The 55,172-nt window shown below is 66.6% G+C and carries 48 protein-coding genes, 1 other RNA gene and 1 pseudogene; 35 read left to right on the top strand and 15 right to left on the bottom strand.

Features of this window, described 5'->3' with window-relative positions:
* The first annotated feature begins 149 nt into the window (after window positions 1-149).
* From ribH to thiL, 3 genes are all read left to right on the top strand, one after another.
* Entirely contained in the window at window positions 150-617 is a 468-nt protein-coding gene (ribH, locus tag O0K41_RS09290) for a 6,7-dimethyl-8-ribityllumazine synthase (protein WP_005408061.1), read from the top strand.
* A complete protein-coding gene (nusB, locus tag O0K41_RS09285; protein ID WP_005408062.1) occupies window positions 614-1,093 on the top strand; it encodes a transcription antitermination factor NusB in 480 nt (159 codons plus the stop codon). Before ribH ends, nusB begins: the two co-directional genes overlap by 4 nt.
* A gap of 200 nt (window positions 1,094-1,293) precedes the next feature.
* Window positions 1,294-2,256 (top strand): thiamine-phosphate kinase, encoded by a 963-nt coding sequence (thiL, locus tag O0K41_RS09280; RefSeq protein ID WP_108270235.1) that lies wholly within the window; start codon window positions 1,294-1,296, stop codon window positions 2,254-2,256.
* Window positions 2,257-2,496: 240 nt separating this feature from the next.
* Here the strand turns inward: thiL and O0K41_RS09275 are convergent, their stop codons facing one another.
* The 3 genes from O0K41_RS09275 to O0K41_RS09265 all read right to left on the bottom strand — a co-directional run bounded on the left by O0K41_RS09275 (window position 2,497) and on the right by O0K41_RS09265 (window position 4,688).
* Window positions 2,497-2,907, bottom strand: a complete 411-nt coding sequence (locus O0K41_RS09275; RefSeq protein ID WP_108270236.1) for a hypothetical protein — start codon at window positions 2,905-2,907, stop codon at window positions 2,497-2,499.
* 487 nt (window positions 2,908-3,394) lie between these two features.
* Complete coding sequence (locus O0K41_RS09270) at window positions 3,395-4,117, bottom strand: fimbria/pilus periplasmic chaperone (protein WP_049451438.1); 723 nt, start codon at window positions 4,115-4,117, stop codon at window positions 3,395-3,397.
* 55 nt (window positions 4,118-4,172) lie between these two features.
* Window positions 4,173-4,688 (bottom strand): fimbrial protein, encoded by a 516-nt coding sequence (locus O0K41_RS09265; protein ID WP_049451400.1) that lies wholly within the window; start codon window positions 4,686-4,688, stop codon window positions 4,173-4,175.
* Between the two features lie 418 nt (window positions 4,689-5,106).
* On the opposite strand from O0K41_RS09265, the gene O0K41_RS09260 reads away from it, so the two are divergent.
* The 8 genes from O0K41_RS09260 to O0K41_RS09225 all read left to right on the top strand — a co-directional run bounded on the left by O0K41_RS09260 (window position 5,107) and on the right by O0K41_RS09225 (window position 17,391).
* Complete coding sequence (locus O0K41_RS09260) at window positions 5,107-7,563, top strand: fimbria/pilus outer membrane usher protein (protein ID WP_204310887.1); 2,457 nt, start codon at window positions 5,107-5,109, stop codon at window positions 7,561-7,563.
* 38 nt (window positions 7,564-7,601) lie between these two features.
* Window positions 7,602-8,111: a fimbrial protein gene (locus O0K41_RS09255; RefSeq protein WP_099605830.1), complete on the top strand. Its 510-nt coding sequence runs from the start codon at window positions 7,602-7,604 to the stop codon at window positions 8,109-8,111.
* A 57-nt stretch (window positions 8,112-8,168) separates the two neighbouring features.
* Complete coding sequence (locus tag O0K41_RS09250; protein ID WP_108270238.1) at window positions 8,169-9,170, top strand: fimbrial protein; 1,002 nt, start codon at window positions 8,169-8,171, stop codon at window positions 9,168-9,170.
* 341 nt (window positions 9,171-9,511) lie between these two features.
* Window positions 9,512-10,297: a fimbrial protein gene (locus O0K41_RS09245; RefSeq protein ID WP_308304491.1), complete on the top strand. Its 786-nt coding sequence runs from the start codon at window positions 9,512-9,514 to the stop codon at window positions 10,295-10,297.
* Complete coding sequence (locus O0K41_RS09240; protein ID WP_239503546.1) at window positions 10,294-11,403, top strand: fimbrial protein; 1,110 nt, start codon at window positions 10,294-10,296, stop codon at window positions 11,401-11,403. Before O0K41_RS09245 ends, O0K41_RS09240 begins: the two co-directional genes overlap by 4 nt.
* An 85-nt stretch (window positions 11,404-11,488) precedes the next feature.
* Window positions 11,489-12,079, top strand: coding sequence for a hypothetical protein (locus tag O0K41_RS09235; RefSeq protein ID WP_164221737.1), 591 nt, complete (start codon window positions 11,489-11,491; stop codon window positions 12,077-12,079).
* 180 nt (window positions 12,080-12,259) lie between these two features.
* Window positions 12,260-15,175 carry an autotransporter outer membrane beta-barrel domain-containing protein gene (locus O0K41_RS09230; protein ID WP_164221736.1) on the top strand — a complete coding sequence of 972 codons (2,916 nt, stop codon included), beginning with the start codon at window positions 12,260-12,262 and terminating at the stop codon, window positions 15,173-15,175.
* 194 nt (window positions 15,176-15,369) lie between these two features.
* Window positions 15,370-17,391, top strand: coding sequence for an acyltransferase family protein (locus O0K41_RS09225; protein ID WP_164221734.1), 2,022 nt, complete (start codon window positions 15,370-15,372; stop codon window positions 17,389-17,391).
* A 22-nt stretch (window positions 17,392-17,413) separates the two neighbouring features.
* On the opposite strand, the gene O0K41_RS09220 is transcribed toward O0K41_RS09225, so the two are convergent.
* From O0K41_RS09220 to O0K41_RS09205, 4 genes are all read right to left on the bottom strand, one after another.
* Window positions 17,414-18,799 carry an FAD-linked oxidase C-terminal domain-containing protein gene (locus O0K41_RS09220; protein ID WP_164221732.1) on the bottom strand — a complete coding sequence of 462 codons (1,386 nt, stop codon included), beginning with the start codon at window positions 18,797-18,799 and terminating at the stop codon, window positions 17,414-17,416.
* The gene (locus O0K41_RS09215; RefSeq protein WP_049451408.1) at window positions 18,796-19,440 is read right to left on the bottom strand and encodes a metal-dependent hydrolase; all 645 of its coding nucleotides are present in this window, start codon (window positions 19,438-19,440) and stop codon (window positions 18,796-18,798) included. Before O0K41_RS09215 ends, O0K41_RS09220 begins: the two co-directional genes overlap by 4 nt.
* Window positions 19,441-19,550: 110 nt before the next feature.
* Entirely contained in the window at window positions 19,551-19,919 is a 369-nt protein-coding gene (locus O0K41_RS09210) for a YraN family protein (RefSeq protein ID WP_024957270.1), read from the bottom strand.
* The gene (locus O0K41_RS09205) at window positions 19,909-21,630 is read right to left on the bottom strand and encodes a penicillin-binding protein activator (RefSeq protein ID WP_164221730.1); all 1,722 of its coding nucleotides are present in this window, start codon (window positions 21,628-21,630) and stop codon (window positions 19,909-19,911) included. The genes O0K41_RS09210 and O0K41_RS09205 overlap by 11 nt, the downstream gene beginning before the upstream one ends.
* A gap of 81 nt (window positions 21,631-21,711) precedes the next feature.
* On the opposite strand from O0K41_RS09205, the gene rsmI reads away from it, so the two are divergent.
* Together rsmI and rnpB are read left to right on the top strand one after the other, a co-directional pair.
* Entirely contained in the window at window positions 21,712-22,530 is an 819-nt protein-coding gene (rsmI, locus tag O0K41_RS09200; RefSeq protein WP_005408070.1) for a 16S rRNA (cytidine(1402)-2'-O)-methyltransferase, read from the top strand.
* 155 nt (window positions 22,531-22,685) lie between these two features.
* Window positions 22,686-23,037, top strand: an RNA gene (gene rnpB / locus O0K41_RS09195) — RNase P RNA component class A.
* Window positions 23,038-23,078: 41 nt separating this feature from the next.
* On the opposite strand, the pseudogene O0K41_RS09190 reads toward rnpB, so the two are convergent.
* Window positions 23,079-23,546: pseudogene (locus tag O0K41_RS09190) on the bottom strand (DM13 domain-containing protein); the annotation flags it as partial.
* Window positions 23,547-23,647: 101 nt separating this feature from the next.
* On the bottom strand, window positions 23,648-24,400 hold the full coding sequence (locus O0K41_RS09185) for an NRDE family protein (RefSeq protein WP_049451448.1): 753 nt from the start codon (window positions 24,398-24,400) through the stop codon (window positions 23,648-23,650).
* Window positions 24,401-24,723: 323 nt separating this feature from the next.
* Here O0K41_RS09185 and mraZ point away from each other — a divergent pair, with 323 nt between their 5' ends.
* The 15 genes from mraZ (at window position 24,724) to lpxC (ending at window position 41,523) form a co-directional block, all read left to right on the top strand.
* Window positions 24,724-25,170 carry a division/cell wall cluster transcriptional repressor MraZ gene (gene mraZ, locus O0K41_RS09180; protein WP_004143635.1) on the top strand — a complete coding sequence of 149 codons (447 nt, stop codon included), beginning with the start codon at window positions 24,724-24,726 and terminating at the stop codon, window positions 25,168-25,170.
* A 14-nt stretch (window positions 25,171-25,184) separates the two neighbouring features.
* Window positions 25,185-26,153: a 16S rRNA (cytosine(1402)-N(4))-methyltransferase RsmH gene (gene rsmH, locus O0K41_RS09175; protein ID WP_012479154.1), complete on the top strand. Its 969-nt coding sequence runs from the start codon at window positions 25,185-25,187 to the stop codon at window positions 26,151-26,153.
* On the top strand, window positions 26,150-26,413 hold the full coding sequence (gene ftsL, locus O0K41_RS09170) for a cell division protein FtsL (RefSeq protein WP_005412242.1): 264 nt from the start codon (window positions 26,150-26,152) through the stop codon (window positions 26,411-26,413). Before rsmH ends, ftsL begins: the two co-directional genes overlap by 4 nt.
* Entirely contained in the window at window positions 26,410-28,254 is a 1,845-nt protein-coding gene (locus O0K41_RS09165; protein WP_049451412.1) for a penicillin-binding transpeptidase domain-containing protein, read from the top strand. Before ftsL ends, O0K41_RS09165 begins: the two co-directional genes overlap by 4 nt.
* On the top strand, window positions 28,251-29,759 hold the full coding sequence (locus O0K41_RS09160) for a UDP-N-acetylmuramoyl-L-alanyl-D-glutamate--2,6-diaminopimelate ligase (RefSeq protein WP_164221726.1): 1,509 nt from the start codon (window positions 28,251-28,253) through the stop codon (window positions 29,757-29,759). The genes O0K41_RS09165 and O0K41_RS09160 overlap by 4 nt, the downstream gene beginning before the upstream one ends.
* Window positions 29,756-31,150, top strand: coding sequence for a UDP-N-acetylmuramoyl-tripeptide--D-alanyl-D-alanine ligase (murF, locus tag O0K41_RS09155; RefSeq protein ID WP_049451414.1), 1,395 nt, complete (start codon window positions 29,756-29,758; stop codon window positions 31,148-31,150). The genes O0K41_RS09160 and murF overlap by 4 nt, the downstream gene beginning before the upstream one ends.
* Window positions 31,140-32,225 (top strand): phospho-N-acetylmuramoyl-pentapeptide-transferase, encoded by a 1,086-nt coding sequence (gene mraY, locus O0K41_RS09150; protein WP_004154219.1) that lies wholly within the window; start codon window positions 31,140-31,142, stop codon window positions 32,223-32,225. The genes murF and mraY overlap by 11 nt, the downstream gene beginning before the upstream one ends.
* A gap of 1 nt (window position 32,226) precedes the next feature.
* Window positions 32,227-33,546, top strand: coding sequence for a putative lipid II flippase FtsW (gene ftsW, locus O0K41_RS09145; protein ID WP_005408078.1), 1,320 nt, complete (start codon window positions 32,227-32,229; stop codon window positions 33,544-33,546).
* Entirely contained in the window at window positions 33,543-34,631 is a 1,089-nt protein-coding gene (gene murG, locus O0K41_RS09140) for an undecaprenyldiphospho-muramoylpentapeptide beta-N-acetylglucosaminyltransferase (protein ID WP_088436074.1), read from the top strand. Before ftsW ends, murG begins: the two co-directional genes overlap by 4 nt.
* 40 nt (window positions 34,632-34,671) lie before the next feature.
* Window positions 34,672-36,108: a UDP-N-acetylmuramate--L-alanine ligase gene (gene murC / locus O0K41_RS09135; RefSeq protein WP_005408080.1), complete on the top strand. Its 1,437-nt coding sequence runs from the start codon at window positions 34,672-34,674 to the stop codon at window positions 36,106-36,108.
* A complete protein-coding gene (locus O0K41_RS09130) occupies window positions 36,105-37,067 on the top strand; it encodes a D-alanine--D-alanine ligase (protein WP_049402364.1) in 963 nt (320 codons plus the stop codon). The genes murC and O0K41_RS09130 overlap by 4 nt, the downstream gene beginning before the upstream one ends.
* Entirely contained in the window at window positions 37,064-37,783 is a 720-nt protein-coding gene (locus tag O0K41_RS09125) for a cell division protein FtsQ/DivIB (RefSeq protein ID WP_308304490.1), read from the top strand. The genes O0K41_RS09130 and O0K41_RS09125 overlap by 4 nt, the downstream gene beginning before the upstream one ends.
* Window positions 37,780-39,015, top strand: a complete 1,236-nt coding sequence (ftsA, locus tag O0K41_RS09120; protein ID WP_005408083.1) for a cell division protein FtsA — start codon at window positions 37,780-37,782, stop codon at window positions 39,013-39,015. The genes O0K41_RS09125 and ftsA overlap by 4 nt, the downstream gene beginning before the upstream one ends.
* Window positions 39,016-39,183: 168 nt before the next feature.
* Entirely contained in the window at window positions 39,184-40,419 is a 1,236-nt protein-coding gene (gene ftsZ, locus O0K41_RS09115; protein ID WP_005408084.1) for a cell division protein FtsZ, read from the top strand.
* Between the two features lie 192 nt (window positions 40,420-40,611).
* The gene (lpxC, locus tag O0K41_RS09110) at window positions 40,612-41,523 is read left to right on the top strand and encodes a UDP-3-O-acyl-N-acetylglucosamine deacetylase (RefSeq protein WP_005408085.1); all 912 of its coding nucleotides are present in this window, start codon (window positions 40,612-40,614) and stop codon (window positions 41,521-41,523) included.
* Between the two features lie 282 nt (window positions 41,524-41,805).
* Here lpxC and O0K41_RS09105 read toward each other — a convergent pair whose 3' ends face one another.
* A complete protein-coding gene (locus O0K41_RS09105) occupies window positions 41,806-42,255 on the bottom strand; it encodes a DUF721 domain-containing protein (protein ID WP_005408086.1) in 450 nt (149 codons plus the stop codon).
* 12 nt (window positions 42,256-42,267) lie between these two features.
* Here O0K41_RS09105 and O0K41_RS09100 point away from each other — a divergent pair, with 12 nt between their 5' ends.
* The 3 genes from O0K41_RS09100 to O0K41_RS09090 all read left to right on the top strand — a co-directional run bounded on the left by O0K41_RS09100 (window position 42,268) and on the right by O0K41_RS09090 (window position 47,294).
* The gene (locus O0K41_RS09100; protein WP_005408087.1) at window positions 42,268-43,224 is read left to right on the top strand and encodes a M23 family metallopeptidase; all 957 of its coding nucleotides are present in this window, start codon (window positions 42,268-42,270) and stop codon (window positions 43,222-43,224) included.
* 278 nt (window positions 43,225-43,502) lie between these two features.
* Complete coding sequence (gene secA / locus O0K41_RS09095; protein ID WP_005408088.1) at window positions 43,503-46,235, top strand: preprotein translocase subunit SecA; 2,733 nt, start codon at window positions 43,503-43,505, stop codon at window positions 46,233-46,235.
* A 102-nt stretch (window positions 46,236-46,337) separates the two neighbouring features.
* Entirely contained in the window at window positions 46,338-47,294 is a 957-nt protein-coding gene (locus O0K41_RS09090) for a Nudix family hydrolase (protein WP_164221724.1), read from the top strand.
* Between the two features lie 51 nt (window positions 47,295-47,345).
* Here O0K41_RS09090 and O0K41_RS09085 read toward each other — a convergent pair whose 3' ends face one another.
* Both O0K41_RS09085 and metF read right to left on the bottom strand, forming a co-directional pair.
* The gene (locus O0K41_RS09085) at window positions 47,346-47,930 is read right to left on the bottom strand and encodes a DUF4124 domain-containing protein (protein WP_049451417.1); all 585 of its coding nucleotides are present in this window, start codon (window positions 47,928-47,930) and stop codon (window positions 47,346-47,348) included.
* Window positions 47,931-47,970: 40 nt separating this feature from the next.
* Complete coding sequence (gene metF / locus O0K41_RS09080) at window positions 47,971-48,798, bottom strand: methylenetetrahydrofolate reductase [NAD(P)H] (protein WP_012479162.1); 828 nt, start codon at window positions 48,796-48,798, stop codon at window positions 47,971-47,973.
* Between the two features lie 203 nt (window positions 48,799-49,001).
* Between metF and O0K41_RS09075 the strand changes: the two genes are divergently transcribed.
* The 3 genes from O0K41_RS09075 to O0K41_RS09065 are packed head-to-tail and all read left to right on the top strand — an operon-like array spanning window position 49,002 to window position 51,727.
* Entirely contained in the window at window positions 49,002-49,928 is a 927-nt protein-coding gene (locus O0K41_RS09075) for an alpha/beta hydrolase (protein ID WP_164221722.1), read from the top strand.
* Window positions 49,929-49,952: 24 nt separating this feature from the next.
* A complete protein-coding gene (locus O0K41_RS09070; RefSeq protein WP_099605852.1) occupies window positions 49,953-50,999 on the top strand; it encodes a histidine kinase in 1,047 nt (348 codons plus the stop codon).
* A complete protein-coding gene (locus tag O0K41_RS09065; protein ID WP_005408094.1) occupies window positions 50,996-51,727 on the top strand; it encodes a LytTR family DNA-binding domain-containing protein in 732 nt (243 codons plus the stop codon). The genes O0K41_RS09070 and O0K41_RS09065 overlap by 4 nt, the downstream gene beginning before the upstream one ends.
* A gap of 6 nt (window positions 51,728-51,733) precedes the next feature.
* On the opposite strand, the gene O0K41_RS09060 is transcribed toward O0K41_RS09065, so the two are convergent.
* The gene (locus O0K41_RS09060) at window positions 51,734-53,251 is read right to left on the bottom strand and encodes an amidohydrolase family protein (RefSeq protein ID WP_164221720.1); all 1,518 of its coding nucleotides are present in this window, start codon (window positions 53,249-53,251) and stop codon (window positions 51,734-51,736) included.
* Window positions 53,252-53,388: 137 nt separating this feature from the next.
* On the opposite strand from O0K41_RS09060, the gene O0K41_RS09055 reads away from it, so the two are divergent.
* On the top strand, window positions 53,389-53,946 hold the full coding sequence (locus tag O0K41_RS09055) for a DUF3228 family protein (RefSeq protein WP_107379122.1): 558 nt from the start codon (window positions 53,389-53,391) through the stop codon (window positions 53,944-53,946).
* Window positions 53,947-54,021: 75 nt separating this feature from the next.
* Here the strand turns inward: O0K41_RS09055 and O0K41_RS09050 are convergent, their stop codons facing one another.
* Together O0K41_RS09050 and ybaK are read right to left on the bottom strand one after the other, a co-directional pair.
* A complete protein-coding gene (locus tag O0K41_RS09050) occupies window positions 54,022-54,507 on the bottom strand; it encodes a hypothetical protein (protein WP_033834447.1) in 486 nt (161 codons plus the stop codon).
* Window positions 54,507-54,980, bottom strand: coding sequence for a Cys-tRNA(Pro) deacylase (gene ybaK, locus O0K41_RS09045; protein ID WP_164221718.1), 474 nt, complete (start codon window positions 54,978-54,980; stop codon window positions 54,507-54,509). Before ybaK ends, O0K41_RS09050 begins: the two co-directional genes overlap by 1 nt.
* Window positions 54,981-55,172: the final 192 nt, after the last annotated feature.

Here is a 55,172-nt window from a genome sequence, read left to right as displayed (position 1 = left end):
CCCCCCCCCCCCCCCCCCCCCCCCCCCCCCCCCCCCCAATCACGGGGGGGGGCCCCCGGTGGGGCCGCCACGCCCTTGCGCCCCCGCCAGCCACGGCCGGGGCCCATCCACGCTAGAATTACCCCCTTATCGAGTCCCCCAAGCCGCATATGAGCCACTTCGAAGGCGATCTTCGCACTCCCGAATCGGCGCGCTTCGCCATCCTGGCCAGCCGCTGGAATGCCCGCATCACCGACACGCTGGTCGCTGGCGCTCGCCAGAGCCTGGCCGGCAACGGTATCACCGAAGCCAACATCGACGTGATCCGCGTGCCGGGTGCCTGGGAACTGCCGCTGGTGGCCGCGCGCCTGGCCGCCGCCCATGAACACGCCGCCATCCTCACCCTGGGCTGCGTGATCCGTGGCGATACCCGCCACTACGAACACGTGGCCGACCGCTGCGCCGAGGGCCTGATGCGCGTGCAGCTGGATTTCGGCGTGCCGGTGCTGAACGGTGTGCTGGCGGTGGAACGCGTTGAAGACGCCGAGGCCCGCGCAGGCGGCAGCCACGGCAACAAGGGCGAGGAAGTCGCACTCGCCGCATTGGAAATGGTCAATCTTCTGGAGCAGCTGCCATGAACAAGAACACCCAGGGCAAGCCCTCCGGTAAACCCGTCCGCCGCGATGGCGTCGATCCGGTGCTGCGCTCGCGCGCCCGCCGTCGTGCCGTGCAGGCCATCTATGCCTGGCAGATCTCCGGCGGCAACGCACAGTCGCTGATCGCCCAGTTCGCCCACGAGCAGGCCCGCGAAATCGCCGATCTGGCGTACTTCGAAGCGCTGCTGCACGGTGTGCTCGACAACCGCCGCGACATCGACGAAGCCCTCGGCCCGTACCTGGACCGTGGCATCGAAGAAGTGGACGCGATCGAACGCGCGGTGCTGCGCCTGGCCGCCTACGAGCTGCGCTACCGCCTGGACGTGCCGTACCGCGTGGTGATCAACGAAGCCATCGAATCGGCCAAGCGCTTCGGTTCCGAGCACGGCCACACCTACGTCAACGGCGTGCTGGATCGTGCCGCCGTGGAATGGCGCAAGGTCGAATCGGGTCACTGACCCACTGCGTCCCGCATCGTTCATTGAACGGCGCGGGAATCTGCTTCGGTAGAGTCGACTGTCAGTCGACTGCCTTTCGATCAGCAGTCGTAGTGTCGGACCGGAGAGCAGTCGACTGACAGTCGACTCTACCCCCCAGCCGGTTCACCTGGTCGGCATCCGCGCCCGCCGCCCATCCATGCAACCCGCCGGAACGCCCCATGTCCCTGGCCGAATTCGCCCTCATCGACCGCATCCGCGCCCGTACCCTCGAGCGCGACGACATCCTGCTCGGCATAGGTGACGACGCCGCGCTGCTGCAGCCGCGCGCCAACGAACAGCTGGTGGTCACCGCCGACACGCTCAACAGCGGCGTGCACTTCCCGATGGAAACACCGGCCTTCGACATCGGCTGGAAGACCCTGGCGGTCAATCTGTCGGACTTGGCCGCGATGGGCGCGCGCCCGGCGTGGTGCACGCTGGCGTTGTCGCTGCCGGAAGCCTCTGAAGACTGGATCGACGCCTTCGCCGATGGCTTCTTCGCACTGGCCGACCAGCATGACATCGCGCTGATCGGTGGCGACACCACGCGTGGCCCGCTGTCGCTGTCGGTGACCGCAATGGGCCAGGTCGGGCGTGGCCAGGCGCTGCGCCGCGACCGCGCGCAGGTGGGTGACGACCTCTGGGTGAGCGGTACGCTGGGCGATGCCGCCGGTGCGCTGCGCCTGTGGCAGCAGGGGGCACTGAGCGTCACCACCGCCACCTTGCTGGCCGACTACGAAAGCCTGCGCCTGCGTCTGCTGCGGCCGACGCCGCGCGTGACCCTGGGCCTGCGCCTGCGTGCCTTCGCGCATGCGGCGGTGGATGTGTCCGATGGCCTGCTGGCCGATCTGGGCCATATCGCCACACGCAGCAACGTGGCCGCGCATGTGGATGCCGATTCGCTGCCGATCTCGCACGCGCTGCGTGAGCTGCTCGGCCGCGACGGTGCACGCGACTGCGCACTTCGCGGTGGCGACGACTACGAACTGTGCTTCACCGCCGCCGCCGACCAGCGCGACGCGCTGCACTATTTGGCCGAATCGTTGGACGTGCCGCTCACCCGTATTGGTCGTATTGCTGAGGGGCAGGGCGTACACGTGGATGGCGAAGCCGCCGACGGCGGATACCAGCACTTCGCGTAGCCGCAGCGGTACTGCACTGCTGGGTGCCAACCTTCGGGGTGGGGTCAGATCGATGTTGCTCTGGTAGGTGCCAACCTTGGTTGGCACGAATGTGTCAGCCGCGCGCGCCCAAACGGTCGCGCAGGCACCATTGCTCTGGTAGGTGCCAACCTTGGTTGGCACGCATCAGCCGCTCGCGGCAACACCGTGTCGACCAAGGTCGACACCTACCGAGGCAGGGTGTATCTGAATCGCTCAGCGCTACGCCGCGTGCAACTGCACATCCACATACTCGGCCAGCCCACGGCAGGCCAGCAACAGCCCTTCGCGCGCGCCGTCATCCATGTGCTGGTCGATATCCCCGTCCACGCGCACGCGTTCGGTGGCGTGCAGCAGTTCCAGCAGGAAACTCAGCCCCGCATTGGCGCGGTCGATGCGCGCCAAGGCCAGGCGCTGCCCGGGTGTGCGGTTGCTGCCGGGCCACGGCTGGCCATCGGCGGCATCGCCTTGGCGGATGTACTGCAGGCAGGCCTGCAGGGTGATGGCGCCAGGGCTGTTACCGGTCTGCAGCGCAACTAAGGTGTCTTCCAGCGTGCGGGCCAGGTCATCGGGCAGGCGCGTGGCGGCCTCGCCCAGGGTGGCGAACAAGTGCGGGTAGGGGGAAGCGGTCATGGCGGCGTCCTTGTGCAAGCGGCAAGGGGCCACCCTGCTTAACAGCGAGGGTGGCGGACGGTGCGTGGTTGCAATACCGGTGACCGATGTAGAAACGCCGGCGGGCACGAGGCCCCCGCGCACCGTCCGCCATGTAGGCATAGACGGAATGCCTGCCGACGCCGCCCAGGCACAGGGGAAGGAGGCGACGCCGGCAGGCAAGCGTAAACAACATCGATCAAACGGGATTGCAAGCCCGTGCCACCCGTTGTCGGTGGCGCCACATGATTTGCATGAAGCGCCTGCGCTGCCAATGAGAATTGTTGGAAAGTTCGAAAGCGTTGCAGATGGCCCGCGCGCACGGGAGCGCGTCAATTACGACAAAGCATGTAGAGCCGAGCCCATGCTCGGCTCATAGCGCAATGCACGGGGTTCAGCCCGATCTGGCCGCAAAGCAGCCGAGCATGGGCTCGGCTCTACAGAAGACGGCTCGCGCGTCAGGCTGCGCTCAAGGGGAGATCTTCGCCTCGGCATCACGTGGCGTGCCGTAATCGTCCAGCCACTGGAACGTCACCGACGCGGGCATCGCCGCACCACTCGGAAGCGGCAGACGTACCTGCGCGCCCGGTGCGATCATCTCTGCTTCCACCTTGCGGCCGTCGGGCAGGGTCAGCGTGCTTACAGTCACGTGGTAGGCGCTGGGGTTGCTCACCAGCAGGGCACCGGCCTGCGCACGCCATTGCAGTTGCCCGGCCGCATCACGCGGCTTGCCGGGCAGGCCGGCCGGGCGGTGGAACAGCTTCACCCGCGTGCGCACGGCGAACTGCAGCAGGTTCTTGCCGGCGGCATCGGTGGGTTTGGGCGGAATGTCCAGCAGGTTGAAGTAGAACAGCGATTCACGATCCGTCGGCAGCGGTGTCTCCGACGGGCGCGGCGCGTAAGTAATGCGGTACGCCTGCCCCTGGTGGGCCTGCAGCAGGCGCGGGTCGGCCGGCGTCAGGCGGAAGGGCGTGCGCACGTTCTCGGGGCGTGCATGGCTGTCGCCATCGTCAATCCAGACCTGCACCATGGCGGCCTTGTCGCCACCGTTGGTGGCCTTCACGGTTACATCGCGGCCCTGGGCCGCGTCATGCACGATGCGCGTGCCCTGCAGCGTCACCGCTGCCGATGCCGGCAGCGCCAGGGCGCCAGCGAGCAGCGCGGTCATCCACGTCATTGCACGGATCTTCATCAGGTCGTCCTCCAATAAGGCGCGCCACCACGGGGGTGGCGCGCACGGGTGTGCGTTACTTGTAAAGCACGACGAAATCGCCCGAGGCGTTGGCCGTGCCGGCCGTGGCGTTCTTGCCAGGCGAGGAATACCAGGCGCTGTAGTCCAGTTGGCCCTTGCCGGCAGCCGGGATGTTCACCCACTGCAGCGGGTCCTCGCCCAGCTTCTGGTGGTTGCCTGAAGCGTCGTACAGCGCAACACCCACGTTTGTGGCCGTAGAGGCAGCCGTCAGCGCCAGGTTGCCGGTGCTGCCGTCGGGCGTGCCGCCAAAGCGCACACCTACATCCTGCGCAGCGCCGGAGCCGGTGCAGTCCAGCAGGATGCTGAAGTTCTTCATGCCGGCACGCTCGGCTTCATTCACCCACGCGACGTCCACCTTGCCCATCGGCACGGTGATGGTGCCGCCGGTGGCATCCACCGAGCACGTGCTGGTCATCAGCTCGCCGGTGATTTCCAGCTTCTCGGCGAATGCGGCGGGAGACAGGGCCAGCGCGAGCGCACCGGCGGCAATCAGGTTCAATCGGTTCGACATGGGAGTGTCCTTGGTAGGGAATCAGGGGAATCCGCATTGGACGAGCCAGCGGATGCGCACAGTGTTCCCAGCCGGGCGGCACGTGGATATGCAATTAGTTGCAAGGTGCTTGCAGGGCAGTTGAGTCCGTGCTTGCGGTACAGCGTCCGGTTAAGAAGCGTCATTTCCGGCTGCGACAAGCTGTCGCATGCGGCGTTCGGTGCATCTGCAATGCATTCGATTGACTGCTGTCATTTGTTGAAAACAAGCCTGAATTGCGCCGAAACAGTGGCTTGGCTGGAAACCGCGTGGTTTCGTGGCGCGTTGTCGCTTTGCAACAAATTGCATGGGAAGCCGGTCGCACGCTGTCTACGCTTCGGTCCACTTCGACTACGAGCGATGTCGCCTTCGGCCTCATCGAGTGACGCTAACCATGCACATGCGCCTCCTTCATCTCCGCACGCCGCATCGTTTTGCCAGCCGTCCACTGGGGCTGGCGATTGCCGCCGCCGTGGCAATGGCGATTGCCGGTCATGCCAGTGCCCATGGCGATGAGTCCCTGCAGTTCAGCGAGGGCTTCCTGATTGGTGGCCGGGCCATCGACATGCAGCGCTATGCGCAGGGCAACCCCATGGAGCCGGGCGTGTATCCCCTGGACGTGGTGGTCAATGGCCAGTTCCACGACAAGCGCGACATCACCTTCGTGGCGGCGCCGGCACCTCTGGGGGCAACCCCGTGCCTGCCGGCCGGGCTGGTACGCCAGTTGCCGCTGAAGGAGATGTTCCTGGCCGAGCTGGACCAGGATGATGAAGGCTGCGTCGCACTTCCCAGCCTGATCGACGGTGCCACGGTCGAGTTCGATGAAAGCAATCTGCAGCTTCTAGTGAACGTGCCGCAGGCTGCGCAGGCGCGCGATGCGCGCGGCTACGTGGCACCTGCACAGCGCGACCACGGCGTCACGGCAGCCTTCTTCGATTACAACATCAACCACAGCCGCAACCAGGGCCAGCAGGCGACCTATCTGGGGCTGAACACGGGCGTGAACCTGGGCGCGTGGCGGCTGCGTCACCGTTCGTCCTTCAGCCAGGGCAGCCATGGCTCGCGTCATGATGTGATCAGCAGCACGCTGCAGCGCGATCTTCCGGCATGGAATGCCCAGCTGCTGTTGGGGCAGGGCACGACCGGTGGCGAACTGTTCGAGTCGCTGTCATTCACCGGTGTGCGGGTGGCCAGCGATGAGCGCATGCTGCCGGACTCGCTGCGCGGCTTCGCGCCGGTGGTGCAGGGCGTTGCCGAAACCAACGCAGTGGTGAGCATCCGCCAGAATGGCCACGTCATCCACGAAGTAAGCGTGGCGCCGGGGCCGTTCTCCATCGAAGATCTGTACCCGACCAACTTCGGTGGCGACCTGGACGTCACCGTCACTGAAGCCGATGGCCGCCAGCAGCAGTTCACTGTCAACTTCTCCGCAGTGCCGCAGGCGCTGCGGCCGGGCGCCAGCCGCTTCAGCGTCACCGCCGGTGAACTTCGCGATGCACGCGGTGTGCGTGAAGCACTGCGCTTTGCCGAAGGCACCTACGCACGTGGCATCAGCAACCATTTCACCGCGCTGGGCGGGGTGCAGATTGCCGAAGACTTCCAGTCCGCACTGTTCGGCGGTGCAATCAATACACCGCTCGGTGCGTTCGGTGCCGACGTTACCCATTCGCGCGCACGCCTGGCCAATGGCGAACAGGTGACCGGCAACAGCTTCCGGCTGAACTACCAGCGCTACATCACCGCAACGGGTACCAACTTCGGCTTGGCAGCGCTGCGTTACAGCACGCGCGGCTTGAACTTCTCGCAGCGTATTGGCGAGCGCAGCACGCTCTCGCTCAATGGCGGACAGGTGCGCTATTGGGACAGCGCGCAGCAGCACAACGATCTGCAGCTGCGCTTCCAGACCAGCATGGGCCGCGCCAATCTGAGCCTGTCTGCCATGCGCCTGCAGATGGGCGATGGCCGCCAGGACACCCGCTATGCGGCGACCTTCAGCATTCCGTTGGGCTCGGCCCCGCGCGCACCGCGCTTGAGCACCCAGGTAGCCCATTCGGCACGCGGCGATCAGGGCCAGCTGGGCCTGAACGGAACGCTGGGTGCCGATCAGCAGCTGAGTTACAGCCTGTCTGCCAGCGGTTCCAGTGACGGGGCGGGAAGCGCCAATGCCTACGCGTCCTATCGCGGTGGGCATGGCACGGTCACCGCCGGCTACAGCCGGTCGGGTGATTACAACGCCTTCAACGCCAGCGCGGCCGGCAGTGTGGTGGTGCACCGCGATGGCATCAACTTCGGTGCGCCGGTGGGCGATGGCTTCGCGCTGGTACAGGCAGATGGCGCGCAGGGTGCCCGCATCGGCTACGGCAGCGACGTGCGCATCGGTCGCAACGGCTATGCGCTGCTGCCGCACGTGAGCCCCTACCGCTGGAACCAGATCGAGCTGGACCCGTCGGGCCTGCCGATGGATGTGGAGCTGCTGCAGACCTCGCAGCGGATTGCGCCGACGGCGGGCAGCATCGTGCGGGTTGCGTTCAATGCCAAGCGCGAGCGCACATTGTTCATCGACGCCACCGATGCGCTGGGCCAGCCGCTGCCATTTGCCGCGCGTATCGAAGATGAGACCGGCCGCAGCTATGGCGCAGTGGGCCAGGGCGGTGTGATCCAGCTGCGTGGCGCACCCGAACAGGGCCAGCTGATCGTCGACCCGGACGGCCCACATCGCTGCCGCCTGGAATACACCACCCCGGATGCCCCCGATGCCTATGGGCTGTCGTGGAGCCAGGCGGTGTGCACGCCGCTGCCGGCCCCGAGTAATGGGCTGCAGGCCGCCCTGGATGCGGTCGAAGCCACCTCGTTCTGATGTCCTGATTCCATTCTTTCAACCCAAGGAGTTCTTTCATGAACCTGTTCAACCGCATCACTCTGTGCACCGCACTGCTGGCCGCCGCGCCGCTGGCTCTGGCCGATAGCGCCACCCTCACCATCAGCGGCAAGGTGCTTCCCGGCACCTGCACGCTCACCGCAGCGCCGATCACCTTGGACCCGGTGAAGGCCAGCGACCTGACGCCCGGCGCCGATGCGCAGATCAAGGCCGGGGCGCTGCAATTCGCGGGCTGCGTTGGCGTAAGCAAGGCCGTGCTGTCCTTCGCCGGTACCGCCGCCGACGGCGATGCAACGCGCTGGAAGAACACCGCTGTAAGCGATGCCGCCGAAGGCGTGTCGATCTCGCTGCTGTCCGGTACCACCGGCAGCAACTATCTGAAGGATGGTGACACCGGCATCGATGTGCCGGTGGCTGGCGCCACCGCGCGTTACGACCTGCGTGCCGCCTATTTCCTGCCCACCGGCGAAGCGCCGAGCGCGGGTGAAGTTTCTACCGAGATCGTGGTCACTGCTGACTACGAGTGAGTGATGGCCGTGCGCACGCAACGTGCGGCGGCCACTGTCCATAACGGAGAATGTTGCATGTCTGCTCATGTTCGCACTGCATCTACCGGCATGGTGCTGCGCAAATCGATTCCGGCGAAACTGTTCACTGCCTTGGCGCTCGTTGTGACGGCGGGAGCCGCAATGGCCTGCGAGCAGTATTCAGCGAAGCCGGATGTACTGCTCGACACCGTCTACACATCCCCGCCGTCCGGAGCCAATGTATTCATGGCCGAGGAACGCGGTCGGGCCGCATATGAGAAGTGCTCACTGCCCGGTGGCACGGTGTCGGTCTTCGTGCGGCTGGAGATTCCTGGCTTGGTCTACGTCGGGGACATTCAGTACCAGGGGCGGGCCTACGCTTCCTATGCTACCGGGACTGATTCTGCATTGCTTGCGTTCGACGCGTACTCGAACATTTTTGACCGAAGACCACTGCGCTTGGGTGAGGAGCTGGAACTGCCGTATGAGACCGCTGCGGGGGATGGCTTGCAGAACACCATCAACTACACGGCGCTGGTGTTTTCGCGGGGCGGGCGCATGCGCACGTCCAGCGTGCGGACCGGGCAGGTCTCGCTGCGATCACCGGCACACCCTGAGCTTGATCTGACGTCCTCCTACTATCTGGCTCCCCAGTTTCCCGCAGTGACCTGTCCGCTGCAGGATGTCTCGGAGACGCTCCAGGATGTGCAGTTGGCGGAACTGCCCGTACCGGGTAGTACCGCCAAGGAGAAGCCCGTCGCAGTGCGCATGAGCTGCGGTACGGATGCACCGCGTGCGCAGATCAGCTTGACCGACGCAGGCGACCGGACAAACTCAGGTAGCCAACTGACGCCAACGGCTGACTCGGATGCGAAAGGCGTGCGGGTGCAGCTCCTGCAGGGCGGAAGTGAAGTGAACTTTGGACGTATCTGGGATTTCGAACCCGGCGTGGGTGGCACGCATGACATCGCGTTCACTGCGCGCTACATCCGCACCAACGAGGCGTTGGAGCCCGGGCAGATCAAGGGCGAAGCGGTACTGAATGTCGACTATTGGTAAAGGGGGCAGCGTCGTGGTTCCATGCGGCGTCAGCACATTCAGGCGGTATCTTTGCCGCGGTTTTCCTGGCGTTCTGCAAGAGATTCGATGGCGTGGTGTGGTGGAAGCGATGACGATGAATTGAAATTCGTCAGAGACTCGCTGTGCATCCTGCCATTCCCCGCTGCATGCCACCCTGTGCGTTACCGTACATTCTTCTCGCGGCACTCCTGCTGGTTACAGGGGCCGCGCAGGCATGCGAGCACTACACCGCTTATCCGGATGTTGTAGTTGATTCGGTCTATCTGTCCGCCCCGGTTGCGCCATATGTTTTCATGGCGCAGGAGCGAGGGCGGTCCGCCTTGCGCAAGTGCTCGTTTCCCGGTGGCCCCATTGCAGTGCTCGTCAGGCTGGATGTTCCCGGGCTTGTCTATGCCGGGGAGCTTCACTATGAAGGTCGGACCTACGCGTCCTATGCGTCCTCTCCAGACTCAGCGCTGCTCGCCTTCGATGTCTACTCCAATATCTTTGAGCGAAAGCCGCTTCGTCTCGGGGAGGAGCTGGCGATGGATTACCAGACTTCCGCCGGTGACGGGCTCCAGCACACCATCAACTACACAGCGCTGGTCTTCTCGCGCGGTGGGCGCATGCGCACGTCCAGTGTCCGCACCGGTCAGATCTCGTTGCGATCGCCGGAATATCCGGGCCTGGACTCCAGCGCAGCCTACTACCTGGCGCCCCGATTCCCGGCCGTAACCTGTCCCCTGCAGGATGTTTCGGAAGTGCTCCCGAATGTGCAGCTGGCGGAACTGCCTGGTCCGGGCAGTACAGCCAAGGAGAAGCCGCTGGCGGTGCGCATGAACTGCGGCTCGGACGCACCGCGTGCGCAGATCACCTTGACCGATGCTGGCGACGCGACAAATTCTGGAAGCCAGCTGACGCCGACGCCGGATTCAGATGCGAAAGGTGTGCGGTTGCAGCTCCTGCAAGCAGGCCGTGAAGTGAATTTCGGGCGCATCTGGCGTTTCGAGCCCGGTGCCGGCGGCACGCATGAGATTGCCTTTACCGCGCGCTACATCCGCACCAATGAATCGTTGGTGCCCGGCCTGATCAAGGGCGAAGCCTTGCTCAACGTGGACTACTGGTGAGTGCGTTGCAGTTGCCAGCGGACAATCACGGCCCAATCGATGGTCCTGGACGGGCCAAGAGCAATGGGCGCGTCACCACCCCCTTCGCTTTCTTCTATGAACGCCGATCGCCGGGCTACTGGCAGGAGATTGATCAATTGCACACTGCTACTGACACGCGCCGATGGTTTCGTCGGGTTTTCCTCGCCATGGTAGTTTCCTTGCTGCTTGCCCTGGCGGGCCATGCAAGCAGCTGCACGTTCACCGTACAAGCGCCCATCGTCATCAACAAGAGCAGGCCCGGGCATCCTGACACGGTCCGCATGATATGGGACGACGGAACCAATATCAGTTCCAGCGGTTGCCCCGTTTCCAGTAAGCACTCTCTGGATATGACCCTGGTGGGCCCGGCACTGCGTTGGGTCTCGGATGTGGACTTCACCGCGTATCCCATCCAAGGTCGGCTTCCGCTGTACGAAGTTGGTCCTGATTCGGCGCTGCTGGGATTTGTTGCAAGCGATGGAGACCGTTCGTACTGGCCGCTGCGACTTGGCTCCAACAGTTTTCCAAGTGTTCCTGGCAACACGAATTTCATCGTGATCGCATACGTGTACAGCCGCGGCGAAAGAATGCGGGACTTCCAGACGAAGGTGGATCTGGAATTTTCCTCCGTTGACCATTCGACGATCAATGCAAGTCTTCCCATCAGTGTTGACATGCAGTTTCCTCCGACAACCTGCCCTGTGCGGGACGTCGCGGAAGTGCTACAGGATGTCAGCGTCGCGGAGTTGATCGCGCCGGGGGATACGGCGAAAGACAAGATCGTGGTGGTTCGCATGGAGTGCGGGGCCAACGTGCCGCGCGCGGAACTGATGTTGAAGGACGCGGGGGATGCGGGCAACACCGGAAGCCTGTTGACCCCTACAGCGGATTCCGGCGCCAAGGGGGTCCGTGTACAGCTTCTACGTGGCGGCAGCGAGGTGCAGTTTGGGCAGGCCTGGCACTTCAATCCCGGCACGGGGGGAGTGCATGACCATGCTTTCACCGCCCGCTATTACCGCACCGCGGATGCTCTTGTTCCAGGCATGATCAAGGGGGAGGCAGTGCTCAACGTGGACTACTGGTAGGACCACGTCGGACATCTGCAACGGATTCGATGGGCTGCGTTGACGAGGGTGGGCACGATGAGCTGATTTTCGATGAGGATATTCAATGCGTCTGGCCATCGTCGATTACACCCGTCTTCGCTCACTGCTTGGATCCGTTCTTGCCGGCTTGTCACTGGTATCCGTGCCGGCAATGGCATGCGAACACTACACCGCCTATCCGGACGTTGTGCTTGATACGGTTTATGCAGCTGCTCCGGTACAACCACGCATCTTCATGGATCAGGAAAGAGGGCGCTCATCCTTGAGGAATTGCGCGTTTCCGGGTGGGCCCATCAGTGTCTTCGTGCGCTTGGATGTGCCAGGGCTGACGTATGCAGGCGACCTGCAATACCAGGGAAGAACGTACGCATCCTATGCCAGCTCTCCCGATTCGGTGCTGTTGGCTTTCGATGTCTACTGGAATCTGCTGGATCGAAGGCCGCTCCGCCTGGGTGAGGAACTGGAGATGGAGTTCGACACGACCGCCGGTGACGGAGTGCAGTACGTCATCAGCTATACCGCGCTGGTGTTTTCGCGTGGCGGTCTGATGCGCAGCTCCCCCGTCCGTACCGGACTCATCTCGCTGCGGTCACCAGAGTATCCCGGGCTGGACAGCAGCGGCGATTACTACCTGGCGCCCGTATTGAAGCCGTGAGGATGGCGCTGGGGGCCAGTCGCGCAACCACTACGCCGGGTTGCCAGGCTCAGGTTCCTTTTCACGAAACTTGGTGGCGCATGTGCAGCGGCGGTGTCGCATCCGACATTGCAACTAATTGCATGGTGGGTGTTCATCGCGACATCCACTATGCCGGTCTCGACAAAAGGAGATCCCGACATGCAATCCCATCAGATCCGCTATTCGGCGCTGGCCCTCGCACTGACGGCGGCGCTCGCCGTTGGCATCCCCGTCAGTGCACACGCACAGCAGGTCATTGCAGACGGTGACGCACAGACCCCGGCAGCGGGGGATTACAGCGCAACTGGTGTGGGCAACCCTGCCTTCCATGCGCTCAATGGCGGCAGCATCGTTCCGCTGGGTGCGGTCAACGTGAGTGCCGATGGCGATGGCGCATCCGCGGCCCGTGCCGAAGGTGCTGGCAGTCGTATCGAACTGAATGGCTCGACTTTGGTCACCACCGGTTTTGGTGCCACCACCGCGCTGGCAACGACGGGCGGTGAACTGCATCTGACGGCGACTGACGTCATCAACAGGGGCACCGGCATGGGCGTTGTGGCGCATACCGGCAGCCAGGCCACGCTGCAGGATGTGAACATTCGCATGGAAGGCGTGTCGTCGGTCGGCCTCGCCGGCGGCGGTGACATCAGCATGACCGGTGGCTCGATCTCGGCGATGGGGCTGGGTAGCCGCGCGGTGTCGGCCACCGGGGCGAACATGACCCTGACCGGCGTTTCGATTGAAGGCGAGTCGGGCATCTGGCTGGGTGATAACAACCAGCTTGATCTTTCAGGAAGCGCGGTGAACGCCAGCGGCATCGCGTTGGACATCAATGGTCGCAGCAATGCAGTCACTGTGGCGGACTCCAGCTTCCACAGCACCGGCAACGGGACCGCAACCGTCAAGATGTTCTCCGATTCGACGCTGGCAATGGCCCGCAGTTCCGTCATCAGCGAGGGGGACCGTGCGGTGGGCATTGATGCCCGAACCGGTACGGTGGATCTGGACCGCGTGACTGTGACCACGTCCGGTGAGAGCAGCCATGGCCTGTATGCCGATTTCACTGGCATCGGCGCCGGCCCGATCATCACTGCGCGTGCGGCCCAGATTCACACCACGGGCGCGGGTGCCATTGGTGCGGTTGCGCGCCAGGGCGGCAGCATCCATCTGGACGACAACATCATCCGTACCGAAGGCCAGCAGGCCCATGGTGTGCTGACCGGGGGCAGCGGCGGGATGACGTTGACCGGTTCGCACATTCGCACCGAGGGCGAGGGCGCCTGGGCTGCGGTGATCAATGACAACGGCAGCCTGGGCATCGACGGCAGTGCGCTGGAAAGCGTGCAGCACGGTGGTGTGTGGGTTCGCAGCAGCCGTGACTCCGGTTTGACGCTGTCCAACAACGCCTACGTATCGGGTGGCAATGGCATTGCCATCGCACTGGATGCGGCGGTGGCGGGGCGTTTCGACGTGGTGTTGCAGGGGCATTCGCAGATGGTCGGCGACATCGTCATCACGCCCGAGGACGAGGATGCCGGTCTGGTGCCGCAGTCCGATGTGCACGTGCGCCTGGCAGACGGGTCGCTGTGGCAGGGCACGTCCAACCTGGTGCAGACGATGGCGATTGAAAGCGGAAGCCAGTGGACACTGACCGGTGATGCCACGGTGGGCGAACTGAGCGTACTGAACAGTGGTGTGGCGCTGTCCGACGGCAGTGGCCGATTCAACACGCTCACCGTAGACGGTGATCTGCACAGCGAGGGCGCGACGTTCCTGTTCCAGGGCGCCTTGGGCGGTGACGACAGCGCCTTTGATCGCCTGCATGTGCGTGGCGATACTTCGGGCGATGCAAGCATTGCGGTGAAGAACATTGGCGGCGTTGGCGCTCAGACCACCGATGGCATCCAGCTGATCGAAGTGGATGGTGCATCGCTGGCAACCTATGCGCTGGCCGGCCGCGCCGTGGGCGGCTCCTATGAGTACTTCCTGTTCAAGGGGGGCGTGATAGATCCCACCGATGGCAACTGGTATCTGCGTTCGCAATGGTTCGATGTCTGCAAGGACAATCCGGCCGCGCCGGGCTGTGTGGTGGACCCGGTTGATCCGGTTGACCCCATCGATCCGGTGGACCCCGTGGATCCGGTGGACCCGGTGCCGGTGCTGCGTCCCGAAGCCGGGGCGTACCTGGCCAACCAGTCGGCAGCCATCAACATGTTTTCCCATCGTCTGAATGACCGCATCGGTGCCGTTTCGCTGGATGAAGGCCGTGCCGCATGGGCGCGCGTGGGCCGGCAGCAGGCGGACTTCAGCGCGGTCGGTGGCCAGCTGTCGATTGATGGCAACACCTCGGTGCTGCAGATTGGCACTGACCTGGTTCGCCGGGGCAATGCAGCGTTCGGCGTGATGATGGGCACGGGGCGTGCCGACAGCAGCGCAGTGTCCGATCTGACCGGCTACAGCGCCAAGGGTCGGGTGCGTGGCAGCGCGGTAGGTGTGTACGGCACCTGGATGCAGGCGGCTGACGGTACGCAGGGTGCGTACATGGATGCGAACCTGCAGTACGGCCGTTTCGATAACCGGGTGCAGGGCATTGGCCTGGAGCCGGAGCACTACGATTCGCGCATGGCCAGTGCGTCGCTGGAGACCGGCTACACCTTCAACGTGTGGCAGGGCACCGCCAGCGCACTGTATGTGCAGCCGCAACTGCAGCTGAGCTATGTCGATTTCCGCGCCGATCGCCACGTGGAGAGCAATGGCACGGTGATCGACCATGCCGATGCTGGCGGCCTGAGCGGGCGTCTGGGCGTGCGCGTGTTTGGCCATGGCACTGCAGCCGGCAACACGGTGCAGCCGTACCTGGGCGTGAACTGGCTGCGTGGCAGCGGCACCAGCACGTTGCAGTTCAACGGTGACACGCTGGGCGCAGACGTGCCGCGCAACCGTTATGAGGTGCAGGCCGGTGCCGAGTTGAAGCTGGGCCAGCGCTGGGGCGCGTGGGGGGGCGTGAGCGTGCAGCGCGGTGATTACGGCTACCGCAATGTGGGCGGCCAGCTGGGCCTGCGCATGGCCTGGTAAGCGGACGTGCAGCGGGGTCGGATCCAATTGCCATGGCAATGGGCTCTGCCCCCTGGCTGCTGCCGTAGAGCCGAGCCTACGCTCGGCTCATCGCGATCTGAACGAAGAGCAGCCGAGCATGGCTCGGCTCTACAATCGCGTCGCTCCGGGACCGGACCTGAACGATGTCCATGTCTGTCGCGATTATCCATTGAATGACTGCGCAAACGGTGGCGATGCTGCCGCCCTGTCTTCTGCCGGTTGCCTGCATGTCCCCTCCCGAACGCTCCCACAACGCCGCCATCGATGGCCTGCGTGCATTGGCGGTGCTGGCCGTCGTGGTCTTCCACACCAATGCGACGTGGCTGCCCGGTGGCTTCACCGGTGTGGACCTGTTCTTCGTGGTGTCCGGCTTCGTGATCAGCCAGTCGTTGGCCTCGCGCACCCATGCGTCGCTGGGCGCGATGCTGCTCGATTTCTACCGGCGCCGTGTGCTGCGCCTGTTGCCGGCGTTGCTGGTGATGCTGATGGCCACCTTCGTGCTGTCGGCGCTGTTCATTCCCCGCGCGTGGCGCAATGAGCAGTTCGACCAGACCGGCTGGGCCGCGCTGGTCGGCTTCAGCAACATCGTGCTGGCGGGCCAGCAGGACGATTACTTCTCACCGGGCGCCGAACTCAACCCGTTCCTGCATACGTGGACGCTGGGTGTGGAGGAGCAGTTCTATCTGATCTTCCCGCTGCTGTTCTTCGTGTGGCTGCGTGGGCGTGAGCGCTGGCCGTGGTCGCGTTGGCTGTTGCCGGTGCTCACCCTGCTGTCGCTGGCGTGGGCAGGCTGGCAGGCGCAGACGGCGCCGGCGGCAGCGTTCTACCTGCTGCCGGCGCGGTTCTGGGAGCTGGCTGCGGGCGCGCTGCTCTACCAGTGGATGCGCACGCGTACGCCGGGCCGGAGCGGTGATGCGGTTGCAGTGGTCGGTCTGGTGCTGCTGGGTGCAGGCGTGGTGATCGCACCGCAGCTGGCGATGCCGGTGCCGGGCGTGCTGGCCACCACGGCCGGTACGTTGATGCTGTTGGCGAGCGTGTCGGCACCAGGTACATCGCGCATTGAGCGCGCGCTGGGCTGCGCACCGCTGGCCTACCTGGGCCGGTTGTCCTATTCGCTGTACCTGTGGCATTGGCCACTGCTGGTGCTGCTGCGCTGGACGTATGGCCTGCATGGCGTCGCGCTGTGGCTGTATCCGGTGTTGTTGCTGGCGGTCTCCGCCGTGTCGTATCACTTCATCGAGCGTCCACTGCGGAATGCGGCATCACTGCTGAGCCTGGCACCGGCCAAGGTGCTGGGGATGGCGCTGCCAGTGGTCGCGCTATGCGGCGCAGGCGCCTGGGCCACGGTGGAGTACCACGAGCAGGTCTCGCTGAGCGTTACCCGCGACGGCTATGCATGGCAGGCGCGCCGCTACCCGGCCTGGCGACCGCTGGAGCCGGTGAGTGCGCCAGCGCTTGAAGGGCGGCGCCTGTTCGTGGTGGGCGACTCGCATGCAGCGGCGTATCGCACCATGACCAGCATGGTCGCGCGCCAGACCGGCATGGAGGTGCGCCAGCAGGATCGCGGCGGTTGCAGCTTCGTCAACCTGCTGCGGGCCAGCCCGGCCGACTGCCAGGACTTCATTGAGGACGCGCTGTCGACCATCGAGAGCGAGGCACGTCCTGGTGACATCGTGCTGCTTGCGGCATTGCGCATGCCGGAGCTGCGCGGATTCGACTGGCAACAGCAGGATGCGCAGCAGGTCTATCGTCAATTGCTTGCCGAGCGTACCCCGACCGATGCGCAGGCCGCGCACGATGAGGCTGATCATGTTGTTGGGCGTTTGCAGACGCTGGGCGTACACGTGGTGATCGACGCACCGCTACCGCTGTTCAAGGCAGGTGCATACCGCTGTTCGGACCGGTTCAATCGCCGCAATCCGGCTTGTGCCGGCGGTCTGAGCATGCCGCGTGCGGACCTGGAAATGCTGCGCGTGCCGCAGATGGCACTGCTGGCGGACCTGGTCGCACGTTACCCGTCACTGACCGTGTGGGATCCGCTGCCGTTGCTGTGCGGGCCAGACACCTGTTCGGCGGTGGAAGACGGTGAACCCCTGTTCTTCGACAATGACCATCTGAGCGGGCACGGTAATCGCGTGCTGTTGCCCAGCTTCCGCCAGACCCTCATCGACAGCGTAGGCAGCGCGCCCCGGTAGCGCCGGGCATGCCCGGCGGCGTTCACACCGTCGGCAGCACCTTGCCCGGGTTGAGGATGCCATCCGGGTCCAGCGCGGCCTTGATCGCACGCATCGTCGCCAAGGTAGCCGGGGTGAAGGCCTGCGCCATGAAATCGCGCTTGGCCAGGCCGATGCCGTGTTCGCCGGACAGCGTGCCACCCAGTGCCAAGGTCAGCTCGAAGATCTTCGGCAGTGCGGCATGCGCGCGCGCGTTCTCTTCGGCATCGTCCGGGTGATAGAGGATGTTGACGTGCAGGTTGCCGTTGCCGGCATGACCGAAGGTGACGATGGTCAGCGTGTAGTCGCGTGCCAATGCCTGCACGCCAGCCACCAGCTCTGGAATACGCGACACCGGCACCACCACGTCTTCATTGATCTTGCCGGGCGCGACGGTGCGCAGTGCCGGCGACAGTGCCTTGCGCGCGGCCCACAGCTGGTCGCGTGCACGGCCTTCCATCGCCACGTCCAGTTCGATCATGCCGTCGCCTTCAGCGGCGCTGGCCAGTGCCTGCAGCAGATAGGGCAGGGTGTCGTGGTCACCATCGGCTTCCACCAGCAGCATCGCACCGGCCTCCGGCACGTCGGCACCGTTCAGCCGCAGCAGCTCGAGGCTACGTGCGTCCATGAACTCCAGGCGGGTGGGTACTACCGGCTGCGACATCAATCGCGATACCGCGGCTGCGGCGGCATCGGCATCGCGGCACAGCACGCGCAGCCCGGCCTGGCTGACCGGCAGCGGGGTCAGTTTCAGCGTGGCTTCCACGATCAATGCCAGCGTGCCTTCGCTGCCCACCAGCAGATGGGTGAGGTCGTAGCCAGTGGCGTCCTTGGTGTAGGCGCCGCCGCAGCGGATCACATCGCCGGTGCCGGTCACTGCCACCAGGCCCAGCACGTTGTCGCGGCTGGTGCCGTACTTCACCGCGCGCGGGCCGCCCGCATTGCAGGCCAGGTTGCCACCGACGCTGCAGATCTCGGCGCTGGAAGGATCCGGCGCCCAGAACAGGCCATGCGGGGCCAGTGCCTGCTGCAGGGCGCCATTGAGTACGCCCGGTTGCACCACCGCGCAGCGATCGCCGGCGCGGATCTCGACGATGCGGTCCATGCGGGTGAACGACAGCACGATGCTGCCGGGCAGCGGCACGGCCGCGCCGGTGGTGCCAGTGCCGGCGCCACGTGCGACCAGCGCTACGTGATGGGCCCGGCATGCGCGCACCAGTGCCTGCACCTGTTCGATGCTGGCAGGCTGCGCGACGGCGGCGGGGCGTTGATGACGCCACGAGTTGTCCTGCGCGTTGGCCTCCAGCGCGCTGTCATCCATGCGCCAGCCCTCCGCGCCCAGCAGGGCGGACAGTTCGGCAACCAGGGCAGCAGGCAGGGCAGGACTCATGACGGATCTCGTGGGGCAGCAGGAGCGGGTTGGATCAGTTTCCAGGCAACAACGGCGCCAGCCAGTGGCAGCCACACCCAGCGCAGTTCCGACAGCAGGGTGGCCAGGCCGCGCGCGCTGAAGAACTGTGGGGCGAACGGTGAAACGCGGATCGGTCGCCACGGCGCGAAGAAGCGTTGTTCGCTCCAGGGCCAGGCGAGGGCCACGCCGAGGCCGCCGGAGGTCATCGCATCCAGCAGCGGGTGGCTGGCAGCGCAGACGAAGACGAATACAGCGGCTTGTACGGTCGATGCCACCGTTGGCCCTGCCTTGGTAGGTGCCAACCTTGGTTGGCACGAAGCCGCCGACCAAGGTTGGCGACTACCGGAGCTGTGTGGTGCCGACCAAGATCGGCGGTTACCAAAGAACGCCAGCACCGCGGCGAATGCCGCCAGCACGCCGGCAAACAGCAGCGAATGGCTGGCGCCGCGATGGCCGAACGCATCGGCGTAGGGAATGTGCAGCGCGAAGGCCAGTACATCGGCATCGGGCAGCATCGCTGCAATCACGCCGGCCGCCAGCAGGCGCGGCGGGATGCGGCCGCGATCAGCGGCGCACCACAGCGCCAGCGGCACAGCAGCATGGGTGATGATCGAAGGCATCAGTCACACACCGTGGTCGTGCCGGCCTGGCTGCGCTCTGGCAGGTGCCAACCTTGGTTGGCACAGAAGCGCCGACCAAGGTCGGCCTCTACCAGAGCGGACGGTACCCATCAGCAATCATCCAGCCGGAACGCATCACGCAGCCACCGCAGCTGCGGCGGCTCGCCGGTGGCGTCGACCACATCAAAACGGCAGGGTGCATTGGCCAGCGCCGGGTTGTCCTGCAGGTACAGCTGCGCGGCGTGCGCCAGGCGTCGGCACTTGCGCACATCCACCGAAGCGGCACCGCCACCGAAATCCGATCGCGCGCGATAGCGCACTTCCACGAACACCACGGTGCCGGCATCGTCCATCACAAGGTCCAGTTCACCGCCGCGATAGCGCACGTTGCGCGCACGCGGCTGCAGTCCCGCCTGTTGCAGATGCTGCTCGGCGGCGGCTTCCACCGCCGAGCCACGTTGGCTGCGCTCAGCGACCACCGACGATCGGCATCGGCCGGCCGCCATTGAAGGTGGACCATGCCGGCTGGCGCAGGATGTTGCCGTTGCTGTCCAGGAACAGGGTGCCGGTGGCACCGTCCAGGCCGCCTTCGTTGGACAGCTTGTCCAGATAGGCGGTGATCTTCCAGGCATCGGCGCCGAACGCGAACAGGCGGCCGGCTGCACCGCGTGCGCTGGGCAGGGTGCTGGCGACCTGGCTGGCCGACGGCAGGCCCGACACGCTGCGCACGTTCCAGGCCTCATTCGGGTAGACGATGCCGTCCAGCGCCACGTCTTCTTCCACCTTGCCGCTGCCGATGGTCAGCTGCGAGGTGCCGACGCGGGTGGCGCCGCCGGCACCGGCCAGCGCCAGCTGCGGCGCCAGCAGGCGCGCCTGCGGCGCACGCACGGCGAGGAATACGGCATCGACCTGGCCGGCATTGCGCACCTGCGCACCGACATCGCCGACTGCATCGCTGACGCCGATGGTGGCCACCACCTGGCCGCCACGCTGGGCGAAGCGCTGGGCGAAGGCGGCGGCGGCACGGCGGCCGGTATCGTCGGCGCTGTTGATCACCAGCGCCTTGCCGCGCTCGCGACCACGCAGGTATTCAGCGGCGACGATGCCGTCATCTTCCGGTGCCAGCGAGAAACCGGCGCTGCCGGCCGGCGGCCCATCCTTGCCACGGTTCAGCGCCAGCACCGGCACCTGCAGCTGCTTACGGCCGTACACCGCGTCCACTTCGTCGCGGCCCAGCGGGCCGACCACGAAGTCGGCACCGGAGGCCACGGCCTTGTCATAGGCGGCGAGGGCACCGGCCGGGGTACCCGCGGTGTCGATGAAGTTGATGTCCGGGCGGCGGCGGGTCTCGCCGTAGTACGCGGCCAGCAGGCCATCGCGCACCGGCTGCGCGGCGGTGGCCAGGCGGCCGCTGAGCGGCAGCAGCACAGCCAGCTTGGCCGGCGGGCGGTAACCGTCGCTCATCGCCGGCGGGCGCTTGCTGGTGTCGAACTGGGCGGCGCCATCGCGGTCGAACGGTCGCGGCAGCGGCAGGCCGCGTGCGATCAGTGCGCGGCCGGCGAAGTTGTACAGCGGGTCGTTGGCCGGCAGGGCGGCGGCACGGCTGCGCAGGGTGGCGTCGTCGAGGGTACCGAGCAGGCCGGCGATGGCGGCCTGGTTCTCGCTGCGCGCACTGCCGGTCAGGCTGGCATGGGCGCGGGCGCGTTCGGTGGCAGCGCCGAAGGCATCGCCGGTGCCCTCCAGCGCAGTGGCGCGGGCCAGATACCAGCGCGTCCGCAGTGCCGGCAGAACGTTGTCGCCGTGGTCCTTCAGCAGGGCCAGGGCCTGCCCCGGCTGCTTGTCGGCCAGCGCCAGCTCGGCACTGGTCAACTGGTAGCGCTGCAGGCTGGCGCCGGTCAGCTGGCGGGCGGTGAGCTGGCCCAGCAGGCTGCGCGCGCGGGCGCTGTCGCCGGCCAGGTGCCAGGCCCAGGCCGCATCGGCCAGGGCATTGGCGCGGGCTCCGCCGCGCAGGGTGGCAGCCAGGCCTTCCAGCTGCAGTGCGGCGTCGCGCGGCTTGCCCTGGTCGATCAGCGCCAGCGCCTGGCTCTGGGCCGGCGATTCGGGCGCGCTGGTCAGGCTGGTGGTGGCGCAGCCGGCCAGCAGCATCAACGACAGCGACAGGGCGGAGATCCGTGCGGCGGGCTTGTTCATGATCGGGTCCATGCGATGAGGGCAGCGGCCTTGGCCGGGTACACGCTACGATTCTACCCTTGCCCCGTGAGTACCGCTGAAATGAGTGTGCCAACCCTGTACGTCGTCGCCACCCCGATCGGCAACCTGGCCGATCTGAGCCCGCGCGCGCAGGAGGTGCTGCGCTCGGTGGCGGCCATCTGTGCCGAAGACACCCGCCGCAGCGGCCAGCTGCTGTCCCATTTCGGCATCCAGCAACCGCTGGTGGCCCTGCACGAGCACAATGAGGAAGCGCTGTCGCAGCGCCTGGTCTCGCGCCTGCAGGCCGGTGAGTCGCTGGCGCTGGTGAGCGATGCCGGTACCCCGCTGGTCAGCGATCCCGGCTTCCGCCTGGTGCGTGCCGCGCGTGCGGCGGGCATCAAGGTCAGCCCGATTCCCGGCGCCTGTGCCGCCATCGCCGCGCTGAGCGTGGCCGGCCTGCCCAGTGACCGCTTCAGCTTCGAGGGTTTCCTGCCGGCCAAGGCCAGCGGCCGCCGCGACCGCCTGCAGGCGCTGGCCGGTGAAGTACGCACGATGGTGTTCTACGAATCCTCGCATCGCATCGCCGAGTCGCTGGCGGACATGGCGGCGATCTTCGGCGGCGAACGCCCTGCGGTGCTGGCGCGTGAGCTGACCAAGCTGTTCGAGACCGTGCTCGATGGCGACCTGGCTGGACTGCTGGCGAAGGTGGAAGCTGACGAAAACCAGCGCAAGGGCGAGTTCGTGGTGATGGTGCAGGGCGCTGGCGACGACGAGGAAGCGCAGCTGGCGCATGGCCGCCGCGTCTATGCCAAGTTGAGCGAGCATCTGCCGCCGTCGACCGCCGCCAAGCTGGCTGCCGAGCTGACCGGCGCACCGCGCAAGGCGCTGTACGGAAGCTGATGGATCGTGCGGACCAAGGTCCGCACCCACCAGAGCGGAATCCGCATCCACCAAAGCAGCGGAATCGGTAGATCCACGCCATGCGTGGATGGATGAACCGGATGCCGCGATCAGCACGGCAGGAAGGGCGTGCGTAGGCTAGAATGTGCGCTGGCGGAGCCGGCCAGACAGTCGCGTCATCCCTTCGGGGGTGCCGAGGAAAGTCCGGGCTCCATAGGGCAAGGTGCCAGGTAACGCCTGGGCGGCGCAAGCCGACGGAAAGTGCAACAGAAAGATACCGCCTACGTCTTCTTCGGAAGGCCGGTAAGGGTGAAATGGTGCGGTAAGAGCGCACCGCGAGTCTGGCAACAGACCGGCACGGCAAACCCCACCTGGAGCAAGACCAAATAGGGATCCTTTGGCGCGGCCCGCGTTGGATCCGGGTAGGTTGCTTGAGCGTTGCGGTGACGTAACGCCTAGAGGAATGACTGTCCACGACAGAACCCGGCTTATCGGCCGGCTCCGCCTCTTTCTTCTACATGCGTGCTTCCATATGGGTGAACCGCGCATCGGTAGTGCCCGGCGGAGATGAACTGCTCGAACCGTTCACACCACACCACCACGGTGGTGTAGTCGTCCACGTCCACGTTCGCAGGCACCTCCACCAGGAAACGGTTGAAGGTCTTCACCTCGCCGATGCGCTGGGCCTGTGCCTTGATCTTCAGGAAATGGGCCTTGTTGTCGACGAAGTCGCGCACGAGGTAGACCTTGTAGTCCGGCCCCGGGCCCATCTTGCCGTCGAACGCGACCTGGCGCGGGCTGACGCTGACCTTGCCGTCGGCCCAGTGCACGGCGTCGCTGCCCTTGAGGTCGCGACGGAAGGTGGTGTGGTAACGGGCGTCGCCCATCGCCGCCTGTACCTGCGCGACCGGCGGGTCGTCGGGAGCGATCAGGATCGGCAGCAGGTAGATGCCAAGGCCGAAGCCCAGGCCGAGGGCGAGCAGGTGGGTGACGACAAGTACGAGAACGCGGCGCATCGATGACTCCCTGTGGATCGGTGAGGCGCGCGGCAGGACCGCGCCAGATCATCGTGTGGCGCGCGTGCAGACATTTATAGACACAGAAAACAGGTACAGGGTCAGAAATCGACCTGGCTCTGGCCCAGGGCGACGCCCTGCGGGCCAAAGCGGCGCTCGTGGATCTCGCCGTGGCCGTCGGCGTCGATCAGCAGCACGGTGCTGGCGCGGGTGCCGTAATCGTCGCCGCGGATGAAGGCCGGGCTCAGCCAGCGCTCGCGTTCCAGGCCGATGCCGGTGTCGGGCAGGTCGCTGTCGGCGGGGCGATGTTCGTCGGCCAGCGCGGCCCAGAGTGGGGTCAGGTCCTCATCGCCGGCCTGCAGCCACGCCGACAGCGCATCCATCAGCCGTCGGGTCTTCGGCCAGGGCGCGTCCAGCGCGCCGTTGGACATGCCATGCACACCCGGGCCCAGGCTCTGGCGCTCGGCGGGGTGGTTGCCCAGGTACTCGAGGCTGTCGCCATCGGCCAGCAGCAGGTTGAAGGGCGCATACGCGCCCGCCACGGTGGCCAGCCGGTCGATATGCACGGCGGCGGGGTCGCGGCCGCGCAGGAAGTCGGCTACCAGTGCACCCCGGGACGGGCCGGTCTGTGCGGCCAGCGGATCACGGACATTGGTGACCACGGCCATGCGGCCGCCGGCGCCGACGCCGGCCCAGCCACCGCCGGAGCGCAGGTCGCGCCCTCCGATGACGGAGGTCTCATCCTGCCAGGGGGCCAGCGCCGCAGTCGGGCGGGCGTGGAACTCATCACGGTTGCCGGTCATCACCAGCCGCCAGCGCGGGTGGTGCATCCAGCCAAGAGCGAGCAGGCACATGGCCTCATTGTGCATCGTTTGCGCAGTCCGGCGGCGTTTCCGGCCGGTTCCGGATGAATGCGCGGGCGATGTTTCACGCCTTGTCCACAGCCCTGAACTTCCGTTCAATCTCAAAAATTGAGACGGATCAGCAACTTGTGGATAAGCCTTGAACAATTCTCTAAAGGTTGTTGCAAGCCATTGATGCGGCTGGCGATTTCCCCGCTGAAAAGTTGTTGACAACCCTTCGGCCGCTGCTAAGGTGGGCATCAGAGGGAAATCCGGGTGTTTTGTGGGTTTTCGTGGTTCAATGTTTCACCGGGCGAAGGATAGGTGCACGCGTCGTGTTCCAGGGCGAGACGGCCATCACAGTTGACGATAAAGGGCGCATGGCGGTTCCCACCGCTTACCGCGACCTCGTCGCGCGCGCCAGCAACAACCGTCTCGTGCTGACCTACAACCCGTTCGAAGCCGGCTGCCTGTGGCTGTATGCAGAGTCGGAATGGGAGCGGGTCCGCGACGACGTCATGTCCAAGCCCAACACCCAGCGCGTCGTGCGCCTGTTGCAGCAGAAGCTGGTCGGCTCGGCCGCCCATCTGGAACTGGACGGCAACGGTCGCATCAGCATCCCCGCCAGCCACCGCGGTGCGGTGGGCATTGAGAAGAAGGCGGTATTGCTCGGTATGGGCGACAAGTTCGAATTGTGGAGCGAGCAGGCGCATCGGGCCCTGATCCAGCAGACGTTGTCTGACGAGGATCTGGGTGATGGGTTGCTCGACCTGAAGTTGTGAGCCGGGGTGCCCGGATGCGCCCAGAAGCGCAGACCGGTCACCTTCCGGTGTCGCAGTCGCCGGCGGTGCACCTGCCGGTCCTGTACACCCAGGTCCTTGAAGGCCTGAGGGTGATCGAAAACGGACGTTATCTGGATGGCACGTTCGGTCGTGGCGGTCATGCACGTGGCGTGCTCACCCAGCTCGGTCCCGAGGGGCGCCTGCTGGTCATGGACAAGGATCCGGAAGCCATCGCCGTTGCCGAGCGCGATTTCGCGCCGGACCCGCGCGTGTCCATCTTCCGTGGCAGCTTCGCCCAGCTGCTGCAGTGGGATGCGACGGCCGAAGGCCTGGACGGCGTGCTGTTCGACCTGGGCGTGTCGTCGCCGCAGCTGGACGTGGCCGAACGTGGCTTCAGCTTCGGCAAGGACGGCCCGCTGGACATGCGCATGGACCCGGACAGCGGTGAAAGCGCCGCGCAGTGGATCAACCGCGTGGAAGAGCGCGAAATTGCCGACGTGCTGTGGACCTATGGCGAAGAACGCCAGAGCCGCCGCATCGCCCGTGCCATCGTGGCCCGCCGTGAGAAGCAGCCCTTCTCCCGCACCGCCGAACTGGCCGAGCTGATCGCCTCGGTGATGCCGCGTGGGAAAGACAAGATCCACCCGGCCACGCGCAGCTTCCAGGCCATCCGCATCCACATCAACCGCGAGCTGGCCGATCTGGAAGCCGGGCTCGATGCGGCCGTGGAGCGGCTCAAGCCCGGTGGCCGCCTGGCGGTGATCAGCTTCCATTCGCTGGAAGACCGCATCGTCAAGCAGTACATGAACCGCCTGGCCAAGGCGCCGCCGGCCAACCGCCGCCTGCCCGAGGCGGTCGCGTTCGTGCCGACGCTGGACCTGATCGGCGGTGCCATCAAGGCCACCGACGAAGAGCTGGCCGCCAACCCGCGCGCCCGCAGCGCCGTGCTGCGCGTGGCCCAGAAGCGGGAGGCCGACGCATGAGCCGGCTGCTGCTGATCATCCTGCTGGCGTCCACCGTGGCCTCGGCGATCGGCGTCGTGTTCGTGCGTCACCGTCACCGGCAGACGTTCATCGAGTTGTCGCGCGCCGAGCGCAAGCGCGATGACATCAATCTGGAATTCGGCCGCCTGCAGCTGGAGCAGGCCACGCTGGCCGAAGCCAACCGTGTCGATCGCATCGCCCGCGAGAAGCTCGGCATGAAGTTCCCCGAGGCCGCCGACATTGTGGTGGTGCGGCCATGAGCAAGACCGGCCGCAACCGCCCGCGCAACGCCTTCAACCTGCGCCAGCGCCTGCGCTGGGTAGCGCTGGCGCTCGGCCTGTGCTCGGTGTCGCTGGTCGGTCGTGCCGCCTACGTGCAGATCATCAACAGCGACTTCTACCAGCGCCAGGGCGAGGCCCGTTACCTGCGCGAGCTGCCGATCAAGACCTCGCGCGGCATGATCACCGACCGCAACGGCGAGCCGCTGGCGGTGTCCACCCCGGTCGCCTCGATCTGGGTCAATCCGCAGGACCTGCTGCGTTCGCCCGAGCGCATTCCGGAGCTGGCCCAGGCGGTCGGCATGTCGGTGGATGAGCTGAGCAGCCGCTTGTCGCAGAAGTCGGACAAGGAATTCATGTACCTGCGTCGCCGGATCAATCCGGACGAGGCAGAGAAGGTGGTCGCGCTGAAGATTCCGGGCGTGGCCGCGCAGCGCGAGTTCCGCCGCTTTTACCCGCAGGGTGAGGCGATGGCGCACGTGCTGGGCTTCACCAACATCGACGACCGCGGCCAGGAAGGCCTGGAGCTGGCGTTCGACGAATGGTTGCGCGGCAAGGCTGGTGCGAAGCGGGTGATCCGCAACCGCAAGGGCGAGACCGTCGAGAGCGATCTGCTGCGCGCCGCCGAGCCGGGCAAGGACCTGACCCTCAGCATCGACCGCCGCATCCAGTACCTGGCGTTCAAGGAACTGCGCAACGCGCTGGTGGCCAACAAGGCAGCGGGCGGTTCGATGGTGATCATGGACGTGACCACCGGCGAGATCCTGGCCATGGTCAACCTGCCGACCTACAACCCGAATTCGCTGACCGGCGCGCTGCCCGATGCGCGCCGCAACCGTGCGGTGACCGATCTGGTCGAGCCGGGTTCGACGATGAAGCCGTTGACCATCGCTACCGCGCTGCAGGCCGGTGCGGTGACCAAGGACACCATCATCGATACCAATCCGGGTTACATGACCCTGGGCCGCTTCACCATCCGTGACGTGCCGCGCAACAACGGCGTGCTGAACGTGACTGGCGTGATCACCCGCAGTTCGAACGTGGGTGCGGCCAAGGTCGCGGCGAAGATGCCGGACCAGGTGTTCTACGACGGCGTGCGCCGCTTTGGTTATGGCTCGGTACCGCACAGCGGTTTCCCCGGTGAATCCGGCGGCGTGGTGCTGCGCCCGGCGCGCTGGTCGGGTACCACCAAGACCACGATGTCCTACGGCTACGGCCTGAACGTGACGCCGCTGCAGATCGCTACCGCCTATTCGGCACTGGCCAACGGCGGTCGTCTGATCGCGCCGACCTTCGTCAAGGGCCAGCGCAATGAAGGCCAGCAGATCATCGACGAAAACGTCGCCAGGCAGGTGGTGGCGATGATGGAAACCGTGGTCACCCAGGGCGGCGCCAAGCAGGCGGCGGTGCTGGGCTATCGCGTGGCCGGCAAGACCGGTACTGCGCGCAAGGCCGGCCCGGGTGGTTACGAGCGTGGCCATTACAACGCGCTGTTCGCTGGCGTGGTACCGGCCACCAACCCGCGCTTCGCCACCGTCATCGTCATCAACGATCCGCAGGCCGGCAAGTTCTACGGCGGCCTGGTGTCGGCGCCGGTCTACCACAACGTGATGGAAGGCACCCTGCGCCTGATGGACGTGCCACTGGACGACCTGCAGTCGTGGCTGGCCGCACAGCAGTCCGGCAAGGTTGGCCACTCGGCCTCGATCCTGCCTGCGCCGCCGGCCGAGACCGCGCTGCCAGTGGATGCCGCCGCTGAATTCGATGCTGCGCTGCCGAGCGCGCACGCCCAGACGCCGCCCACTACGGGAGGCACGCAATGAGTCCTTCGATGTTGCTTTCGCAGTTGCTTCCGGATGTTGCCCTTGCAGGGCACGACCCCGTTCTGACCGGCCTGGTGCTGGACAGCCGCGCCGTGCGTCCCGGCAATGCCTTCGTCGCCATCGCCGGTTTCGGCGCGCATGGCCTGGGCTTTGTCGAGCAGGCCCGCGCCGCCGGTGCCAGCGCCATCCTGTTTGAACCGCCGGCGCCTGCCGAACTGCCGGCACCGGCCGATGCGATCGCCGTGCCGGGCCTGCGCGCACGCATGGGTGCGATGGCCGACCAGTTCCATGGCGCGCCGTCGCGGGCGATGGCGATGGTCGGTGTCACCGGCACCAACGGCAAGACCTCCACCGTGCAGCTGCTGGCCCAGGCCTGGCACCTGCTCGGTACGCCCAGTGGCAGTATCGGCACGCTGGGTGCCGGACTTTATGGCGCGGTCGAGCCGACCGGCTTCACCACGCCGCTGGTGCTGCAGATGCATGCGCTGCTGGCGCAGCTGCGCGACGCCGGTGCGCGCGCGGTGGCGATGGAAGTCAGCTCGCATGCGCTGGACCAGGGTCGCGTGGATGCCGTGCACTACGACGTGGCGGTGTTCACCAATCTCACCCGCGACCATCTGGACTACCACGGCGACATGGCCAGCTACGGCGCGGCCAAGGCGCGGCTGTTCCACCGTCCGGGCCTGAAGGCCGCGATGATCAATCTGGACGACGCGTTCGGCCGCCAGCTGTTCGCCGGCCTGCCGGCGGGCGTACAACCGATCGGCCTGAGCTCGCGCGGTGCCACCGACGCCAGCGTGCGCGCCGAGGCGCTGCAGCTGGATGGCCGTGGCATTGCCTTCGAACTGGTCATCGACGGCCAGCGCGCGGCGGTGCAGTCGCCGCTGCTGGGCCGCTTCAACGTGGACAACCTGCTGGCGGTGGCCGGTACCCTGCATGCGCAGGGCCAGCCGCTGCCGCGCATCGCCGAAGTACTGTCGGCGCTGCAGCCGATCCGTGGCCGCATGAACCGCCTGGGCGGCGAAGACGGCCTGCCGACCGTGGTGGTCGACTACGCACACACCCCGGACGCGCTGGAACAGGCGCTGGACAGCCTGCATGGCCACCTGCAGGGCACGCTGTTCTGCGTGTTCGGCTGCGGCGGCGAGCGTGATACCGGCAAGCGCCCGCAGATGGCGGCCATTGCCGAGCGTCTGGCCAACCAGGTCATCGTCACCGACGACAACCCGCGTGGCGAGGATGGCGACGTGATCGTGGCCGACATCCTGGCCGGCTTCACCGATGCCTCCGCCGTGACGGTGCAGCGCAGCCGCGCGCGTGCGATCGGCCTGGCGGTGAAGCGTGCCGGTGCCGGTGACATCATCCTGATCGCTGGCAAGGGCCACGAGCCGTACCAGGAAGTGAATGGCGTGCGCCATGATTTCGACGACACCGAAGTGGCCGCCGCTGCACTGGCGGCCAAGGCCGGTGTACTAGAGGCGCAGGCCGGGGAGGGCACCGCATGAAGCGCACCCTGCTTTCGCTGATCGCACACTGGGCCGGCGGCGAGATCCACGGCGACGACGTGGCCATCGATGCGGTCAGCAATGACACCCGCAGCCTCGGCCCGGGCAGCCTGTATGTGGCGCTGCGCGGCGAGCGTTTCGACGGCCATGACTTCGCGACTGACGCGCAGGCGCGCGGTGCCAGTGCGGTGCTGGTCGAGCGCCTGCTGCCGATCGAACTGCCACAGGTGCTGGTGGCCGACAGCGAACTGGCACTGGCGAAGATCGCCACCGGCATGCAGCGCGACCGCGGCACCGAGGTGTTCGCGATCACCGGCAGCAACGGCAAGACCAGCGTGAAGAGCCTGCTGCTGTCGATCCTGCAGCAGGTGGCACAGCACGCCCACAAGGTGGTCTACGCCAACCCGGGCAACCGCAACAACGAGATCGGCCTGCCGCTGGCGGTGATCGATGCGCCGGAAGATGCCGACTACGCCGTCTACGAGATGGGCGCCGGCAAGCCGGGCGATATCGCCTACCTGACCGACATCGCCCGCCCGCGCTATGCGCTGGTCAACAACATTGCCCCGGCGCACCTGGAACGCATGGGCAGCCTGCTCGGCGTGGCGGTGACCAAGGGCGCGATCTATGCCGCGCTGCCGGCCGATGGCGTGGCGGTGATCAATGTGGACGATGCCTACGGCCGCTGGTTCGAACAGCATTTCGTCGGCACCCCGCCGCGTTGCCGCGTGCTGCGCTACGGCCTGGAACATACCGCCGAGGTGACCGCGCGCGACATCCGCGCCGGCGCGCAGGGCAGCCAGTTCACCCTGGTCGCACCGAGCGGCGAAGCCCGCGTGGTGCTCGGCCTGCCCGGTCGCCACAACGTCAGCAATGCGCTGGCCGCCGCCAGCCTGGCGCTGGCCGCCGGTGTCGACCTGGCGCTGATCGCGACCGGCCTGGCCGAAGCGCAGCCGGTGCCGGGCCGCCAGATTGCCCATCAGCTACGCAATGGCGCGGTGCTGGTGGACGACAGCTACAACGCCAACCCCGGTTCGCTGGCTGCGGCCATCGACGCCCTGGCCGCCGCGCCGGAAGAGGGCTGGCTGGTGCTGGGCGACATGCGCGAGCTGGGTCCGGACGGCGAGGCGCTGCATGCGCAGGCCGGCATCCGTGCACGCGCCGCCGGCCTGAAGCGGCTGTATGCACTGGGTCCGCTCAGTGCCGCCGCTGCGTCCGCCTTCGGTGAAGGCGGACGCCATTTCGCTACCCATGGTGCGCTGTCACAGGCGCTGCAGGACGAGTTGCACGCTGGTGTGCGCTGCCTGGTCAAGGGTTCCCGTGGCAGTGCCATGGACCTGATCGTCAAAGCGCTGCTGGCGCAAGGAGAGGAATCCCCGCATGTTGTATGAACTGGCTCGATGGTTGCAGCAGTTGGAGAGCCTGTTCGGGCTGTTCAACTACCAGACGTTCCGCGCCATCCTTGCCGCGCTGACGGCCCTGTTCCTGTCGCTGTGGCTTGGCCCGGCGATGATCCGCAAGCTTGCCCAGTTCAAGGGCGGCCAGCCGATCCGCAAGGACGGTCCGCAGACCCACTTCTCCAAGGCCGGCACGCCGACCATGGGCGGTTCGCTGATCCTGCTCACCATCACCCTGTCGGTGCTGATGTGGGCCGACCTGCGCAACCGCTACGTGTGGCTGGTGCTGGCGGTGATGTTGTGCTTCGGCGCCATCGGCTGGTATGACGACTGGATCAAGATCGTCCGCCGCGACCCGAACGGCCTGAAGTCGCGCTGGAAATACCTGCTGCAGTCGATCTTCGGGCTGGCTGCTGGCCTGTTCCTGTTCTACACGGCCGACGTGCCGGCGGCGCTGACCTTCTACATCCCGATGTTCAAGTCGGTGGCGTTGCCGCTGGCCGGCATCGGCTTCGTGGCCATCGCCTACTTCTGGATCGTCGGCTTCTCCAACGCGGTGAACCTGACCGACGGCCTGGACGGCCTGGCCATCATGCCAACCGTGCTGGTGGCCTGCGCGCTGGGCGTGTTCGCGTATGCCTCGGGCAACGTGGTATTCGCCAACTACCTGCAGATTCCGCAGATTCCAGGCGCCGGCGAGCTGGTCATCATCTGCGCGGCCATCGCCGGTGCGGGCCTCGGCTTCCTGTGGTTCAACACCTATCCGGCCATGGTCTTCATGGGCGACATCGGCGCGCTGGCGCTGGGCGCGGTGCTGGGCACGATCGCGGTGATCACCCGCCAGGAACTGGTGCTGGTGATCATGGGCGGCGTGTTCGTCATCGAAACACTGTCGGTGATGATCCAGGTGGCCTCGTTCAAGCTGACCGGCAAGCGCGTGTTCCGCATGGCGCCGATCCACCACCATTTCGAACTGAAGGGCTGGCCCGAGCCGCGCGTGATCGTGCGCTTCTGGATCATCTCCGTCGTGCTCGTGCTGATCGGCCTGGCCACGTTGAAGGTGCGCTGAGATGAACGACCTGTCCCGCCAGGCAACACGCCTTGAAGCCATCGAAGGCAGCTACGACAAGTGGCTGCTGGGCGCGATCATCGCGCTCACCGGCGTGGGCGTGGTGATGGTGGCGTCCAGCTCGATCGCCTTGATGAGCAGTCCGTTCTACTACCTCAACCGCCACCTGATCTTCCTGGCGGTGGGTATCGTGCTGGCGGTCATCGCCGCCCGCACTGAACTGAAGTCCATCGAGCAGTACAACCAGATGCTGCTGCTGGGCTGCTTCGTGCTGCTGCTGGCGGTGTTCGCACCGGGCCTGGGCAGCACCGTCAACGGTGCGCGCCGCTGGATCAACCTGGGCATCTCCAAGTTCCAGACGGTCGAAGCGGTGAAAGTGCTCTACATTGTCTGGCTGTCCAGCTACCTGGTGCGCTTCCGCGACGAGGTCAACGCGACCTGGCCGGCGATGCTCAAGCCGCTGGGCGTGGCCGGGGCGCTGGTGGTGCTGCTGCTGCTGCAGCCGGACTTCGGCTCGTCCACCCTGCTGCTGGCGATCACCGCCGGCATGCTGGTGCTGGGCGGGGTGAACATGCCGCGCATGTCGATGCCGGTGATCATCGGCCTGGTCGGCATGAGCGCACTGGCGATCATCGAGCCGTACCGCATGCGCCGCATCACCTCCTTCCTGGACCCGTGGGCCGACCAGCAGGGCGACGGCTACCAGCTGTCCAACGCGCTGATGGCGGTGGGCCGTGGCGAGTGGACCGGCGTCGGCCTGGGCAACTCGGTGCAGAAGCTGTACTACCTGCCCGAAGCGCATACCGACTTCATTTTCTCGGTCACCGCCGAGGAATTCGGCTTCCTGGGCACCTGCGTGATCGTGGCCCTGTACGCGCTGCTGGTCGGCCGGACCTTCTGGCTGGGCATGCGCTGCGTGGAGATGAAGCGGCACTTCTCCGGCTACATCGCCTTCGGCATCGGCCTGTGGATCAGCATGCAGACCTTCGTTTCGATCGGCGTGAACCTGGGCATCCTGCCGACCAAGGGCCTGACCCTGCCGCTGATCTCTTCCGGCGGCTCGTCGGTGCTGATGACCTGCGTGGCGATGGGCCTGCTGCTGCGCGTGTCATATGAACTCAAGCGCGCCGAGCGCCGCCAGGCCGTGCGCATCGGCGGCACCGAAGACGCCGCTGCCGAGCCGAGCGACGAGCCGGCCGCGCCGGTGGCCGCCAGCGTACCGATGAGCGCCGAGCCGGTGGCTGCCGCTGCAGCGAACGCTGCGCGTGGCACCAGCCGCCTGCAGTCGCGCATCGAACCGACCTTCGGGAGGCTGTCATGAGCACAGCCACCGGCAACGTGCGCCCGGTGATGATCCTGGCCGGTGGTACCGGCGGTCACATCTTCCCCGGCCTGGCCGTGGCCCGCGTGCTGCGCGCGCGCGGCGTGCCGGTCACCTGGATGGGCGCCGACGGTGCGATGGAAACCCGTCTGGTGCCGCAGCACGACATTCCGATCGACACGCTGGCCATCACCGGCCTGCGCGGCAAGGGCAAGCTGGCCCTGCTGGGCGCGCCGTGGCGGCTGATGCGCGCGCTGCGCGCGGCCGGCATGATCATCCGCAAGCGCCAGCCGCGTGCGGTGGTGGCCTTCGGTGGATTCGCCTCCGGTCCCGGCGGCATGGCCACGCGCCTGCATGGCCTGCCGCTGATCGTGCATGAGCAGAACCGCGCACCGGGCCTGACCAATCGCATCCTGTCGCGCTATGCACGCCGTCTGCTGACCGGCTTCCCAGGCACCTTCGCCAAGGGCGAGGAGTTTGTCGGCAACCCGGTGCGTGCGGAGATCGCCGCCATCGCACCGCCGGAACAGCGCTTCGCCGACCGCCAGGGTCCGCTGCGCGTGCTGGTGGTGGGCGGCAGCCAGGGTGCACGCGCGCTCAATACCGGCGTGCCGCAGGCTATCGCTGCGCTGGGCGCCACAGTGCCGGTGCAGGTGCGCCACCAGAGCGGCGAGAAGATGCATGCCGAAGCGGTCGAGGCGTATGCCAAGGCTGGCGTGCAGGCGGAGATCACCCCGTTCATCGCCGACATGGCCGAGGCGTTTGCCTGGGCCGATCTGGTCGTATGCCGCTCCGGCGCGTCCACGCTGGCCGAGCTGTGCGCGGTCGGTGTCGGCAGTGTGCTGGTGCCATTCCCCGCTGCCGTCGACGATCATCAGACCCGCAATGCGGAGTACCTGGTCGAGCGCGGCGCAGCGGTTTTGCTGAAGCAGGACGGAACGCTGGCCGACGGCATTGCCGCACTGCTGCGCGATCTGTCCGAAAATCCCGCCCGCCGCATGCAGATGGCGCAAGCCGCGCGTGCCCTGGCCAAGGTCGATGCCGCCGAGCGCATCGCCGATATCATTCTCGAGGAAGCTGTATGAAGAAGGCATGCCACCGCGCCTGCCCTGCGCGAGGCCGCGCATGATCCGCCGCCTGCACGACACCAACGACCTGGTGCGCGCGTTCCCGCGCGTGCATTTCGTCGGCATCGGCGGCACCGGCATGAGCGGTATCGCCGAAGTGATGCTGACGCTGGGCTATGAAGTGTCCGGCTCGGACAACGCCGACAACGTGGCGACCCGCCGCCTGGCCAGCCTGGGTGCGCGCATCATGCGCGGCCACTCGGCGGCCAACGTGCTGGGCACCGACTGCGTGGTGGTCTCCAGCGCCATCCGCGAAGACAACCCGGAACTGATGGAAGCGCGCAGCCAGCGCATTCCGATCATGCCGCGTGCGGCCATGCTGGCCGAGCTGATGCGCTTCCGTCGCGGCATCGCCGTGGCCGGTACGCATGGCAAGACCACCACCACCAGCCTCACCGCTGCGGTATTGAGCGAAGGCGGCCTGGACCCGACGTTCGTGATTGGTGGCCAGCTGCTGGCCGCCGGCGCCAACGCCAAGCTGGGTGGTGGCCAGTGGCTGGTGGCCGAGGCCGACGAAAGCGATGGCAGCTTCCTGCGCCTGAATCCGTTGATGTCGATCATCACCAACATCGATGCCGATCATCTGGAGAACTACGGCAACGACTTTGCCCGCGTGCAGGCGGCGTTTGCCGAGTTCCTGCAGCGCCTGCCGTTCTATGGCCTGGCGGTGCTGTGCATCGACGACCCGGAAGTGGCTGCGCTGGCCGCCAGGACCCCGCGCCACGTGATGAGCTACGGCATGAGCCCGCAGGCCGACGTGCGCGCCGAGAACGTGGTGCAGGAAGGGTCGCGCATGCGCTTCACCCTGCGCCTGCCGCAGGGCACCAGCCAGGAAGTGGTACTGGCACTGCCGGGCAGGCACAACGTACTCAACGCACTGGCCGCCGCCGCAGTGGGCTGGCAGCTGGGCGTGGCCCCGGACGCCATCGCGCGTGCGCTGGAAGGCTTCGCCGGTGTCGGCCGTCGCTTCAACGATCTGGGCGAAGTGACCACCGCCAGTGGCGCCAAGGTGCGCATCATCGATGACTACGGTCATCACCCGAGCGAGCTGGAAGCCGTGTTCGCCGCCGCCCGTGGTGGCTGGGCCGACAAGCGCCTGGTGGTGGCCTTCCAGCCGCACCGCTACAGCCGAACCCGCGACCAGTTCGACAAGTTCGCCGCAGTGCTGTCCAGCGTCGATGCGCTGGTGCTGAGCGAGGTCTACCCGGCTGGCGAGGAACCGATTGCCGGTGCCGACTCGCATGCGCTGGCCCGCGCCATCCGCGCGCGCGGCCGCAGCGAACCGGTGGTGGTTGGCAAGGCCGCCGAGCTGGCCAGCGTGCTGCCGGACGTGCTGCAGGACGGTGACCTGCTGCTGATGATGGGGGCGGGCGACATCGGCGCCGTGGCTACCCACATCGCGGTGGAAGGCTTCAAGGGGGAGGGCGAGGCGTGAGCGCGCTGACCTTCCCGCCGCTGCGCGTGACCGACCCGGCTGTATTCGGCCGCGTCGCCGTGCTGCTCGGTGGCACTTCCAGCGAACGCGAGGTGTCGCTGGATTCCGGCCGCAACGTACTGGAAGCACTGCAGTCGCGCGGTGTCGATGCGTTCGCGGTGGATGGCATTCCGGCGCTGGCCAAGGCGCTGGCTGCCGGCGGCATCGACCGTGTGTTCAACATCCTGCACGGCCACAACGGTGGTGGTGAGGACGGCATCGTGCAGGGCCTGATGGACGCCTTCGGCGTGCCGTACACCGGCTCGGACGTGCTGGGCTCTGCGCTGAGCATGGACAAGATCCGTACCAAGCAGGTGTGGTTGTCGCTGGGCCTGCCGACCCCGCAATACCGCAAGGTCGACGCATCGAACGTGCATGCACTGGCGGCCGAGCTGGGCCTGCCGGTGGTGGTGAAGCCGGCCAACGAAGGCTCCAGCGTGGGTATCAGCCGGGTCACCGACGACGCCGGCCTGGATGAGGCCGTGGCCCTGGCTGCGCGCTACGACGGCCAGCTGCTGATGGAGCAGATGGTGGTCGGCGACGAACTGACCGTGGCCATTCTCGGCGACGTCGCGCTGCCGTCGATCCGCATCGTGCCCAAGGGCCAGTGGTACGACTACAACGCCAAGTACATCGCCGAGGACACCCAGTACCTGTGCCCGGGCCTGGACGGTGGCGACGAAGAGGAAATCCGCCGCATCGCGCTGGCCGCGTTCCGCGCTGCTGGCTGCCGTGGCTGGGGCCGCGTGGACGTGATGCGCGACCGCAGCAGCGGCCGCTTCTTCCTGCTGGAAGTGAATACCGCGCCGGGCATGACCAGCCATTCGCTGGTGCCCAAGGCCGCAGGCCAGGCCGGCATCAGCTTCGAAGAGCTGGTGTGGCGGGTGCTGGAACAGACCCTGGAGGCCTCGCACGCATGAACGCGGTGCTGCGCATCTTCGTCTGGCTGTTGGCGCTGTCGGTGGTTGCACTGCCGGTGGTGGCCGTGGTCAATGGCTGGGTCGGCGCCGAGCGCTGGCCGCTGGCGAAGCTGCGCGTGCATGGCGAGTTCAAGCGGGTACCGGCCGAACAGCTGCAGCAGGTGCTGCTGCCGTATGCGCGCGCCGGGTTCTTCGCGGTCAAGCTGCAGGATGCCCAGGACGCACTGGAAAAGTTGCCGTGGGTGGAAAGCGCACGGGTACGCAAGCAGTGGCCGGATGTGCTGGAAGTAACCCTGGTCGAGCACAAGCCGTTCGCGCGCTGGGGCAACGACCGCCTGGTTTCCGAGCAGGGAAAGCTGTTCCCCACGCCGAAGAAGCTGGCCGACCTTGCGCTGCCCGAACTGGATGGCCCGGACAGCCAGACCGAAGAAGTGATGAAGCTGTACAGCGACTCGCGTGCATTGTTCGCACCGGCCGGCGTCGATGTGCGCCGGGTGACGATGGATGCACGCGGCAGCTGGTCGCTGGTGCTGAGCAACGGCACCGAAGTGGTGGTCGGCCGCGACGACGCGCGCTCGCGCATGCAGCGCTTCGTCAAGGTACTGCCGCAGCTCAACCGTCAGGACGCGCCGATCGAGCGCGCCGACCTCCGTTACACCAATGGTTTCACGCTGAGCTGGGGTACCCCGGCCAGAAGCACGCAGGAAAGGACATGAATCGCAAGGGTGACAAATCGCTGATCGTTGGCCTGGACATCGGCACCTCCAAGGTGGTGGCGCTGGTGGGCGAGTATTCGCCGGGCAACCCGATCGAAGTGATCGGCATCGGCTCGCACGAGTCGCGCGGTTTGAAGCGCGGCGTGGTGGTGGACATCGAATCGACCGTGCAGTCGATCCAGCGCGCGGTGGAAGAAGCCGAGCTGATGGCCGGCTGCGAGATCCGCTCGGTGTACGCCTCGATCTCCGGCAACCACGTGCAGTGCAAGAACTCGCCGGGCATCGTGCCGATCCGCGACGGGGAAGTGACCTGGGGCGACCTGGATCGCGTGCTCGATGCGGCCAAGGCGGTGGCGATTCCGGCCGACCAGAAGATCCTGCACGCGATCCCGCGCGAGTACGTGCTGGACGATTCGCAGGAAGGCATCCGCAATCCGGTCGGCATGACCGGCGTGCGCCTGGAGGTGCATGCGCACCTGGTGGTGTGCGCACAGTCGGCCGCGGCCAACATCAGCAAGTGCGTGCAGCGCTGCGGCCTGCAGGTGGACGACCTGGTGCTGTCCTCGCTGGCCTCCAGCGTTGCGGTGCTGACCGCCGACGAACGCGAGCTGGGCGTGGTGCTGGTCGACATGGGCGCCGGCACCACCGACATCGCGGTGTTCGTGCAGGGCGCGATCTGCCACACGGCTTCGCTGCCGATCGCCGGCGACCACGTCACCAATGACATCGCGCACATGCTGCGCACGCCCACCCCGGAAGCCGAGCAGATCAAGGTGCGCTACGCCTGCGCCCTGGCCCAGCTGGCCACCGCCGAGGAAAGCATCCAGGTGCCGTCGGTGGGCGACCGTCCGCCGCGCCGCATGCCGCGCCATTCGCTGGCGCAGGCGGTGCAGGGCCGTTACGAGGAAATCTTCGAGATGGTGCAGGCCGAACTGCGCCGGTCCGGCTTCGAGGAACTGGTGCGCGCCGGCATGGTGCTGACCGGTGGTGCCTCGAAGATGGAAGGCGTGGTCGAGCTGGCCGAGGAAATGCTGCAGATGCCGGTGCGCGTGGGCATCCCGCAGCACGTTACCGGCCTGGGCGAAGTGGTGGGCAACCCGGTGCATGCCACCGGCGTGGGCCTGCTGCTGATGGGCAGCCAGATCGAGCACCCGCGGCGGCCGTCGCTGCCGACCGGGCGCGCCGGAAGCATGTTCAAGAAACTCAAGACCTGGTTCCGCGGCGAGTTCTGACGCGGAACCCGTAACACCGGGGTCACCCGGCGCAGCACCTGCAGTACCCGCATCACAACGCAGCAACGCAATACACAACCCACACAGCCGCAACGGCAACATGACACGCGAAGGCAGGAGGCCCGACCGTCCATGCCACCGACAAGCGGATACAACGAGGACACGGACATGGCGCATTTTGAACTGATCGAAAAGATGGCACCCAATGCGGTGATCAAGGTGGTTGGCGTGGGCGGCGGCGGCGGCAATGCCGTGGCGCACATGGTCAACTCGGCGGTGGACGGCGTGGAATTCATCACCGCCAACACCGACTCGCAGGCCATCAAGAATTGCGGTGCCAAGCTGCAGCTGCAGCTGGGTACCAACGTGACCAAGGGCCTGGGCGCAGGCGCGAACCCGGAAGTCGGCCGCCAGGCCGCGCTGGAAGACCGTGAGCGCATCATGGACGCCCTGCAGGGCGCGGACATGGTGTTCATCACCGCCGGCATGGGCGGCGGCACCGGTACCGGCGCTGCACCGGTGGTGGCGCAGCTGGCCAAGGAGATGGGCATCCTGACCGTGGCCGTGGTCACCAAGCCGTTCCCGTTCGAAGGCCGTCGCCGCATGCAGGTGGCGCTGAAGGGCATCGAGGAACTGAGCCAGCACTGCGACTCGCTGATCACCATCCCGAACGAGAAGCTGATCACCGTGCTGGGCCGCAATGCGACCATGATCCAGGCATTCCGCGCCGCCAACGACGTGCTGCAGGGCGCCGTGCAGGGCATCGCCGACCTGATCGTGCGTCCGGGCCTGATCAACGTCGACTTCGCCGACGTGCGCACCGTCATGTCCGAAATGGGCCTGGCGATGATGGGTACCGGCACCGCCCGTGGCGATGACCGCGCCCAGGCCGCTGCCGAATCGGCCATCCAGAACCCGCTGCTGGACGACGTGAACCTGGCCGGTGCCAACGGCATCCTGGTCAACATCACCGCCGGTGCGGACTTCACCATGGCCGAGTTCGACGAGATCGGCCGCACCATCGACGGCTTCGCTTCGGAAGACGCCACCGTGGTGGTCGGCACCGTGCTCGACCCGGACATGCAGGACGAAGTGCGCGTGACCGTGGTTGCCACCGGCCTGAACCGCGTGTCGGCCAGCAAGGCCCAGCGTCCGGGCGAGCGCGCGCCGATCAAGCTGGTCCGCAACGCCACCACCGGCCAGCCGGAGTTCGGCGACTTCGACAACGGCGGCGACGCCGTGTCCAAGGCCGTCGGCGGCATGGGCCTGGGCCTGCGTCGCGCCAGCAGCGATACCGCGGCGGCTTCGGCCCCGTCGGCGCCGTCCTCTTCGGCCCCGGCCGCGGCAGAACTGCCGAACGATTACCTGGACATCCCGGCGTTCCTGCGCCGCCAGGCGGACTGAGCGGGCCGGCCCGGGGTTGTCCTCCCCGGGTTGCGCCACCATGTCCTGAAAACGCGGGCGCCGGGCCAGGATGGGCCCGGCCGCCCTGCTTCATGTGCGTCCCATTGGCGCGCCGGTGTGTCCTGCCTGCCTTTCAGCCGGGGTAGGGGACCGTGCGTGTTAATCTAATGTGTCACTTCCGGTCCATCCCCCATGATCCAGCAACGCACCCTCAAGAACACGATCCGCGCCACCGGCGTTGGCCTGCACAGCGGTGACAAGGTCTACATGACCCTGCGCCCGGCACCGGTCAACCATGGCATCGTGTTCCGCCGCGTGGACCTGGACCCGGTGGTGGAAGTGCCGGCCAAGGCCGAGCTGGTCACCGAAGTGACGCTGTGCACCGGCCTGACCTGCAACGACGCCAAGATCCAGACCGTCGAACACCTGATGTCGGCGCTGGCCGGCCTGGGCGTGGACAACATCATTGTCGAACTGTCCTCGGCCGAGCTGCCGATCATGGACGGTTCGGCCGGCCCGTTCGTGTTCCTGCTGCAGTCGGCGGGCATCGTGGAACAGGATGCGCCCAAGCGCTTCATCCGCGTGCTGAAGACCGTGGAAGTGACCGAAGGCGACAAGGTGGCCCGCTTCAGCCCGTACGAGGGCTACAAGCTGGGCTTCACCATCCAGTTCGACCACCCGATGATTCCGGCCAAGCAGTCGCGCCAGGAAATCGAGTTCTCGACGCTGGCCTATACCAAGGAAATCTCCCGCGCGCGCACCTTCGGCTTCATGCGCGACCTGGAATACATGCGCGAGCGCAACCTGGGCCTGGGCGGTTCGATGGACAACGCCATCGTGCTGGACGAGTTCCGCGTGCTCAATGAAGACGGCCTGCGCTATGCCGACGAATTCGTGCGCCACAAGATCCTCGATGCGATCGGCGACCTCTACCTGGCCGGTGGCCAAGTGCTGGGTGCCTACGAAGGCTTCAAGTCCGGTCACGCCCTCAACAACAAGCTGGTGCGGGCGCTGATGGCCGACGCCACTGCTTGGGAATGGGTCAGTTTCGACTCGCCGGCGACGCCGGATCCGGTCGAATATGCCACTCCGGCCTACGCCTGATTTATGTAGGTTGTTGAATTAAAAGACAAAAACGCCGCCTTCCAGGGCGGCGTTGTCGTTTCATGCGTGTCCGGCGCATTCAGCATGCTTGACACGCGTCAAGGCCGGTTCGAGGTCACGGTTTTGTGAACCTGTTGGATCGGAAGCCTGAATTTAACGCAGTTTTAACAACAATCTAACGACAGGCCCCCGGATGGCAGCTAGGATGCGACCCGGCCCCCGAAATGTTTCACGCCGTGGTGACACGCGCGACGGGGAGCGGAGCCGGATGCTCCGTTGTCGTCAGGACCGCTTCTTCGGCTTCGAAGGAACGTCCTGCAGGCAAGCCAAGGCGTCGCGTAGCCCTTTGTGCGTGGCGGCTGAAACTGCGTGGGGTCCATTCCGGTTGTCGAGCGCTGGGGAGCGCGTGGGAGTGGGAGACGCAGTCTTGATGGTCACCCTGGTGGCCTTCAGCCCGATGGAACGGGCCGCGTCGAGCAACTGGGCTTCGGCAAGCCGCAACTTGGCATGCCAGACCGGGGACTCGACGAGAAAAACGAGGTGTTCCCCGTCCACATTGGCCAGCCGGCAACGGCTGCGCAGAGGTGGCGGCAACTGGGGGCGCAACTGACGGTCCAGCGCGTCGAGCCACAAGGCACGCCGCAGCGGGTTCCCGCTTTTGTCCGCCATCACCGCATCCAGCGCCGGCTTCGGCACTGACGCGGGGCGAACGCTGGATTTCGGCTCAGACATGAAAACTCACTGATGGCATTCAAAAAGATCGTAATCAAAACGCGTGAAGGACAGGCCAAGTCGTCGCCGATCGCGCGTTTGCGGTTCTATTTCGAGGACCGCCCCCGCGCCCTGCTGGGCAGCGTGCTCGGGGTAGGCTGCATTATCGGCCTTGCTGGCGGCATTGGCGCCAGCGCGCTGAATGATTCCCGGCTGCAGGCCAAGGTCGAGCGCCAGGATGCGGAACTGGCCAAGGTCAAGCGCGATGCGCAGACCCAGGTCAACGCGCTGGCGGCACGCCTCGGCGAGCTGCAGGCGCAGGCTACCCGCCTGAACGCCCTTGGCGAACGGCTGACCCAGATGGGCAAGCTGGAAGACGGCGAGTTCGACTTCAACGAGACCCCTGGCCTCGGTGACGGCGATGCCGGCGGTCCGACCAGCGACATCCCGGTCAAGGACGTCAACGCCGACTTACAGGTGCTGGAGCAGCGTTTCGCTGCTTCAGGCCGCCAGTTGTCGGTGATGGAATCGCTGATGTTCGACCACCAGCTGCAGCAGAACGCCGTGCCGTCGCGCATGCCGATCCGCAACAGCTACGTGACCTCCGGCTTCGGCACCCGTGCCGACCCGTTCGGCCGCGGTGCCGCCACCCACAAGGGCATGGACTTCCACGCCAAGGTCGGCGACCCGGTGATGGCCGTGGCCGAAGGCGTGGTCAGCTTCGCCGGCGTGAAGGGCGGCTACGGCAACGTGGTCGATGTCGACCACGGTAATGGCTACGTCACCCGCTACGCGCACAATTCGCGCCTGGTGGTGAAGGCCGGTGACCTGGTCCGTGCCGGGCAGGAAGTGGCCAAGGCCGGTTCCACCGGCCGTTCGACCGGCGCCCACGTGCACTTCGAGGTGTGGGAGAACGGCAACGTGGTCAACCCGCGCAAGTTCCTCGGCGACGGCGGCAACACGCCGGTCGGCCGCATCAGCCGCGGCTGATGCCCGGGTCGGATCCCTTCCGCGCCGCGGGAGGGCTCTGACCCGATGCGGTTGATCTGGTAGTGCCGGCCGCTGGCCGGCAACCTCATGATCTTCGGCAGCATCGCGGGTCACCGGCCAGCGGCCGGCACTACCCCTCGGGGTTGAAACCTCAGCCGCCCGTCCCAAGCTACAATGGGTGTTGCCATCGACAGGGCGCCAGGCGCCCTGTTTCGTTTGCGGCGGACGGATCCCAAGGGGGAGGCCGGGCGTCGTGTCCATCCAACCCGGTTCCTTCAATGATCAACAGCCTGCTTACCCGCGTATTTGGCAGTCGTAACGAACGACAGCTGCGCCAGCTCAACCGCATCGTCGCCAAGATCAATGCGCTGGAGCCGGAGATCGAGAAGCTTTCCGACGAGCAGCTTCAGGCCAAGACGCCGGAGTTCAAGCAGCGCATCGCTGACGGTGAAGCCCTGGACAAGGTGCTGCCGGAAGCCTTCGCGGTCTGCCGCGAAGCCGGCCGCCGCGTGCTGGGCATGCGCCACTACGACGTGCAGCTGATCGGCGGCATGGTGCTTCACCTGGGCAAGATCGCAGAAATGCGCACCGGTGAAGGCAAGACCCTGGTGGCGACCCTGCCGGTGTACCTCAACGCGCTGGAAGGCAAGGGCGTGCACGTGGTCACCGTGAACGACTACCTGGCCCGCCGCGACGCCGCGCAGATGGGCAAGCTGTACAACTGGCTGGGCCTGAGCGTGGGCGTGGTCTACCCGGGCATGCCGCACAGCGACAAGCGCGAAGCCTACGCCGCCGACATCACCTACGGCACCAACAACGAATTCGGCTTCGACTACCTGCGCGACAACATGGCGCTGTCCAAGGCCGACCGCTACCAGCGCGGCCTGCACTACGCCATCGTCGACGAAGTCGACTCCATCCTGATCGACGAAGCGCGTACCCCGCTGATCATCTCCGGCCCGGCCGACGATTCCCCGGAGCTGTACATCCGTGTCAACCGCGTCGTGCCGCACCTGGTCAAGCAGGAAGCGGAAGACGGCGAGGGCGACTTCTGGGTCGACGAGAAGGGCAAGCAGGTGCACCTGTCCGAAGCGGGCATGGAGCACGCCGAGCAGCTGCTGGTGGAAGCCGGCATCCTCAACGGCGAAACCGAAGGCCTGTACGCGGCGCAGAACCTGACCGTGGTCCACCATCTCAACGCCGCCCTGCGCGCGCACGCGATCTACCAGCGTGACGTTGACTACATCGTGCGCGACGGCGAAGTGGTCATCGTCGACGAGTTCACCGGCCGTACCCTGGCCGGCCGCCGCTGGTCCGATGGCCTGCACCAGGCGGTGGAAGCGAAGGAAGGCGTGCCGGTCCAGCGCGAGAACCAGACGCTGGCGAGCATCACCTTCCAGAACCTGTTCCGCATGTACAAGAAGCTGTCCGGCATGACCGGCACGGCCGATACCGAAGCCTTCGAGTTCCAGAGCATCTACGGCCTGGAAGTGGTGGTGATCCCGACCAACCGCCCGACCATCCGCAAGGACAGCCCGGACCAGGTGTTCCTCAACCGCAAGGGCAAGTTCAATGCGGTGCTGGCCGACATCGAAGAGTGCGCCAAGCGCGGCCAGCCGGTGCTGGTCGGTACCACCTCGATTGAAACTTCGGAAATGCTGTCCGAGCACCTGAGCAAGGCCGGTGTGAAGCACGAAGTGCTCAATGCCAAGCAGCACGACCGCGAAGCGACCATCGTCGCCAACGCCGGCCGTCCGGGCGCGGTGACCATCGCCACCAACATGGCCGGCCGTGGTACCGACATCGTGCTGGGCGGTTCGCTGGAAGCAGAGCTCCACGCGCTGGGCGAGGACGCGACCGACGAGCAGAAGGCCGCAGTCAAGGCCGACTGGCAGAAGCGCCACGAGGCAGTGAAGGCGGCGGGCGGCCTGCACATCGTCGGCACCGAGCGCCATGAGTCGCGCCGTATCGACAACCAGTTGCGTGGCCGTTCGGGCCGCCAGGGTGACCCGGGTTCGTCCCGCTTCTACCTGTCGCTGGAAGACAATCTGATGCGCATCTTCGCCTCCGACTGGGTGCAGAAGGCCATGCGCATGATGGGCATGAAGGAAGACGACGTCATCGAAGACCGCCTGGTCAGCCGCCAGATCGAGAAGGCGCAGCGCAAGGTCGAGGCCCACAACTTCGACATCCGCAAGAACCTGCTGGACTTCGACGACGTCAACAACGACCAGCGCAAGGTGATCTACGCCCAGCGCGACGAACTGCTGGACGCCGAGTCGGTGAAGGACAACGTCGACGGCATCCGCGACGATGTGATCTTCGACGTGGTGGCCCGCTTCGTGCCGCCGAACTCGATCGACGAGCAGTGGGACCTGCGTGGCCTGGAAGCGACCCTGGAGTCGGACTTCGGCCTGCAGATGTCGCTGACCGACCTGGTCAAGGAACACGAGGAGCTGGACGCCGAGGCGATTGCCGCCAAGGTGCAGGAACGCGTCAACCAGCACTTCGCCGAGAAGGAAGCCGGCGTGGGCGAAGAAACCATGCGCGCGCTGGAGAAGCACGTGATGCTGACCGTGCTGGACCAGAGCTGGAAGGAGCACCTGGCGCGCATGGATTACCTGCGCCAGGGCATCTACCTGCGTGGTTACGCGCAGAAGCAGCCCAAGCAGGAATACAAGAAGGAAGCCTTCGAGCTGTTCTCGGACATGCTGGAAAACGTCAAGCGCGAAGTGGTGACCCTGCTGTCGCGCGTGCGCATCCGCAGCGACGAGGAAGTGCAGGCGCTGGAAGCGGCCGAACGCCAGCAGGCCGAAGCCCGCCTGAGCCAGTCGCAGTTCCAGCACCAGGACGTGGGCGGTTACAGCGCCGACGAGGAAGCCGCGCAGGTGCAGGCTGCCCAGCAGGGCGTGGCGCAGATGCAGCGCGACGAGCCGAAGATCGGCCGCAACGATCCGTGCCCGTGCGGCAGTGGCAAGAAGTACAAGCACTGCCACGGCCAGCTGAGCTGATGCCGAAGAGCCCCGCGAAAGCGGGGCTTTTCGTTTGTGGCAGGGGAGTTGCAGCGCATCCGTGATTGCGCCGGCCGCCCTGTTCTGGGCATGCTTCCCCCCATGCCTTCCCCCACCCGATCGATCCATGTCGTGGCCGCCGTCATCACCGACGCCCGTGGCCGCGTGCTGCTCAACCGCCGTACCGAGAACCGCGACATGGCCGGCCTGTGGGAGTTTCCCGGCGGCAAACGCGAATCCGGCGAGACCTCCGAACAGGCGCTGGTGCGCGAGCTGCGCGAGGAACTGGGCATCGAGGCCGATGTCGGCGAGTGGCTGATGGATGTGCCGCAGCGCTATCCGGACAAGCAGCTGACCCTGGAGGTGCGCCACGTGCGCAGCTGGAAGGGGACACCGCGTGGGCGGGAGGGCCAGGCAATCACCTGGGTGGCGCCGGACAAGCTGGGCCGCTATTCAATGCCACCGGCCGACCTGCCGGTGGTGGCTGCCCTGCGCCAGCCCGACAGCTACCTGATCACCCCGGCGCCGGCCGATGATGAGGGCGGCGTGCAGCATTGGCATGAACAGCTGCAGCGCGTGGTGGCCGCGGGCCAGCAGCGCATCCAGCTGCGGTTGCCGACGGCGCATCCGCAGCGGCAGGCGATGGTCGAACAGGCCGTGCGCGCGCATCGTCGCAGTGGGGTGCAGTGGCTGCTCAATCGCGATATCGAACTGGCGCGTGCGTTGGGCGTGGGCGTACACCTGGGCAGCGAGCAGTTGCAGGAACTGTCGCAGCGTCCACTTCCCGAAGGCCAGCTGGTGGCCGCATCCTGCCACGACCTGCAGCAGCTGCAGGCCGCACAGCAGCTGGGCTGCGACTTCGCCGTGCTGGGCCCGGTGCAGGCCACGGCCAGCCATCCGGACGCGGTACCGCTGGGCTGGGATGCCTTCGCCGAGCTGCGCGCGCAGGTGTCACTGCCGATCTATGCGCTGGGCGGCGTGGGTCGCGGTCACATCGCCGAAGCGCGTCGCCATGGCGGGCAAGGCATTGCCGCCATTCGCGGGCTGTGGCCGGAGTGAGCCGGCATGCGGGGTCAGATCCCTGCGCAGCAGGGCTCTGACCCCTCCCGATCACAGCGTGATCCAGAAACACCCGTACTGCCGCCGCAATCCCAGCACCGTCGAGGCGCGCGCCACGCTGCCCGGCAACGTCTGCTCCAGGCGCAGGCCGACCGGATGGCGCACGGCCGGCGGCTCAGGGTCGGACCCCTGCGCAGCAGGGCTCTGACCCTCCTCCGGCTCTGCGACCTGGTCCTGCCACGGATACACCGGCACCACGTCCACCAGCGGCCGCCGCGCCAACGATTCCAGTTGGCCGAGAATGCGCTGCGCGCCCGCGTCGGACACCGAGCCCCACAGGTACAGTGAAGACAGCCGATTGACGTCGTTGCTGAGGATGCCGTTGCGCAATGCGTCCACGAGCTCGCTCAGCCGGCGCGGGCAACGTGCACCCAGCGTGTCGCGCGCTGCGGTATTGCCGGTGGGGGAGGGCGGCGGCAGCCGTGACCGTGCACCCACGCTGTCGCAGGGCCGGTCGGTATACACGCTCTGGCCCTGCGCATCGGTGCAGCGGTTCAGGCGCGTGGACTGTGCGTGGGCGACGCTCGACAGCACGCATAGCGGCAGCAGCAACAGCAGGAAGGAAAGCCGGATCATCCTCGCAGGGTAGCGCCGATCCGGTCCGCATGGCGTGCTTTCAGCCCCGTAGCAGTTTCAGCACCGAGGTGGTCGGCTTGGCCAGGTTCAAGGTGTAGAAGTGCAGGCCGGGCGCGCCGCCTTCGATCAGGCGCTGGCACAGCCGGGCCACCACTTCCGTGCCGAATGCACGTACCGACTCGGCGTCATCGCCGTAGGCCTGCATCTTGCGGCCGATCCAGCGCGGTATTTCCGCGCCGCACTGCTCGGAGAAGCGGCGCAGCTGGCTGAAGTTGGCGATCGGCATGATGCCGGGCGTGATCGGCACCTGCACGCCGAGCCGGCGCACTTCATCGACGAAGTGGAAGTAGGCATCCGGGTTGAAGAAGTACTGGGTGATCGCCGCATCGGCACCGGCATCGATCTTGGCCTTGAAGTGCTTCAGGTCAGCCAGCGCATCGGTCGCCTGCGGATGCGTTTCCGGATACGCGCCCACTTCGATGTGGAACGCATCGCCATGCTCGGTGCGGATGAAGTCGATCAGCTCGGCGGCGTAGCGCATGTCGCCGGGGAAGCCCATGCCCGAGGGAAGGTCACCGCGCAGCGCGACCAGGCGACGGCAGCCGATGGCGCGGTACAGCTTGAGCAGTTCGCGGATCTCCTGGCGGGTGCCGCCCACGCACGACAGGTGCGGCGCGGCATCGAAGCCATGGTGCTGGTTGAGGTGGCGCACGGTCTCGGAGGTGTAGCTCAGGGTCGAGCCACCGGCGCCGAAGGTACACGACACGTATTCGGGGGCGTAGTCCTTCAGCTTGGCCGCAGCACGGTCCAGCTGGCTGCGCTGTTCGTCGGTCTTGGGCGGATAGAACTCGAAGCTGATGGCGGTCATGGCGCGGATGGCGGCGGTCGGTGCGAAGCAGTATATCTCTTCATCAAGATGGATTCTTGAAGATTGCGTGAGAGCCCGCCGTCCCCGGCCCGCGACCGTTCGCCCCGCCGTGCGGCCGCTGCTCCGAAATCGCAACCGGGGTGCCTCCGCCAGGCCCACGCTGCTCCCATCCCGGCACCACCCACCCAATGAAGGAGCAGACGATGAAGATCTTCCTGGCACTCTGGTACGCAATGAAGGCCCTGGCCCGGCTGGCGATGATCGGCATGGCGATGGCCGTGCTCGGTTCCGGCTCGGCGCATGCGGCGGCCGCCACCGGCACCGGCAAGGTGCAGGTCGAGGTGGTCGGCAAGGGCCGTCCACTGCTGATGATCCCCGGTCTTAACAGCAGCGCCGAGGTCTGGCGCGAGACCTGCCTGGCGCTGAAGGACGTGCAGTGCCATCTGGTGCAGCTGCCGGGCTTTGCCGGCGCTGCGCCCGCCGACCCGCGCCCGGCCGAATTCCTGCCGGCCATGCGCGGGCAGCTGCTGGCCTACCTGCATGACCAACAGCTGGGCCCGGTGGTGGTGATCGGCCACAGTCTTGGCGGCCTGCTGGGGCTGCAGATGGCGCAGGCCGAGCCGAAGGCAGTCAGTGCGCTGGTGGTGGTCGACGCATTGCCGTTCCTGCCGGCCGCGCGTGACCCGAACGCCACCTCAGACAGCGTGCGGCCAATGGCTGACCAGCTGCGCAAGGGCATGCTCGCCGCCGATGCCGCGCAGTGGCAGGCGCAGCTGAAGGCCGGCCTGCCGGGCATGACCCGCGATCCGCAGCGGCAGGCCGAGCTGGGGCGCTGGGGCGAAGCCAGCGACCGCCAGACCACCGCTGACGCCATGCATGCGGTAATGACCACCGACCTGCGTGACAGCATCGCCTCGATCACCGCACCGACGCTGGTGCTGGGCAGCTGGGCCGGCTACCAGCCGATGGGCGGCACCGAGGACAGCACGCGCGCGGTGTTCCAGGCGCAGTACGCGAGACTGCAGGGCGTGCAGATCGCGATGAGCGCGCAGGGTTTCCACTTCCTGATGTGGGATGATCCGCGCTGGCTGCGCGGTCAGGTGCAGGCCTTCCTCGACCACCACCACTGAGTTTCAACACGCCTCGGAATGGACATGCCGGATTCCTCCTCGACGGTACGCTTCTGGCTGCTCAATGCGCTGGTGTGGGCGCTCTATGGTGTTGCCGGAATCGGCCTGCGCCAGGCCTATTTCAGCGATGCCGGAAGCGCAGGCGTGTTGATCACGCTGGGCCTGGCGTTGGCCCTGTTCGGGTGCAGCGGTGCCATCCGCGCGCTGGCGCTGCGTGCCGACTGGTGGGCGCGCGGCACGGCCGGGCTGTTGCTGCGGCTGGCGCTGTCGGTGGCATTGGGCGCGGCAGTGGCGCAGCTGCTGGTGAACATCGCGCTGCGCTCGGCGCTGGCCTGGAACTGGGTGAGCCTGGGGCGGCAGACAGCCGACTTCAGCCCCAAGGCGCTGCTGCTCTACTGGTACACCACTGCGGTGATGCTGGCCCTGTGGGCAGCGCTCTGGGCAGGCCTGCACAGCCTGCGCCGGATACGCAGTGCGGAACTGGCGCGCCTGCGTGCCGAGGCCGAGCGCAGCGCGCTGGAGCGCGATGCACTGCGTGCACGGCTCAACCCGCATTTCATGTTCAATGCGCTGAACAACCTGCGTGCGCTGATCCTGGAAGACCCGGAGCGTGCGCGCGACATGGTCACCCGCCTGTCGCGCACGCTGCGCCAGGCGCTGGCACACAACCGCAGCGAGCAGGTCACCCTGGCCGAGGAACTGGTGGTCGTGGACGACTACCTGGCCATCGAGGCAGTCCACTTCGAACAGCGCCTGCAGGTAAGCCAGCACATTGATGCCGATGCCCTGCAGGCACAGCTGCCGGCGATGGCGCTGCAGTTGCTGGTGGAGAATGCGATCAAGCATGGCATCGCCAGCCGCCCGGGCGGCGGTGAGATGCAGATCCGCGCCACGCTGGACAATGATGTGCTGCGTCTGCAGGTCGACAATCCGCTGGGCGGCGTCAGCGAGCCAGCCCATGGCCATGGCGTCGGCCTTGCCTACCTGCGTGCGCAGCTCGGCACGCAGGGTCGTTTCACCCTGCAGCCGGTCGGCGACCGCATGCAGGCCCTGCTGGAGATTCCGCAATGAGTGGCGTGCTGCGTGTGTTGATCGTTGATGATGCACGGCTGGCGCGGCAGGAGCTGCGCACGCTGTTGTCGGCGCTGCCGTGGGTGCAGTGCGTGGGCGAAGCAGACGATGTGCCCGCTGCACGCGAGGCGATCGCCACACTGGCGCCGGACCTGGTGCTGCTGGATGTGCAGATGCCCTCCGGCAGCGGCTTCGATGTGCTGGATGGGCTGGAGACGGTGCCGGCGGTGGTCTTCGTTACTGCCTACGACACCTACGCGGTGCGCGCCTTCCAGGCCAATGCGCTGGACTATCTGGTAAAGCCCGTCGAGGCGCCGCGCTTGCTGGAAGCGTTGCAGCGGGCGCGCCAGCGCGAGGTGGTGGCGGGCGAAACGCCGGAGCCGCGCAGCACGCTGGGCGCGCAGGACCAGGTGTTCGTGCGCGAGGGCGAACGCTGCTGGTTCGTCGCGGTCTCGGAGATCCGTCGGCTGGTGGTGGATGGCAACTACACACGGCTATGGTTCCGCGACCAGAACGCCCTGCTGACCCGCAGCCTGAGCGCGCTGGAAGCACGCCTGCCGCCGGAGTTGTTCTTCCGTGCCAACCGCAACACGCTGGTCAACCTGCGCCGCATCCGAGGCGTGACGCCCAGCATCGCTGATGGCTACGACCTGGCGCTGGACGACGGCAGCGAGGTGGAGGTATCGCGGCGGCAGGCACGTGAACTGCGCGAGCGGATGGCGTTGTAGCTGCCGCTACAGCTCGGCACTGACCGGGCTGGTGATGAATCCCCACAGCAGGCGTGCCATCACTGCGGGCGAGCGTGCCTGCCTGCGCGCATAAGTCTGTAGCGCATCCAGCCGCGGGCGGTCATAGAGGTGGCCGGCCAGCAGCACGGCATGCACGCGGCGGGTATTGGCGATGTCGTGCAGCGGGTTGCCATCAAGCAGCACCAGGTCTGCGGCTTTGCCGACCTCGACGCTTCCATGCGATGCCTGCCGTTGCAGATGACGTGCGGCCTGCAGCGTAGCTGCGCGCAGCACGTCGGCCTGGCTCAGGCCGGCCTGTCGCAGCCACTGCAGTTCATCGTGGTAGCGGAAGCCGCCCAATCCGGTATCGGTGCCGACCAGCACGGTGACGCCGGCACGATGGGCCGCACCGGTGAGAGCCAGGCCATGCTCGAAGTAGGTCTTCAGTGCGTCTTGGCCGCGTCGGCCGGGATAGCGCGCTGCGGTGGCCTGCAGGTCATCACGCCACGCCCAGCGTGAAAGCGGGTCCAGATAGGCCAGGCGCGGATCGTCGACGAAGGCGGGGTCGCTTGCGCGTGCATCTTCTTCGCGGGTGACATGGGTCGGTACGAACGCGGCACCGCTGGCCTGCATCAAAGCGAACGCCTTGTTGCAGAGCGTGGGCTGATAGCTGGCAACCATGCGTTCGGCCAATACGATCGGGTCTTCGCCGTCGAGCGTGCCACCGCGCCATGCCGCCGCGTTGTCGAAGCAGTGGCGCACGAACAGATGGGCGTGCTCGAAGCTGCGCTGGCCCGCCTGCACCGCGTCGTCCAGAGGCACCGCCTTGGGCAGGTGGCCGACCAACGGACGGCGCAGCTGCTGCGCCTCGGTGGCCAGCCGCTGATAGGTGTCCGCACGCAGCCGGTTGTAGACCTTCAACGCGTCGACCCCGCGCGCGCTGTACGTCCGTGCACGCGCAGCGGCGGCCTCCGGCGTGAGTGACGGATCTTCGAAGTAGAAACTGGCGATCTGTACGAAGCGCGGTGCAACCTGCTGCCCGGCAATGGCCTGTGCGGTCCAGCGGCGCTTGTCGGCCACGCAGGCGATCAGCGGATCGGTGGTCTGCGGGCAGTCCATCATGTCGCGGGTGCCGGTGATGCCGTTGGCCAGCATCAGCGGGAACTGCAGCTGCGGCGACAATTGCAGTGCATGGGTGTGCATGTCCCAGAAACCGGGCAGCAGCCAGCGGCCGCCGGCGTCGAGCACGGGAAGCCGCGCGTCCTGCGGATCTTCCCCAATGGCAGTGATGGTGCCGTGGCGCACTGTCACGGTGGTGGGTTCGCTGACCTGGCCGCGCGCCACGTCCACCACCCGCGCGTTGACGATCACGCGGCTGTTGCCCGGCTCGGGCAACGGCGGAGCCGACAGCGGCCAGAGCAGAGCGGCGGCGAACAGCAATGGCGGCGCCAGCAGGAGGATGACCAGTACAATCGGCCACTGCCGACGGTGGGCGGAACGGGGCAATGCGCATGCTGCATCCATGAGCCGGCGATCCTTGTAGTGGGTCGCCCGCAGGGTGCTGCAAGCGGGACGCTGGCGCCAGTGACCATCGGCATCCGGCCCTGTCTGCCTCCAGGGCGGCTACCCTGTGCAGCAGAACTCCTGATCACACCCGCGCCATGTCCATCGTTCTCACCGATTTCGCCCGTCCCCGCCTGTTCCCGCGCGTGCCGCGTGGCAACACCATCCAGGACTGCACTGCCGAGCAGTTCGAGGCACACCTCAATGCGCATGCGCCGCTGAAGGTGCTGGATGGCTACGCGCCGTTCTGCAAGCTGTTCGTCTACGAGAACTGGACCAGCACGCGCTGCCTGACCGTACCGATCACCGAGGCCAACCGCCACCTGCTGCGCAGTGGTTACGAAGCGCGCAACCGCGAGGAACTACCGGTGCTGGTGCGCTGGTTCGAGGGCGTGGAATCACCGCGTGCGAGCTACCTGGTGGTGATCCTGTACAGCGCCGAGCAGCTGGCCAGGGAAGGCTCGCCGATCGAGGCCGACTGGGGCATCGTCGGCTGCATCTACACCGCCGAACCGGAAGAGGTACCGATGGCACCGATCACGATGATGCGCAATGCGCTGGGCGTGGACGAGGGCGGATCCGGCGTGCCGCTGGACCGCGAAGCCTACCGGCGTTCCGTCGAGTTCTGGGAGAACAACGCGAACTGGCGGCCGTGAGCAACATTTGTCATCCACGCATCGCGTGAATGTGCGGACCGCAGTAGAGCCACGCCATGCGTGGCCGCTTGGCCTTCAGGCAGCTTTCCATTCCCACCACGGGTAATGGTACTCGCGGTCGATGGCCTGCCAATGCTGGCCGCATTGCGTGCAGGCAACGGTGTGGCAGTCGCCCCAGCAGCCCTCAGCCTCTTCCACCGAGAGCAGCTGCATCTGTCCTTGTTCAATCAGGCGACGGGGATCGAAGAACGGGTAGCCGGGGTTGAGCGCGCACAGGCAACCCTCGCGTGCACGCCAGTAACGCAGCCGACGCAGGGCGGCCTTCAGATACGCCTGGTTGCTGATCAGCATGCCGCCAAGCGCGATGCCCTGGCAGCGTTGTTCGATCAGATCCACATGTGCGCTCAACGCGTCCAACGATGAGGCACTGAACAGTCGTGCGACGACGCGGGCGGCATCGGTGATGCGCGTTGCGTCGCGCGACAACAGGTCCTGCAGCAGCACATCGGCCTGTGCATCGTCGAGCCGGGGTATCGGCGCTGCAGACCACGGCCAGCGCATCAGCGTGACTTGCCGATGGCGGCGCAGTGGCCGGCGGTGAGGCGCAGCAGATCGGTGGGTGCCAGTTCCACTTCCAGACCGCGGCGACCGGCGCTGACATGCAGCGCGGGCAGCGCTTCGGCACTGGCGTCCAGGAAGGTGCGCAGGCGCTTCTTCTGCCCGAGCGGGCTGATGCCACCCACCAGGTAACCGGTTGCGCGCTGCGCGGCGTCAGCAGCAGCCATCTCGCACTTCTTGCAGCCGGCGGCTTCGGCCAGTGCCTTCAGGTCCAGCTGGCCGGCCACCGGCACGATCGCCACCAGCAGTTCGTGTGTCTCGGTGCTGGCCAGCAGGGTCTTGAACACCTGGGCCGGATCGAGGCCGAGCTTGTCCACGGCTTCGCCGCCATAGGATTCGGCGTGGGCGTCGTGCACGTAGCTGCGCACGGTGTGGGCGATCTTCTCGCGCTTGAGCAGGTTGATGGCCGGGGTCATGGCTGCATCGTAGCGCGCGCTGGGCGCGTTGCCTTGACCGAAGCTACTGCCGGAGCATCCACGCATGGCGTGGATCTACCAGTGGGGACTGGATGCGGGGTGTACGACCACGCGCAAACGCAGAACGGACGCCCGAAGGCGCCCGTTCCGTGTGTTGCATGCACCGGTGGTGGGGGGGGGGGGGGGGGGGCG

The sequence above is a fragment of the Stenotrophomonas sp. Sm2128 genome (genome assembly GCF_030985535.1).
Taxonomy (GTDB): domain Bacteria; phylum Pseudomonadota; class Gammaproteobacteria; order Xanthomonadales; family Xanthomonadaceae; genus Stenotrophomonas; species Stenotrophomonas maltophilia.
The sequence above is the reverse complement of the archived record's forward strand: the minus strand, read 5'-3'. Positions and strand labels throughout refer to the sequence as shown.

Coding starts and splice junctions, on each gene's coding strand:
- ribH (WP_005408061.1), top strand. CDS start 150: ATGAGCCACTTCGAAGGCGATCTTCGCACTCCCGAATCGGCGCGCTTC.
- nusB (WP_005408062.1), top strand. CDS start 614: ATGAACAAGAACACCCAGGGCAAGCCCTCCGGTAAACCCGTCCGCCGC.
- thiL (WP_108270235.1), top strand. CDS start 1,294: ATGTCCCTGGCCGAATTCGCCCTCATCGACCGCATCCGCGCCCGTACC.
- O0K41_RS09275 (WP_108270236.1), bottom strand. CDS start 2,907: ATGACCGCTTCCCCCTACCCGCACTTGTTCGCCACCCTGGGCGAGGCC.
- O0K41_RS09270 (WP_049451438.1), bottom strand. CDS start 4,117: ATGAAGATCCGTGCAATGACGTGGATGACCGCGCTGCTCGCTGGCGCC.
- O0K41_RS09265 (WP_049451400.1), bottom strand. CDS start 4,688: ATGTCGAACCGATTGAACCTGATTGCCGCCGGTGCGCTCGCGCTGGCC.
- O0K41_RS09260 (WP_204310887.1), top strand. CDS start 5,107: ATGCGCCTCCTTCATCTCCGCACGCCGCATCGTTTTGCCAGCCGTCCA.
- O0K41_RS09255 (WP_099605830.1), top strand. CDS start 7,602: ATGAACCTGTTCAACCGCATCACTCTGTGCACCGCACTGCTGGCCGCC.
- O0K41_RS09250 (WP_108270238.1), top strand. CDS start 8,169: ATGTCTGCTCATGTTCGCACTGCATCTACCGGCATGGTGCTGCGCAAA.
- O0K41_RS09235 (WP_164221737.1), top strand. CDS start 11,489: ATGCGTCTGGCCATCGTCGATTACACCCGTCTTCGCTCACTGCTTGGA.
- O0K41_RS09230 (WP_164221736.1), top strand. CDS start 12,260: ATGCAATCCCATCAGATCCGCTATTCGGCGCTGGCCCTCGCACTGACG.
- O0K41_RS09225 (WP_164221734.1), top strand. CDS start 15,370: ATGACTGCGCAAACGGTGGCGATGCTGCCGCCCTGTCTTCTGCCGGTT.
- O0K41_RS09220 (WP_164221732.1), bottom strand. CDS start 18,799: ATGAGTCCTGCCCTGCCTGCTGCCCTGGTTGCCGAACTGTCCGCCCTG.
- O0K41_RS09215 (WP_049451408.1), bottom strand. CDS start 19,440: ATGCCTTCGATCATCACCCATGCTGCTGTGCCGCTGGCGCTGTGGTGC.
- O0K41_RS09205 (WP_164221730.1), bottom strand. CDS start 21,630: ATGAACAAGCCCGCCGCACGGATCTCCGCCCTGTCGCTGTCGTTGATG.
- rsmI (WP_005408070.1), top strand. CDS start 21,712: ATGAGTGTGCCAACCCTGTACGTCGTCGCCACCCCGATCGGCAACCTG.
- O0K41_RS09185 (WP_049451448.1), bottom strand. CDS start 24,400: ATGTGCCTGCTCGCTCTTGGCTGGATGCACCACCCGCGCTGGCGGCTG.
- rsmH (WP_012479154.1), top strand. CDS start 25,185: ATGCGCCCAGAAGCGCAGACCGGTCACCTTCCGGTGTCGCAGTCGCCG.
- ftsL (WP_005412242.1), top strand. CDS start 26,150: ATGAGCCGGCTGCTGCTGATCATCCTGCTGGCGTCCACCGTGGCCTCG.
- O0K41_RS09165 (WP_049451412.1), top strand. CDS start 26,410: ATGAGCAAGACCGGCCGCAACCGCCCGCGCAACGCCTTCAACCTGCGC.
- O0K41_RS09160 (WP_164221726.1), top strand. CDS start 28,251: ATGAGTCCTTCGATGTTGCTTTCGCAGTTGCTTCCGGATGTTGCCCTT.
- murF (WP_049451414.1), top strand. CDS start 29,756: ATGAAGCGCACCCTGCTTTCGCTGATCGCACACTGGGCCGGCGGCGAG.
- mraY (WP_004154219.1), top strand. CDS start 31,140: ATGTTGTATGAACTGGCTCGATGGTTGCAGCAGTTGGAGAGCCTGTTC.
- ftsW (WP_005408078.1), top strand. CDS start 32,227: ATGAACGACCTGTCCCGCCAGGCAACACGCCTTGAAGCCATCGAAGGC.
- murG (WP_088436074.1), top strand. CDS start 33,543: ATGAGCACAGCCACCGGCAACGTGCGCCCGGTGATGATCCTGGCCGGT.
- murC (WP_005408080.1), top strand. CDS start 34,672: ATGATCCGCCGCCTGCACGACACCAACGACCTGGTGCGCGCGTTCCCG.
- O0K41_RS09125 (WP_308304490.1), top strand. CDS start 37,064: ATGAACGCGGTGCTGCGCATCTTCGTCTGGCTGTTGGCGCTGTCGGTG.
- ftsA (WP_005408083.1), top strand. CDS start 37,780: ATGAATCGCAAGGGTGACAAATCGCTGATCGTTGGCCTGGACATCGGC.
- ftsZ (WP_005408084.1), top strand. CDS start 39,184: ATGGCGCATTTTGAACTGATCGAAAAGATGGCACCCAATGCGGTGATC.
- lpxC (WP_005408085.1), top strand. CDS start 40,612: ATGATCCAGCAACGCACCCTCAAGAACACGATCCGCGCCACCGGCGTT.
- O0K41_RS09105 (WP_005408086.1), bottom strand. CDS start 42,255: ATGTCTGAGCCGAAATCCAGCGTTCGCCCCGCGTCAGTGCCGAAGCCG.
- O0K41_RS09100 (WP_005408087.1), top strand. CDS start 42,268: ATGGCATTCAAAAAGATCGTAATCAAAACGCGTGAAGGACAGGCCAAG.
- secA (WP_005408088.1), top strand. CDS start 43,503: ATGATCAACAGCCTGCTTACCCGCGTATTTGGCAGTCGTAACGAACGA.
- O0K41_RS09090 (WP_164221724.1), top strand. CDS start 46,338: ATGCCTTCCCCCACCCGATCGATCCATGTCGTGGCCGCCGTCATCACC.
- O0K41_RS09085 (WP_049451417.1), bottom strand. CDS start 47,930: ATGATCCGGCTTTCCTTCCTGCTGTTGCTGCTGCCGCTATGCGTGCTG.
- metF (WP_012479162.1), bottom strand. CDS start 48,798: ATGACCGCCATCAGCTTCGAGTTCTATCCGCCCAAGACCGACGAACAG.
- O0K41_RS09075 (WP_164221722.1), top strand. CDS start 49,002: ATGAAGATCTTCCTGGCACTCTGGTACGCAATGAAGGCCCTGGCCCGG.
- O0K41_RS09070 (WP_099605852.1), top strand. CDS start 49,953: ATGCCGGATTCCTCCTCGACGGTACGCTTCTGGCTGCTCAATGCGCTG.
- O0K41_RS09065 (WP_005408094.1), top strand. CDS start 50,996: ATGAGTGGCGTGCTGCGTGTGTTGATCGTTGATGATGCACGGCTGGCG.
- O0K41_RS09060 (WP_164221720.1), bottom strand. CDS start 53,251: ATGGATGCAGCATGCGCATTGCCCCGTTCCGCCCACCGTCGGCAGTGG.
- O0K41_RS09055 (WP_107379122.1), top strand. CDS start 53,389: ATGTCCATCGTTCTCACCGATTTCGCCCGTCCCCGCCTGTTCCCGCGC.
- O0K41_RS09050 (WP_033834447.1), bottom strand. CDS start 54,507: ATGCGCTGGCCGTGGTCTGCAGCGCCGATACCCCGGCTCGACGATGCA.
- ybaK (WP_164221718.1), bottom strand. CDS start 54,980: ATGACCCCGGCCATCAACCTGCTCAAGCGCGAGAAGATCGCCCACACC.